At 39.4% G+C, this 42,535-nt stretch carries 31 protein-coding genes (1 of these 31 cut by a window edge); 18 read left to right on the top strand and 13 right to left on the bottom strand.

The features are described from left to right. From NCWK1_RS29910 to NCWK1_RS09105, 7 genes are all read left to right on the top strand, one after another. Positions 1-452, top strand: a 452-nt coding sequence (locus NCWK1_RS29910) for a DUF2610 domain-containing protein (RefSeq protein ID WP_222838777.1), incomplete at its 5' end; no start/stop codon positions are given. Positions 453-618: 166 nt separating this feature from the next. Next, entirely contained in the window at positions 619-1,413 is a 795-nt protein-coding gene (rpsB, locus tag NCWK1_RS09130; protein WP_096579702.1) for a 30S ribosomal protein S2, read from the top strand. A 149-nt stretch (positions 1,414-1,562) separates the two neighbouring features. Further along, on the top strand, positions 1,563-2,507 hold the full coding sequence (gene tsf / locus NCWK1_RS09125) for a translation elongation factor Ts (protein ID WP_103124489.1): 945 nt from the start codon (positions 1,563-1,565) through the stop codon (positions 2,505-2,507). A gap of 307 nt (positions 2,508-2,814) precedes the next feature. Continuing rightward, positions 2,815-3,636, top strand: coding sequence for a hypothetical protein (locus NCWK1_RS09120; RefSeq protein ID WP_103124488.1), 822 nt, complete (start codon positions 2,815-2,817; stop codon positions 3,634-3,636). Between the two features lie 228 nt (positions 3,637-3,864). After that, positions 3,865-6,363, top strand: a complete 2,499-nt coding sequence (gene recG, locus NCWK1_RS09115) for an ATP-dependent DNA helicase RecG (protein ID WP_103124487.1) — start codon at positions 3,865-3,867, stop codon at positions 6,361-6,363. Between the two features lie 115 nt (positions 6,364-6,478). Then, positions 6,479-6,985, top strand: coding sequence for a DUF192 domain-containing protein (locus NCWK1_RS09110; RefSeq protein WP_096585211.1), 507 nt, complete (start codon positions 6,479-6,481; stop codon positions 6,983-6,985). Positions 6,986-7,471: 486 nt separating this feature from the next. Continuing rightward, entirely contained in the window at positions 7,472-7,699 is a 228-nt protein-coding gene (locus NCWK1_RS09105) for a DUF2949 domain-containing protein (protein ID WP_044499903.1), read from the top strand. Positions 7,700-7,912: 213 nt separating this feature from the next. Here NCWK1_RS09105 and NCWK1_RS09100 read toward each other — a convergent pair whose 3' ends face one another. The 3 genes from NCWK1_RS09100 to NCWK1_RS30390 form a co-directional block, all read right to left on the bottom strand. Beyond that, entirely contained in the window at positions 7,913-9,064 is a 1,152-nt protein-coding gene (locus tag NCWK1_RS09100; protein WP_096579696.1) for a pyridoxal-phosphate-dependent aminotransferase family protein, read from the bottom strand. Positions 9,065-9,586: 522 nt separating this feature from the next. Next, positions 9,587-10,237 carry a PEP-CTERM sorting domain-containing protein gene (locus NCWK1_RS09095; protein ID WP_103124486.1) on the bottom strand — a complete coding sequence of 217 codons (651 nt, stop codon included), beginning with the start codon at positions 10,235-10,237 and terminating at the stop codon, positions 9,587-9,589. Positions 10,238-10,784: 547 nt separating this feature from the next. After that, a complete protein-coding gene (locus tag NCWK1_RS30390) occupies positions 10,785-11,402 on the bottom strand; it encodes a serine O-acetyltransferase (RefSeq protein WP_187308092.1) in 618 nt (205 codons plus the stop codon). A 460-nt stretch (positions 11,403-11,862) separates the two neighbouring features. Here NCWK1_RS30390 and NCWK1_RS09085 point away from each other — a divergent pair, with 460 nt between their 5' ends. Continuing rightward, complete coding sequence (locus NCWK1_RS09085) at positions 11,863-13,587, top strand: ABC transporter ATP-binding protein (protein WP_103124485.1); 1,725 nt, start codon at positions 11,863-11,865, stop codon at positions 13,585-13,587. Positions 13,588-13,864: 277 nt separating this feature from the next. On the opposite strand, the gene NCWK1_RS09080 is transcribed toward NCWK1_RS09085, so the two are convergent. The 5 genes from NCWK1_RS09080 to NCWK1_RS09060 all read right to left on the bottom strand — a co-directional run bounded on the left by NCWK1_RS09080 (position 13,865) and on the right by NCWK1_RS09060 (position 24,614). Continuing rightward, positions 13,865-20,146 carry a tetratricopeptide repeat protein gene (locus tag NCWK1_RS09080; protein ID WP_103124484.1) on the bottom strand — a complete coding sequence of 2,094 codons (6,282 nt, stop codon included), beginning with the start codon at positions 20,144-20,146 and terminating at the stop codon, positions 13,865-13,867. A gap of 47 nt (positions 20,147-20,193) precedes the next feature. Next, a complete protein-coding gene (locus NCWK1_RS09075) occupies positions 20,194-21,492 on the bottom strand; it encodes a P-loop NTPase fold protein (protein WP_103124483.1) in 1,299 nt (432 codons plus the stop codon). Positions 21,493-21,703: 211 nt separating this feature from the next. Next, positions 21,704-23,092, bottom strand: coding sequence for a CHAT domain-containing protein (locus tag NCWK1_RS09070; RefSeq protein WP_096579689.1), 1,389 nt, complete (start codon positions 23,090-23,092; stop codon positions 21,704-21,706). Positions 23,093-23,276: 184 nt separating this feature from the next. Then, complete coding sequence (locus NCWK1_RS09065; RefSeq protein ID WP_096579687.1) at positions 23,277-24,002, bottom strand: peptidylprolyl isomerase; 726 nt, start codon at positions 24,000-24,002, stop codon at positions 23,277-23,279. Between the two features lie 237 nt (positions 24,003-24,239). Further along, positions 24,240-24,614: a c-type cytochrome gene (locus NCWK1_RS09060; protein ID WP_015113038.1), complete on the bottom strand. Its 375-nt coding sequence runs from the start codon at positions 24,612-24,614 to the stop codon at positions 24,240-24,242. A gap of 207 nt (positions 24,615-24,821) precedes the next feature. Between NCWK1_RS09060 and petG the strand changes: the two genes are divergently transcribed. After that, positions 24,822-24,935, top strand: a complete 114-nt coding sequence (petG, locus tag NCWK1_RS09055; RefSeq protein WP_010995538.1) for a cytochrome b6-f complex subunit V — start codon at positions 24,822-24,824, stop codon at positions 24,933-24,935. Between the two features lie 63 nt (positions 24,936-24,998). Here petG and rsmD read toward each other — a convergent pair whose 3' ends face one another. Next, the gene (rsmD, locus tag NCWK1_RS09050; protein WP_103124482.1) at positions 24,999-25,577 is read right to left on the bottom strand and encodes a 16S rRNA (guanine(966)-N(2))-methyltransferase RsmD; all 579 of its coding nucleotides are present in this window, start codon (positions 25,575-25,577) and stop codon (positions 24,999-25,001) included. An 83-nt stretch (positions 25,578-25,660) separates the two neighbouring features. Further along, positions 25,661-26,296 carry an imidazole glycerol phosphate synthase subunit HisH gene (gene hisH, locus NCWK1_RS09045; RefSeq protein WP_096579683.1) on the bottom strand — a complete coding sequence of 212 codons (636 nt, stop codon included), beginning with the start codon at positions 26,294-26,296 and terminating at the stop codon, positions 25,661-25,663. A 58-nt stretch (positions 26,297-26,354) separates the two neighbouring features. On the opposite strand from hisH, the gene NCWK1_RS09040 reads away from it, so the two are divergent. Together NCWK1_RS09040 and NCWK1_RS09035 are read left to right on the top strand one after the other, a co-directional pair. Beyond that, positions 26,355-26,867, top strand: a complete 513-nt coding sequence (locus NCWK1_RS09040) for a pyroglutamyl-peptidase I family protein (RefSeq protein ID WP_096579681.1) — start codon at positions 26,355-26,357, stop codon at positions 26,865-26,867. 40 nt (positions 26,868-26,907) lie between these two features. Further along, positions 26,908-28,266, top strand: coding sequence for a DUF3370 domain-containing protein (locus NCWK1_RS09035; protein WP_103124481.1), 1,359 nt, complete (start codon positions 26,908-26,910; stop codon positions 28,264-28,266). A gap of 76 nt (positions 28,267-28,342) precedes the next feature. On the opposite strand, the gene NCWK1_RS09030 is transcribed toward NCWK1_RS09035, so the two are convergent. After that, positions 28,343-28,957 carry a hypothetical protein gene (locus tag NCWK1_RS09030; RefSeq protein WP_103124480.1) on the bottom strand — a complete coding sequence of 205 codons (615 nt, stop codon included), beginning with the start codon at positions 28,955-28,957 and terminating at the stop codon, positions 28,343-28,345. A gap of 248 nt (positions 28,958-29,205) precedes the next feature. On the opposite strand from NCWK1_RS09030, the gene NCWK1_RS09025 reads away from it, so the two are divergent. After that, entirely contained in the window at positions 29,206-29,778 is a 573-nt protein-coding gene (locus NCWK1_RS09025) for a Uma2 family endonuclease (RefSeq protein ID WP_096579674.1), read from the top strand. A gap of 56 nt (positions 29,779-29,834) precedes the next feature. Here NCWK1_RS09025 and NCWK1_RS09020 read toward each other — a convergent pair whose 3' ends face one another. Together NCWK1_RS09020 and NCWK1_RS09010 are read right to left on the bottom strand one after the other, a co-directional pair. Beyond that, the gene (locus NCWK1_RS09020) at positions 29,835-31,193 is read right to left on the bottom strand and encodes a hypothetical protein (RefSeq protein ID WP_103124479.1); all 1,359 of its coding nucleotides are present in this window, start codon (positions 31,191-31,193) and stop codon (positions 29,835-29,837) included. Between the two features lie 374 nt (positions 31,194-31,567). Further along, positions 31,568-36,955 (bottom strand): trifunctional serine/threonine-protein kinase/ATP-binding protein/sensor histidine kinase, encoded by a 5,388-nt coding sequence (locus NCWK1_RS09010; protein ID WP_103124478.1) that lies wholly within the window; start codon positions 36,953-36,955, stop codon positions 31,568-31,570. Between the two features lie 341 nt (positions 36,956-37,296). Here NCWK1_RS09010 and NCWK1_RS09005 point away from each other — a divergent pair, with 341 nt between their 5' ends. The 6 genes from NCWK1_RS09005 to arsS all read left to right on the top strand — a co-directional run. Further along, positions 37,297-37,935 (top strand): histidine phosphatase family protein, encoded by a 639-nt coding sequence (locus NCWK1_RS09005; RefSeq protein ID WP_096579668.1) that lies wholly within the window; start codon positions 37,297-37,299, stop codon positions 37,933-37,935. Positions 37,936-38,051: 116 nt separating this feature from the next. Next, positions 38,052-39,182 carry a succinylglutamate desuccinylase/aspartoacylase family protein gene (locus NCWK1_RS09000; protein WP_096579666.1) on the top strand — a complete coding sequence of 377 codons (1,131 nt, stop codon included), beginning with the start codon at positions 38,052-38,054 and terminating at the stop codon, positions 39,180-39,182. Between the two features lie 33 nt (positions 39,183-39,215). Beyond that, positions 39,216-40,226, top strand: coding sequence for a zinc-dependent alcohol dehydrogenase family protein (locus tag NCWK1_RS08995; RefSeq protein WP_103124477.1), 1,011 nt, complete (start codon positions 39,216-39,218; stop codon positions 40,224-40,226). A 114-nt stretch (positions 40,227-40,340) separates the two neighbouring features. Further along, positions 40,341-41,309 (top strand): arsenosugar biosynthesis arsenite methyltransferase ArsM, encoded by a 969-nt coding sequence (gene arsM / locus NCWK1_RS08990; protein WP_103124476.1) that lies wholly within the window; start codon positions 40,341-40,343, stop codon positions 41,307-41,309. Positions 41,310-41,324: 15 nt separating this feature from the next. Then, positions 41,325-42,284 carry an inorganic phosphate transporter gene (locus NCWK1_RS08985; RefSeq protein ID WP_103124475.1) on the top strand — a complete coding sequence of 320 codons (960 nt, stop codon included), beginning with the start codon at positions 41,325-41,327 and terminating at the stop codon, positions 42,282-42,284. A 51-nt stretch (positions 42,285-42,335) separates the two neighbouring features. After that, a protein-coding gene (gene arsS / locus NCWK1_RS08980; RefSeq protein ID WP_103124474.1) for an arsenosugar biosynthesis radical SAM (seleno)protein ArsS crosses the window boundary here: on the top strand, positions 42,336-42,535 show its start. 790 nt of this gene lie beyond the right edge of the window; only the first 200 of its 990 coding nucleotides appear in the window; its start codon is at positions 42,336-42,338; the stop codon falls past the right edge of the window.

Here is a 42,535-nt window from a genome sequence, read left to right as displayed (position 1 = left end):
AGCAAAATTTCCTTGGTGGACTACTAGAGAAAACAACGAAACCAGATAGCGAAGATGCCTGGCCCATGTATGTACAGATTGCTTATACCAATCTGCTGAAGCTGTATAAAGTGGAAAAATTACAGCCAGCTAAACCCCAGCTAGTTAAAGCCATCGAGGATCGGGTTGGTTTGCTGCCCATAAACGATAAGATGAAGCTTCTGACTCGCTTTACTGTTCCAATAATCTGCGGAACGATAAAATCTCCTTTTGAAGTCTATGTGTGGGATTGGAAACTGGATGAACCTCCAACCACAGCCCAGTTTAATTGGGTAGAAAAAGCAAGAGGCTGTGAAATTCCCAAGGATGTCGTTGAGTCATTTCAAAAGCTATATAAGATTGCGCGCGAGAATAATGTTTCTTTCCGAGAATTGTCTATTTATGCTTTAAGTAATGCCAACCAGAAGAAGTAGGGACTAAGCAACTACCTCTATCAAATCATTGCTTTTATTCACAATTAGCATAACTGTGTTACCCTAGTAGAGTTGTCTAAATTCCGCACATCCAGGAGTTCGGGTGTTTTCTATTATAGAAAATACACCTGGGTGGAGGTTTAACCCGAATAGGAGTTAAGAATATATGCCAGTCGTTTCATTGGCTCAAATGATGGAGTCAGGTGTTCACTTTGGACACCAAACCCGTCGCTGGAATCCAAAAATGTCGCCGTACATTTATACTTCCCGCAATGGTGTACACATCATTGACTTGGTGCAAACAGCCCAGTTGATGGAAGACGCTTACAGCTACATGAGAACCCAAGCCGAGCAAGGAAAAAAATTCTTGTTTGTCGGTACAAAGCGTCAAGCAGCCGGAATCATTGCTCAAGAAGCATCTCGTTGTGGCTCTCACTATATTAACCAGCGTTGGTTAGGTGGAATGCTCACTAACTGGGCAACCATTAAAACTAGGGTAGAACGCCTCAAAGATTTAGAACGCCGCGAAGAAAACGGCGCTCTTGATTTATTGCCGAAAAAAGAAGCTTCGATGCTGCGTCGGGAAATGGCAAAGCTACAAAAATACCTGGGTGGGATTAAAACCATGCGGAAAGTCCCTGACGTGGTAGTAATTGTAGATCAACGCCGGGAATATAACGCAGTTCAAGAATGTCAGAAACTTTCCATTCCCATTGTGTCCATGTTGGATACTAACTGTGACCCAGATGTTGTAGATATTCCTATCCCCGCAAATGATGACGCTATTAGATCTATTAAGCTGATAGTTGGCAAATTGGCGGATGCAATTTATGAAGGCCGTCATGGTCAGCTAGATGCAGAAGAAGATTACGAAGACTACGAAGGCGGCGAGGAAGATTACGAATACGACGAAAGTGAATACTCTGACTCGTTAATTCCCGACGACGAAGAGGAGGAATAAAGGAGGAAGGATGAAGTTCTGAAGTATGAAAAATAAAACTTCAGACTTCAAGCTTCAGACTTCAGACTTTCTTCAGTTCTGAGTAAGATAGAAATACTCAACGCCCGTAAGCGATAAAAACTCTAGGTCAAGTTAGGAATTGAGGCAACATGGCGGAAATATCTGCAAAACTCGTCCAAGAGCTACGCCAAAAAACTGGTGCCGGCATGATGGACTGTAAAAAGGCGCTGAAAGAAAACGACGGCGACATTGAACAAGCTACAGATTGGCTACGGAAAAAGGGTATTACTTCTGCGGGTAAAAAAAGCGATCGCATCGCAGCTGAAGGTTTAGTAGACACCTACATTCACCCTGATGGTAAAGTAGGCGTGCTACTAGAAGTTAACTGTCAAACCGATTTCGTTGCCCGAAATGAGGCTTTTAAATCTCTAGTTAAGAGTCTTGCACAGCAAGCTGCTAATGCCGATAGTATTGAGTCTTTGCTGACTCAACCTTACATCGAAGATAATAGCGTTACTGTAGATGAATTTATCAAGCAAACAATTGCTAAACTCGGTGAAAACATTCAGGTACGCCGTTTTATCAACTTTGCATTACCAGAGGGTACACCAGGAGTAGTAGATAGCTATATCCACACTGGTGGTCGTGTTGGTGTACTGGTTGAGATCAAATCCGCCACTGAATCAGCTGCGGGTAACGAAGAATTCCAAAACTTGGCACGGAACGCTGCTATGCAAGTTGCAGCTTGTCCCAACGTTGAGTATGTCAGCGTAGACCAAATTCCGGCTCCCGTTGTCCAAAAAGAAAAAGACATCGAAATGGGCAAAGATGATTTGGCAAATAAACCTGAGAACATCAGAGAAAAGATTGTTCAAGGACGGATTGACAAACGTCTCAAAGAAATGACTTTGCTCGATCAGCCTTACATCCGTGACCAAAGTATTTCTGTAGAAGAATTGGTCAAGCAAGTTAAGGCTAAAGTCGGTGAAGAAGTAGAAGTCACCCGCTTTGTGCGCTATATCCTAGGCGAAGGCATTGAAAAACAAGAAACTAACTTTGCTGATGAAGTTGCGGCTCAAATCGGAGCTAAGTAATTTGGTCGTCAATAGTCAAAATTTATTACTATAGACTATTGACTTTTGACTATGGACAAATGACTTTTTTAAGACAGGTCAGTTACATTAAACTGACCTGTATTTTATTATTAGAAGATAACTGCGTACATTTGTACCAAAATTAGTTGGATACCAATTGAAAAACTGATTGACGGAAGCTAGATGCAAAGAGCGATTCTCAATCCAAAATCGTCTTGAAAAGTTTGCTCAAGTCGGCAAAGCCGCCCACGCAACTTTTCGCAAAATCTAAAATCTAAAATCGGATGATGGGCAATTAAGAAAAGATATGGCGAGAGCAATTGAGCGAATTGATCGGGATTTGGCAATGCTGGAAGAAGCGATACGGGCGATCGCAGCAGAACTTCAAAGCGCCTATACTATCTATCTCACCCTTTTAGGTGAAGCCGTGCGGAAGCAGTTGATTCTGGCAAGTTACCATCTGTGTACTCAAGGTTATCCCGAAAACTTTTTAAAGTTGTCTTTAAATCAACGGCAGAAATTGCAACAAGCCATTCGCAAATTAGGAAAACAGCTATCTGAGAAATTACTCACCTATATTAATGGTGAAGCAGTTACAGAAGATGAGAATGTTGAAGAAAATGAAGGGGATGACGAAGAACTTATTGTGGAGAATTCACGACTCAATCCTCCTGACTCTTCTAACCCTGTAGAACTGGCAAAATGGCAAAATAGCTTAGAAGAATTGACGCAACAAGCACTCAAAAAAATCTCTCACGACACCAATGTGTTGTTGCAAAAAGCTGATATTTTACCCAAAACAGTCCCAGAACCAATTTTAGAAGCAGCCGCCGCAGCTTCTGAAGCAGCCGCAGAAGTTATGCCAGGGCCGCCAAATCTTTTAAACTTGGTGATTGAAATTGACAATGACCAAGATGAAGATGAATCTAGCTTGACACAGGTTATGGCCATTAATCTGCGACTAGGAGAAATTGAATTTGCTGATACGACATTAGCTTCTAGCCGCAAGCAAATTCGTAATATCTTAGTACAACTCCAAAAACTCGGACGGGAATATCAAAAAAAGCAGCGGGAACGTTCGATTGCAGAAGCCGAAGCGGCTTGGCGCTCAAGTTGGTATGAGGATTAATCATTTGTCCTTTGTCCTTTGTCCAAAGTCAAATGACCAAAATCACCAATGATTAATGACCCCTTCGGGGTGACGCTCCTAACGTCGCTAACGCTGCGCTAACACCAGTCGCTCATGGGGAAAAACCCCCTACAGCCCTTTGGGCATCCTACGGCGGGCGTTAGCCTCTCCCTTTGGGAGAAGACCGCGCTGGTTCACCATTGACCATTGACCATTGACAAACAACCAATGACTAATGACACACCAGATTGGATACGCTTGCATAAAGCCTTGGCAATAGAAGCAGAACATGGCTTTATAGACTTGATGGGCAAACAATACCGTTTTAGTGAATTTCTCAGCTTGACTTTTGGGAAATTTCCAGCTGCTATCCCGGCTATTGAACGTCGCCGTTGGCAAGAATTGGCGACAAAATTTGCCAGTTATCCCAATTTGGAAGTCAAAGATAGACAAACTTTAATTACTACAACTCGTAGGTATCTTGACCAACTGCAAAAACAGCAAGAAGACCCGGAGGAGATAGAAAAGCAGGGGAGCAGGGGAGCAGGGGAGCAGGGGAGGATTTATAAATCTAAAGTTCCCAAGGCTACGCCCGTTGTAAATGAGGTGAGTCGGAGACTAGCACCAAAAATTGACCAAAAACTTAGCGACTTACCAGAAATAGGTATTCGCAAAGCTGACAAATTAGCAGCTTTGCATTTGTATACTGTGCGGGATTTGCTGTTTTACTATCCCCGCGACCACATTGATTATGCGCGTCAGGTAAATATCCGCGAGTTGCAGGCGGGTGAAACAGTAACTATCGTGGCTAGTGTGAAGCGCTGCAATTGTTTTACTAGCCCAAAAAATCAAAAGCTATCGATTTTAGAACTGGTACTTAAAGATAATACAGGTCAAATTAAAGTTGGTCGCTTTTCAGCCGGGGCGCGGTTTACTAGCCGTGGTTGGCAAGAAAGTATGAAACGCCGCTACCCGGTCGGTAGTGTGGTAGCTGCCTGTGGGTTGGTGAAAGAAAGTAAATATGGCTTGACATTGGATAACCCAGAACTAGAAGTTTTAGCAAATCCAGGTGACACAATTGAGTCGCTGACTATTGGGCGAGTAGTGCCAATTTATGCCCTAACGGAAGGGGTGATGGCGAATATGGTGCGTCAGGCGGTAACAGCAGTTTTGCCTGCGGCGACTGCTCTCAAAGACCCACTGCCTAAAGGTCTGCGGGAAAAGTATAATTTGATGGAATTGAAAGATGCGATCGCTAATATCCACTTTCCTACTGATAGCGATACCTTACAATCTGCCCGTCGTCGTCTGGTATTTGATGAATTTTTCTATCTGCAACTCGGCTTACTCCAACGTCAGCAGCAAGCCAAGGCTATTCAAACCAGTGCTATTCTTGCACCTAAAGGTCAATTAATTGAAAAATTCTACGAAATCTTACCATTTCAATTAACTGGCGCACAGCAACGAGTTCTGAATGATATTTTAAATGATTTGCAAAAAACCACACCAATGAATCGTCTAGTACAGGGCGATGTTGGTTCCGGTAAAACTGTCGTGGCGGTGGTAGCAATTTTAGCGGCAATACAATCTGGCTACCAAGGTGCTTTAATGGCTCCTACAGAAGTATTAGCCGAACAGCATTATCGCAAATTAGTTAGCTGGTTTAATTTGTTGCATTTACCAGTGGAATTACTCACAGGTTCCACCAAAACTGCCAAACGCCGAGAAATTCACGCACTCTTAGAAACAGGGCAATTACCTTTATTAGTAGGAACTCACGCCTTAATTCAAGACCCAGTAAACTTTCATCGCTTGGGGTTAGTAGTGATAGATGAACAACATCGCTTTGGAGTGAAGCAGCGAGCGCTATTACAACAAAAAGGTGAACAACCCCATGTATTAACAATGACAGCGACTCCCATTCCTCGGACACTAGCGTTAACAATTCACGGGGATTTAGATGTCAGCCAAATTGATGAGTTACCACCGGGAAGGCAAAAAATTCAAACCACCGCATTAACAAGCCAGCAACGTAGCCATGCTTATGATCTCATTCGCCGGGAAGTTGCCCAAGGTAGGCAAACTTATGTAGTGTTGCCGTTGGTAGAAGAATCAGAGAAATTGGATTTGCGATCGGCCGTAGAAGAGCATCAAAAGTTACAAGAAAGCGTCTTTGCCGATTTTCAAGTCGGGTTGCTGCACGGGCGGATGAGTTCCGCCGAAAAAGACGAAGCAATTACGAAATTTCGAGATAACCAAACGCAGATTTTGGTATCTACAACTGTAGTTGAAGTGGGTGTAGATGTACCGAATGCTACGGTAATGCTCATTGAAAATGCAGAACGTTTTGGTTTATCGCAACTACACCAACTACGGGGACGTGTCGGTCGGGGTGCGGCTCAGTCGTATTGTTTGCTAATGAGCAGTTCCCGAAATCCTGATGCTCAACAACGGCTGAAAGTATTAGAACAATCCCAGGATGGTTTTTTCATTTCGGAAATGGATATGCGTTTTCGCGGCCCTGGTGAAGTCCTGGGAACTCGTCAATCTGGTGTGCCAGATTTTACCTTAGCTAGTTTAGTAGAAGATGAAGAAGTATTGCTCTTAGCACGCCAAGCCGCCGAGAAAGTCATAGAAATAGATGTGACTTTAGAGCGCTGGTATTTGATGAAAGAAGAGTTGAAATACCGATATGACAGGTTGATGGGCGGTGCCATTTTAACTTAACGCAACAATGATGAAGCCATAATTGCTCATAAGACCAAAAAAGATACCAAAAGAAGTGGGCTTTCTGGGGGAAATTCTGTAAAATCAAAATTTAAATAACAAAATGGCAAATTTTATGATACGTTGGCTAAGTTTACTACCAATTATGCTCAGTCTGTTTCTGATGGGATGTTCTACCCAATCAACGGCTAAAACTCCTATTCAAGTACCAACAGCCACTGGTCAGACACTACCAATTTCAGCTACAGCGGTTGTTCCTAACGGGACAAAAATTGAGTTGGAAGTGGCAGTAACTCCAGAACAGCAGGCAAAAGGCTTGATGAATAGACCTGCATTACCAGATAATCGCGGTATGTTATTCAAGTTTCCTTCGGCACAACCTGTGCAGTTTTGGATGAAGAATGTGCCTGTGGCGCTGGATATGGTCTTTTTACAAAATGGGGTAGTGAAGTATATTCAGGTTGCTGCACCGCCTTGTCCTAGTGAACCTTGTGGGACTTATGGGCCAAACGTACCAATTGATACTGTAATTGAACTGCGTGCAGGACGAGCCAAAGAATTAAAGCTCAAGTTAGGAGATAGTGTCAAAATTAAATTTTTACAGAACAGTAGTTTACGGTAATAAGCCCTAAAAACCTTGTTAAATAAGCTAGAAAAATATCTAATCAATAATTTTTTTGTAAAAAAACTGTTAAGTAGATATAAACTAGCTAATTGTCTCTAGGGCATCTAATATGATTACAAAAATAGTCAAAAAAACTACTTAAGAGGTAAAATAACAATCTTAAGGTTTCATTGCGAAAAATCTTCCTTTTGGCGTAAGTGTAAACAGTCTCTCATAAGGGAGCATAGGCTATGGAATCTTTGTTACTTAAAGTGTAATTAAATAGAACACTCAGGCAAATTGAGGATGAAGCTAATTTAACTTGCTGAAGTGCTGCTAGAAAATTAAACAAACCGATAATTTAGAGCCTGAGATTGCTCAATTTTTGGGAAAAAGTGTTCTATTTAAGGATTATCAAGCAATATTTTGGGATCTTAATCCGGTAATTGCATAGTCTCAACTGAAGTAGTAGCTGCGGACAAAAGAGGAATGGTGAATAGATATATGACCATACAAACTAAACAAGGAGGTGAGTTACAAATGTCACCATCAACATATTCACGACTGATTCATTTTTTACAGGAAGATTTGTCAATTTCGGCAGCATCTCTAGCAGTAGCTTTACGGCATCGGGAACAAGATCCTGGGCCTTTGCCGATGATTCTTTGGCAGTATGGGTTGATTACGATGGAACAGTTAGAACAAATTTATGATTGGCTAGAAACTGTTTAAGTATGAATGCTCATGGGGGAGAATTAAGGTATGTCACATCCACCCTGCCTAGGAACGAGGCTGATAGATAGGACAATTAACTTTTACCAATCCTACTTATTTAAATGCAGGTTGAAAGAGCGAGTTAAAGATGGTTATTCTACTCGCTCTTTTAATTTTGGTCATTTATCTTTAGTTTTCAACCATTGACGATTGACCATTAATGATTAACTGTTAACCATTGAGTACTCTAGCTGCTGCCGCTACACCAGCACCAGGAGTAAAGTTTTCATAGCCTAGTTCTAACAGCACGACTTCTAGGGATGCTATGCAGCTAAGGATATCGCGATCGCTGACAAAGCCCAAGTGACCAATACGGAAAATTTTATTTTTCAAATGGTCTTGACCACCGGCTAAAGCAATATCAAAACGCTTGTTCATTAACGAACGAATTTTATCCGCTTCAATATCTGGCGGTGCTACTGCTGTAATTGCTGGACTAGCATAGCTATCTGCGGCAAACAACGGTAAGTTTAATCCTTTAATAGCTGCGCGGGTAGCATTCTTTTGCCGTTCATGTCTGCCAAAAATTGATTCTAAACCTTCTGCTTTCATCATCCCCAAGGTAGTATGCAGTGCCACAATTAAATTCACTGGGGGAGTGAAAGGAGTGGTATTCTTAGCCGCAGATTTCCGGTATTTACCTAAATCTAAATAATATTTTGGCAATTTAGCTGTTTTATAAGCTTCCCATGCCTTAGCGCTCACAGAAACAAAACCCAAGCCTGGGGGAATCATGTAACCTTTTTGCGAACCGGAGGCGACGACATCTAATCCCCACGCATCAACAGGTAAATTGAAAGCACCCAAACTAGTTACAGCATCAACAATGATTAAAGCTTCACCATGTTCTTTAACGTGGCGGTTGATGGTTTCTAAGTCATTGAGAACGCCGGTAGATGTTTCACTGTGGGTGATAACAACAGCTTTGATTTCTTTAGCTGTATCGGCTTGCAGTTTTTCAGCAAACTGTGCTGGGTCTAAAGGTTTACCCCATTCCGCAGTAATAGTCTCAACGTTTAAACCATAGGCTTGGCTAACTTCAGCCCAGCGTTCACCAAATTTACCATTACAACCAATTAAAACGCGATCGCCTGGAGAAAGAAAATTAATAATCCCAGCTTCTACTGCACCTGTACCGCTGACATTCAACATCAGTACATCGCTTTCGGTTTGGTGCAGCCATTTAAGGTTAGCTGTCACCTCTGCCAAAATGTTACTAAACTCACTGGTACGATGACCAATGGGGTGTTTGGCTAAAGCCAGTAAAGCAGCTTCTGGCACCGGTGTCGGGCCAGGAATCATCAGCATCAGCTTATCTTCCATGTCTTTGTCCTAATAATCAAATAATAGTTAAAGGTTTAGGGATGGTTAATTCTGGAGCAAAATTTATACATATTTATTTGAGTTCTGCACCAGTATTTTTTGTATTCTCCAAATCCATAAAATTCTTGGTCAGCTTGACCTTTACAATTTATTGAGAATTCTAGATAACCTGAAACCTGGTTTGAGGCAATCTCAGCAGACGTATCAATCACCACGTCTGATAATTTACTAGGGGTTAATCTTTGGCTAACGTGAAGGAGACATCTAAGTTTTCACCCAGTTTGTTGAAGTTTGATAGCAGCGATTATCTAGAATCTCACAAATTGGGTACAGGTACAATGACTTAGAAAATTTTGTCGTGTCTAGTTTGAACAGGAAATAGGTAACAGGGAAATCTCCCTAATTATTTTGACTCATAAAATAAGAGCGATGTGCGATCGCTCTCTGTGATCCTTTACAGCCGATTGTCGGTAAATGAGGTGCAAATTTTTAGACTAAAGTTATATATTCTTAGTTTAAGCTTCAGCTTTGGCTTTTAGTCGCTGCTTTTTTTTTGTGGCGTAAAGCTACACCAAAAACACCTGCTGCTAACGAACCGATGATAGTTACGGGTTCGGGAACAGGTTCATTACCTCCAGAAGTGCGAACAGTTAGACTTGAGGCTAGGTACTGATCGAATATATCGACAACTCCAAATCCTACAGTGTATGTTCCCCCTGTTGTGAATGTGTAAGCAGTCTGAGATGAAGTTTGTCCAAAATTCCCCACTTGTCTTACATCAGCCAGTTTATTGAGAGAAGTACCAATAGAGTAGAAAGAAAAATCATTATAAGGCAGATAGTCACCTGCTTTGAACTGCCAATCAAACGTCAAAACATCACCAGCTTGGACTGTAATAGTATTTTTAATTGCCGAAGCATTGTTAACATTTTGACTATTCAAAGTATCTAAGGCTCCGCTGGCTAGTCCTAAGAATGACTCTACAGCAGTTTCGGCAACTCCACCACCAGAAATAATGGCTTGTTGACTACTCAAACTAAAATTGCCAATACCCTGCCATCCAGTAAAATCTGAGATGTTAATCACTGCTGCTTGAGATGGACTAGCAGCAAAAACAAATGTTGCTCCAGCACCAGCCAGCAGTAACATATTTGCCAAGCCAAAGTTTTTCATTGTATTTACTATTGTAAAGATTACAAACTTGCTCCCAAAAAGAATTACATACAAAAAATTACATAAAAGATTATCATTAATCAACTGCTGCGATCAAAAATGAGAAAATGACTAAAGCATTTTCTCTCATCCTCCTCTTTATTTGAGCTACTAACTGAGGCTCACTCTCTTCCCAACTGAGGATAGCTGCTTTTTACCCCCATGAAAAATTAGTACATATTTAGGCATCCTGATGCTAGGACGAGATGAGATGCTTTGTGAGCTATTGATGATACTAGATACTCTTATCTAATAAAGCAATTCCAAGCAAGGGTTTTTAATGAGCTTCATGAAATTTTTATATCTAAAATTGTGATTAATCACAATAGGGTGCTATTTGCTATCAAATATAATAGTAGTCATACATAATCAGAATTTATTTATAGCAGTCTTGTTTTCATTTATAAGACATACGGAATAAATAATAATTTTCTATACAATTTATGTAGATTTAATTTTTACGTAAATAAATTTCAACATCCATCGTCAAGCAATCCCCACGCCTAATTTACAATTTCTCTTCAACCTTGACTCCATTTCTTCTAATAATTGCAGCTGGAATTCCCACGACTACACAATCATTAGGGACATCTTTGACGACAACTGAATTTGCGCCAATTGTGACATTATCACCTACTTGAATATTACCTAATACTTTAGCCCCTGCCGTAATCCGAACATTGTTGCCAATTTTGGGACGACCAGATTTATCTTTATATCCAATTGTTACTTGTTGGTTTACCCAACATTGTTCACCTATATCTGCCATAATAATAGTGCTAAATCCATGCTGGATAAATAAACCAGCACCGATGCAACAGGAAGAATCCAAAAAAAGAGAAGGGCATTCTGGGTAAAATTTTTTCAGTAAATACATCGAAATACGCCCATTCAAATTACCTTTAAGTAGACGATAATAGTACAAATTTCTAAACTCTTGTGTTTTGTAGAGTAAGACAAGTAATTGCATCCACAAGCCTTGCTCTGGCAAATTTAAAACTTCTGCCCATCGTTTGATGTCAGCAGTAATAATTTCTTTTTCTGTTGTTAGTATAAATGGTATTAATAGTGGCGAAAACCAGAAAATTATCAAACTAAAAATAGCTTGTCGAATCAAATTTTTCATAATATTTACCAAATAATTATAAGTGGGTGGTCGGTAATATAGGAATCTGCTTTGATTCCTGAAAAGATTGGCGTAGGAAGCGAACTCTGAACGGGGAACAGGTAAGAAGGTATAAAAATGTACTGAGTTTTTTCAGAAATCAAATATGAGTCTTATAGTTGGATTTTACACAGTTGTTTTACTTAGTATTAAAACTGCTAGATGCAATGTATCCGATAAAACTTGTAATGGCAATATTTGCGGAAGTATAAATGTATATCGGCTAATACGGTTCAATTAATGTTTTAATCTTCTGAAGATACTCACAATGGGCTATTAAGCATCTTTTTCACTGTTTTTCAGAGGATTGTCCCAGGCTATGGATCTGAAAAACATTAATCAATTTTAAAATTAGTGAATTGAAACTACACAAAAACTGATAGCGTCAAACCAAGTAAAATCATATTCTGGAAGTCATAGCTTGAAAACCCGTTCTAATTACTGGCAACTACTGCCATATATCAAACCCCAATGGGCAAACATTATCAAAGGCTTAATCGGCATTATTGGATACGTGCTGGCGACACTAACGTTAATTAATCTTGCAGGTAAGTTAGCAGCGCCTTTTGGTCAAGGTAATGTAGTAGCGATCGCCCAAATAGCTGGTGTTTGTGCTTTGGTATTTTTGGTACGTGGCTTTTTTCAGTCCGTACAAGATATGTACATGGCTAAAGTCGCTTTGAGAGTGGCTTATTATCTCCGCAAGCAAGTGTACAGCCATTTGCAAAAATTAGATTTAAGCTATTTTGAACAAGCCAAAACAGGTGATTTAGCTTACCGTCTAACAGAAGATGTAGATCGGGTGGGGGAAGTTGTCAATAAACTACTACATGACTTTATTCCCTGTTTGTTGCAATTAATCGCCATACCCATCTATATGATTTATTTGAATTGGCAACTCACACTAGCAACAATTGTGATTGCACCGTTAATGGGAGTGTTAATTGGCTGGTTTGGAGAACGTCTACGTCAGTATTCTGTGAAAAGTCAAAATCGCGTGTCGGGATTATCGGCTATTTTGACGGAAGTTTTCAGCGGAATTCGGCTTGTACAAGCGTTTGCCGCAGAGAATTATGAAATTGCTCGTTTTGGTTATGAAGCAGAACGTTCTTTAAAAGCAAAGTATTCCACAGAACGTCTCAAAGCCATCCAAATTCCCATCATTGGTTTTTTAGAAGCTTTAAGCGCATTATCTTTGTTAATGGTGGGTACGTGGCAAATTTATCAACGCAACTTAACTGTGGGAGATTTTTTCAGTTATTTAGCCGCTGCTGCATTGTTAATTGATCCGATAGGACACACGACCAACAACTACAATGAGTTTAAACAAGGTGAAGCATCCTTAGACCGAGTGTTTGAATTGATGGCGATTCAACCAAGGGTAGTAGAAAAAACAATTGCGATCGCTCTGCCTCCAGTTAAAGGTAAAGTGGAATATCGCCACATTTCTTTTGCTTACAAACCTGGTGAACCAGTTCTTCAAGATATTAGTTTATTAGCATCTCCAGGAGAAGCGATCGCTTTGGTGGGTGCTTCCGGCGCGGGGAAAACGACGTTTGTGAATCTTCTCCCCCGTTTTTATGACCCTAACTCTGGGGAAGTTTTCATCGATGATATTGATATTCGAGATGTTACCTTACATAGTCTGCGGCGACAAATTGGCATTGTTCCCCAAGAAACGGTGATATTTTCGGGAACCATCGCTCAAAATATTGCCTTTGGACAAGATAATTTTGAGATGGATGCAGTCATAGCAGCTGCGAAAATTGCTAACGCTCATCAATTTATTACCCAATTACCAGAAGGTTATGAAACTTGGGTGGGTGAACGGGGGGTAAATTTATCGGGTGGACAAAGACAACGAATTGCGATCGCGCGGGCGGTGCTGCTGAACCCACAGATATTAATATTAGATGAGGCGACATCTGCATTAGATTCAGAATCGGAAGCCTTGGTACAAGAAGCACTAGAAAGATTAATGCAGAACCGGACAGTATTTATTATTGCCCACCGTTTAAGTACAGTGCGAAGATGCGATCGCATTCTCGTTATGGAAAAAGGGCAAATAGTGGAATCAGGGAATCATGAAGAACTATTAAGACTGGAAGGTCGTTATGCTAGGTTTTATGCCCAGCAATTTAGTTAACGTGAGTACGATGAACCTCTCTCCAACCCTTCTCCGACGCGGAGCTACGGTGTACACACAAGTCCAAGTAAAGTAATAAGCTACGGTGTACATACAAGTACTATCTGTCAGGGTTTCAGGCTTTATAGACCCTTTAAATTGTCATTACGAGCGCAGCGATAGCGGAGCGAAGTAATCGCATAATCTCGTAATTTTTGCGGATCGCTTCATCCCACTTCGTTGCGTACCCTTCGGGAAGGCTAACGCCTACGCAATGACATTCAAAAAAGTGGGATGCTTACATTAACTCTTCTACTTCCCTGGCTTTTTCTTGTAAATCCAAATCTCGATAAATTTGCAAACTGTTGTTTAAAAACTGAGTAGCAATTATTTCTGCACCTAGCTCATTTTTTTGGCTACGTTTGAGGTAAATTTCACCTAACAACTTGTGTGCAGAAGCTTCTAGTTTGCGGCGGTTATACTCTTGAAAAATTTGCAGACATTCTTGAGCAATTTCTTCACTAAGATTTAGGTTTTCCAAGGCTTCTACTTCTAGGTAAGCACGAGCCATGTCGAGCGATTCGTCAGCCTTGTTGACTGTTTGCCCTAGTTCATCAAGATAGCTTAATCCCCTGTGATAATATTCTTCAAATAAAGCAATTTTTTCTGGAATTGATGTATCTTCGTTAGATAAGAGGTGTAGATATTGTGAATAGAGTAAACCAAGAGCCGTGTAGTCGTAGGCAAGGCTTCCTTGATATTCTCCTGCTGTATTTATTTTTATAGCTTGGCGAATATTTTCTTCAGCTTGGGTAAGTAAATTAGATACTTCTGTTGAATTTGAGACTTGTTTTGCTAATAAGCATTGACAAGAAGCAAGTTGTCGATAATGTCTAGCTACGCTCTCTTTTTGATCTATTTGTTGGTGTAAAGTAAGGCTTTGTTGGTAATGCTCAATCGCTTTTGTATAATCTTTCCAATCTCGATAGCAACTAGCCAACCAGGATAACTGATTAGCGACATTATTATCTTTACCTAATTGCTGATAAAATTCCCGGCTTTGATGATGATAATTTATTGCCTGTTGGTATTTTCCCCAATCTTGATAAATCCTACCTAATTGATAGTAAGCATCAGCAATATTAACTTGGTCATCAATTTGCTGACGAATGGCTAAGTCTTGATTTTCACATTCAACAGCTTGCTCATATTTCCCCCATTCTCGATAAGAAACACCTAGATTGTACCATTGATTAGCTACATTATTATCTTTACCTAACTGCTGATAAAATTTGAGGCTTTGTTGATGATAATTTATTGCTAACTCGTATTTACCCCAATCTTGATAAATACTACCTAATTGATAGTAAGCATTTGCAACATCAGCTTGGTTATCCAACTGCTGACGCATGGCTAAACATTGGCTTTGATGCTCAATAGCTTGCTCATATTTCCCACACTCTCGATAGCAATCACCTAGCCAATACCACTGATTAGCAACATTCTTATCTTTACCTAATTGCTGATAAAGTTCGCGGCTTTGTTGATGGTAATTTATTGCTTGCTCGTATCTTCCCCAATTTTGATAAATTCTGCCTAACTGCCAATAAGCTCTTGCAACATTAACTTGGTCATCGAGTTGTTGACGAATGGCTAACTCTTGATTTTCAAACTCAACAGCTTGCTGGTATTTCTCCCATTCTCGACAGCAATCACCTAGACAATACCACAGGTCAGCTACATCCTTATCTTTACCTAACTGCTGATAAAGTTCGCGGCTTTGTTGATAGTATTTAATTGCTTGTTCATATCTTCCCCAATTTTGATAAATTCTGCCTAGTCGCCAGTAAGCTCTTGCAACATTAACTTGGTCATCGAGTTGTTGACGAATGGCTAACTCTTGATTTTCAAACTCAACAGCTTGCTGATATTTCCCCCATTCTCGACAGCAATCACCTAGCCATGACCACTGATTAGCTACACTATTATCTTTACCTAACTGCTGATAAAGTTCGCGGCTTTGTTGATAGTATTTAATTGCTTGTTCGTATCTTCCCCAATTTTGATAAATTCTGCCTAGTCGCCAGTAAGAATTTGCAACATTAACTTGGTCATCGAGTTGTTGACGAATGGCTAACTCTTGATTTTCAAACTCAACAGCTTGCTCATATTTCCCACACTCTCGACAGCAATCACCTAGCCAATACCACTGATTAGCAACATTCTTATCTTTACCTAATTGCTGATAAAGTTCGCGGCTTTGTTGATAGTATTTAATTGCTTGTTCGTATCTTCCCCAATTTTGATAAATTCTGCCTAACTGCCAGTAAGAATTTGCAACATTAACTTGGTCATCGAGTTGTTGACGAATGGCTAACTCTTGATTTTCAAACTCAACAGCTTGCTGGTATTTCCCCCATTCTCGACAGCAATCACCTAGCCATGACCACTGATTAGCTACACTATTATCTTTACCTAACTGCTGATAAAGTTCGCGGCTTTGTTGATAGTATTTAATTGCTTGTTCGTATCTTCCCCAATTTTGATAAATTCTGCCTAATCTCCAATAAGCTAATGCAACATTAACTTGGTCATCGAGTTGTTGACGAATGGCTAACTCTTGATTTTCAAACTCAACAGCTTGCTGGTATTTCTCCCATTCTCGGTAGCAATCACCTAGCCAATACCACAGGTCAGCTACATCCTTATCTTTACCTAATTGCTGATAAAGTTCGCGGCTTTGTTGATAGTATTTAATTGCTTGTTCATATCTTCCCCAATTTTGATAAATTCTGCCTAGTCGCCAGTAAGCTAATGCAACATTAACTTGGTCATCGAGTTGTTGACGAATGGCTAACTCTTGGTTTTCAAACTCAACAGCTTGCTGGTATTTCTCCCATTCTCGACAGCAATCACCTAGCCAATACCACTGATTAGCAACATTCTTATCTTTACCTAATTGCTGATAAAGTTCGCGGCTTTGTTGATAGTATTTAATTGCTTGTTCGTATCTTCCCCAATTTTGATAAATTCTGCCTAGTCGCCAGTAAGCTAATGCAACATTAACTTGGTCATCGAGTTGTTGACGAATGGCTAACTCTTGATTTTCACAATCAATAGCTTGCTGGTATTTCTCCCATTCTCGACAGCAATCACCTAGCCAATACCACTGATTAGCAACATTCTTATCTTTACCTAATTGCTGATAAAGTTCGCGGCTTTGTTGATAATAATTTATGGCTTGCTCGTATCTTCCCCAATTTTGATAAATTCTGCCTAGTCGCCAGTAAGCGTCAGCAATATTAACTTGGTCATCGAGTTGTTGACGAATGGCTAACTCTTGGTTTTCACAATCAATAGCTTGCTGGTATTTCCCCCATTCTCGATAACAATCAGCCAAATTGCACCACTGAGTAGCTACACTATTATCTTTACCTAATTGCTGATAAAGTTCGCGGCTGTGTTGATGGTAATTGATTGCTTGCTCGTATTTACCCCAATCTTGATAAGTTCTACCTATATGATACAAAGCTAATGATTTTTCTTGATGTCTATTAATTTCTCTACTAATAGTCAGCATTCGCTGAAAACAATCTAAAGCTTGTTCATATTTGCCATGTAATCTATGACAAACACCTCTGTTTATCCAAAAAATTAGAAATGCTGATGGCTCGATATATTGAGCCAATTTTTCAAAACATTCTTGATAATAAGAAACTGCTTGTTCAAAAGACTCTTTTTCCTGATAGCAAGTAGCTAAAGACCAAGCAATATAAGCACTAAATCTATTATCTAAGTTATCAGTTAATAGTTCTAACATTTCAATAGCTTTATCATACTTATCTTTACGCAGATAAGACATTGCTGTGATAAAACTTAATGCCGTTTGGCAATCTTCATCAAGATGATAATGCTGGCGAGTATGTTCAAGATTAGGTGTCATGTCATCACCCAATTCTTTAACCAACTCTCTCATACTGCAAAATAGTGAAGGTTCTAATTGGTTAATAATTTCTGTGACGCAATCAGCTAATCCTGCTAATTCACCACAAGCAATATAAAGAATAGCGGCTTTTGCTTTAACCCGAATTTCTTCAGAAAATTTTGAATTATTGGCTGCTTGTTTCAATAAATCTATGACTTCACTTTTTTGACAAAAAAGTTCAATTTTACGCAGTAGCCTGAGTATTTGCTTGGTTATATCATCCTCAAAATCAGCATCTATGCCAAGATAAGTAATTACTAACTTGTTTATTGGTTTTTTACGAATAACAATATTATTAATTTCAATTTCAGCAATTATTTGTCCTGCAAATAGTAAATTTCTGAGTTTAAATTCTGCTTGCTTCAACTTATTTGCTGATTCATCCTGCTTTAAATAAACAATAGTGGCATCATCAGATGATGAACTTTTGATTTTAATCTCGCCATGCTGCAAAACAGGTTGATAATCTTCGATATTAATAAATAATTTTTCTGCTAATTTCTTAAATTGCGTGGAAAAATGACTCCCGTAATATCCCAAAGCTAGTAAAAGTGGCTCATTCCAACGTGGCTCATTCAAATGTTTTTGAATTAATTCCAAAATCTCACTTTGTTCTTTATCTGCAATATAACGAGCTGCAAAATACTCTTCAAATGTCAGGTGCATAAAGCCATAAAAACCAGGCATTCGTTCTACAAATAACCCTGTGGTTTCTCGCACCTTCCGCAAAAATTCTCCTACCGCTTGGCGCACAGAATCAGATTCAGGTTCAGCATCATTTAATTCTGCTAATTTAGCTGCTAGTTTCTCTTCTACTTCTGCTTGTGTTACCAAACCAGAAGGCTTTTCTTCGTGCATCCAGTATGCCAGAGGCGCTAAAAGTTCCACTACCTCAGTTTCTTTTAACACCACCCTTGGCGCATCGGGTAATTTTTTACCAAGTTGCCAATCTTCGGTTAAAGTTTGTACTGCCAACTCATACAGTTTCACGCGGCGGTTGGGTAGTCGTTCCCCATTGCGGTGAATCAACGCCAAAATAGTTAACAGCAAGGGATTTGCCGTTAATCGCTGCACACCAGGATTATCTTTAACCGCCTGTAAAATTTCCTGCGCTTGCTCTGTACCTTTTTTTAGCCATTGCTCTTCACTAGCATCAGGCTGCTGTGCTTTTTCCACTGTTCGACACCAGCGATACAAAAACCGTTCTACCTGTTCGCTGTCCATATCTTCAATAGTAAACTCGGCAAATCGACTGCTGAGTTTTACATCACTGTAGCCAGCAATCCGGCTGGTAATGACGAATTTGTTGCTAGGGAACTCATCAACAAATTTGTTAATCCGTTCTACAATCTGTTTGCGACTTTCTTGATCAAATACCTCATCTAAACCATCCAGCAGCATCAAGCATTGTCCTTGACGCATTGCATCTAAAAGTAAGGCTGCTACCTCATTTCCTATTTCTACCTCTGCTTGAAAATGGGTTTCCCACTGGCGGTAAAACTGACACAAATATTCTAGTAAAGTCAACTCAGGTTGTTGTTTTAACTTTTCTGCATAATCAGCAATGCGAAAGAAAATAGGTAACAAAGTTTTACCTAAGTCTTTGTTCTTTGTATCCTCAATAGCATCATCTTCAACAATGACTGTTTCCAATTCGTCTCTTTTGGCAATGGCGAAATGTAGTGCTAAATAACGCAGCAGAGTCGTTTTTCCCGCACCAGGACTGCCTAAAATCACGCTATAGCAATTCTGCCGCACCGCCTCAGATAAATCTACCTTTTGTGTAACGGTTTTAGTGCTAGAAACTAATGCTGATATTGGTACTTCAGGTAGGGGTTCATAATAGTATGGTTCATCCCAATCATCAAGGTTAGAACCCATTTCTTTTAATCTACTACTCTGAACTTGCCGTACAGTTAAAGTCTCAATTTCCCGTTGACTACGCTCAGAAGTATCTGTAACTTGTTGTCGCCATTGTGCTTGCAGGGAAACATAAATTTGGTCAAGAAAAATATCGACTTGACGATTTACCTGCATTACACCACTCATTTTTAAATAGGAATTTTCGGCAATCAGCCAATCTAAATAGGGATAAAGCAAAGGATTGCGTGTTTCAAATTCCACTATCTTTCCTCGCCAATCCCAAAAATCTGGCGCACGCTGACGAAATTCATCTAAAAAGTCGCTGTTATTTAGCCACAAAATCAAACATAAATTTCTCCCAAACAATTCTTCTCTGCCTAAATTTAACTGCCTCATTTCTTTTACTAAACGCGGTGTGGGTAATTGGTCAATTCCAAATGCCATTACCAGTTTGCGCCCAGTTTCTAGACTTTGATGTTGATGATCATCTAAGCTATACAGAAAATTATGGAAGGAGTTTTGACTATAAAAAAAGTTAGTAAATTCCAACTGTTCTTCACTAACAGCTAATGATTCTTTTAGCTGTTTGACAACGGGATGCTGAGGGCTACTTTCTGGTGCGATCGCAAATATAATTGTCGTACCACTGGAAAGTTCCAATACGCTGACTAATTTGTTTAATTCTGCTTTGTCGGCTTCGCTGAGAGAGTAGGTAGAGTCTTGATCAAGCATATACAACACCAGCGTTTAAAGTAATTTTCAATAGAAAACTCTGCTATTTAAAGATGATTATTAGCAGCCTGCCAGCGTTCTAAATCCTCAATTAAAATAGGATTAATATCAAACCAAGATTCTTGCATTGAGTTGTAATAACCTAAAACTAATTTATTTTGCAAAAGTTCGTCACAAATAATAAATTCACCCTTATTTGGCAAACTATGAGTTTTAGTTGTGAGTTTTCCAGTACGATGAATTAAATCTAATTCAGGATAGTGATAATCGCTTAAATTATATTCTCGCCGGACTTCACGTACTGCTTCTTTTGCAGTTGATAAATCTACAAAGTTCAAATTATTCCGTAACCCAATTTCACAAGCGGTACGTGCTAACCTGACTAAATCTCGCATTACTCCGCCACTTTTTTCACAAATTAATTCCAGTGCATTAGGGTTAAATAAACCTTTGTGACTATCGCCTAAAGTATCCAAACGTTTGTTAATGACATTAATTAGAATTTCTCGGCCTTTTTGATCAGGCTCACTAGTTGGACACAAATTAGCATCAGATTCAAAAACAGGCGGATTATTTAAATCCAAACATTTTTGAAATGCTTCCATTGGCTGTCGAAAACTCGGCGAATAGCGCAAAGAGATAGGAATAGCATAGATAATATGACAGTTTAATTCTATCAATAGAGGACTAGAAAACATCTCCAATGCTGTTACTTGATCATGCCTATCCAATCCATCAACAACAATCAGTAACTTTTGTTCTTGTTCTTTTTCCGCAGCTTTAATAATATTATTAACTCTGGTGATAATTTGACTCAACACAGGACGGACATTCAGTGTTTTTGTCACTTCTCTTGTTAAACCACGTTTGAGAATTATACCTGCCTTTTCTATGAATTCTGGCACTCCCAAACCTTCAGTGTGGCTTCCTTTATCTTCGTAAACTACACTTTTCAGGCTGTCTAAAAGAGCATCTAATAATTTATCTTTTTTAAATAGCCAATTAGATTGAATAGCCTGAGCAATTTGTAAGCCAATCAACACTACAACTTCTGCATAGCCTATGTTATATCTGTCTAGGGATGTTTGCGTGTCAATCCAAACAACTGTGTACTTGTCAGCTAATTTTTGTTCTAATCTTCTTAGTTCAGTAGTTTTACCTCCACCTCGATGACCTGCTAGTAAAAATTTTGCTGGATCATCTTCCATTTCTAGCAAGCTAACAAGCTTATCTACCGGGCTATTTTCTCTCTGAACATAAAAAACTTTTAAATCTTCAGGTGTAGTTAAAGGTTCTTCTGGTTTAAATAATTGGTAAGCAGATTTCCAAAAACTGGTATTGCTCATACTGTTTCCCAATAGGAAAGTTTGTTGTGATTAAACTCATTATTGTCAGTATAAGCAGTAAATAAACAGTAATCAGTAATGCTTAGTAATATTTTAAAAGTTGAATCCCTAACACTGATGAAATTTGGGACAAATGACAATCCCACTAGAAGCTTAAGAAAAAGTGTAAAAAGCGAATTATTATTTTAGCGATCGCCAGCCCGTCGCCATACTACCAAGGATTACCAATCAATGTAAATCCAGCCCAATAATAAGGATGAGATAATTCATCCTCATCAAGCTCATCCAACTCATGTAACTCTGAAGAAGCAGCACCACGAATTCGGGGATTATCTTCCAAACTAACACGCTCTTTGAGCATATCAATTTGAGCTTGTCGTAGCGCTTCTGACTTAACTGGATTAGCTTTGAGTTTTTCGTAAAATTGAATCATCAAAGCCAATGTCCCGCCATCACTAACAGCCCAAAGACTTGCCAAAGCCGCTTTTGCACCTGACTGTACAGCTAACCCAGCAAACCCCAGTTCGGCTTGAGGGTCACCCAATGCAGTACGACAAGCACTTAATACTAATAACTGCACAGGAGGTTTATTGAGTCCGAGAGTTTTCAGTTCATCTAAGCGAATTTTTTTATCCCAAAACTGGATATAAGATTGCTCAACCGAACCCTGAGCAAATTCAGCATGGGTAGCTAAATGTACTATTCCAAAAGGATAAATAGCACGTTCTTTTTTCAGGTTTTTGAGAGTGAATTCTTGGTTTAATAAAGACTTACCCTTCCAGTTATTGTTAATAATGCTAGATAATTCTAAGGGAACAGCAGGCAAAGGTTCCAGGTTTTTAAATTTCGATGCTCCCAACGCTAAAACCTGGGTTTTGCTAATATTTGTCAGTTGAAAATCTAGAAGGCTAAAAGCCGGAATAATCGTTAAACTATACTTTTCAACTAAAAATGTTTTTCCATCAGAAACCGCAGCTAAAGGAACAGTCCGTAATCCTCCTCCTAAACAAAATATCAGATTATTAATACCTTGTGTTTGTAATTCAGATGTTAAAGGAGTAATTAGGAAGTCATATATCTTTTTACCAGAGGCTAGATACCGTTTGCGCGAAGAACTGGGATTAGTAACATCACTACGGAATTTTGTGACTAAATTAGTCAATACCTCTTTTTTGGCTGCTGGGATACGTTTATGAATTGGTGGTTTATCTGGCAAGACCAATATTAAATCGAGTTGGTCAGCAGTTGGCACTGCATATATTAATGCACTTTTTTTACCGACTTTTTGATTAATATTCTTGAGAACTTGACTGATTTTTTTGACTTCAATAACCTGATTTGAAGGCAATTTTACCTGCATATATTCATCATATTGCTGCTTCCAACCTCTTTCAATATGGATAATAGCCGAGTTAATATCTTCACTGTCTAGTAATCTTTTAACAACCTCCGGTTGCAACCGAGATAAAGGAAGTTTATTTTGTTTTTCTACTGGCGGAACTGCCTTAATTTCTGCTTGGCTAAATGTGAGCAAGTCCAGCCCAATTATTAATATACTAAGGGTTGAAAGAGCTAATAAATTTAGCCTATGCTTGTTCATATTTTTTATGGGGCAATATTATTAATTATTTTTAAATGATTAATAGGACTAAATTAAAATTAACCACAGATGGATGCAGATAAAGTTTCAGGTAATTCTGTCATCTGTCACCTTTTCCCTGTCACCTGTTGTATGTTCAAATCATAACCTAAATTTCTAGGTGTTGATTGAGAAATTGATGAGGTTATTGGCTGTTGGATTGGATTTGCTTTTGCTGTTCTTGTAGCCAAGCTTCAAAAAGTTCATTCAACAATCTTGCTTTCATCTGGTCATCGAGTTGGGCGGGAATAAATTTCTCCAACCGCAAAATGACGACCCATTCGGCTATTCGGGCTGGTGGTATAATTTGACCTGGTTGACTGCTAGATAATAATTGCACCATTCCCGGATGAATTGCTTGTAGTTCAACAGGGCCGACTAGTCCACCAGTTTGGGCTTCTGGGCCTTGAGAGTATTCTTTGGCGACTTCTGCAAATGACTGTTCTTTAGCCTGGAGGCGAAAGTAAAGCTCTTGGACAAGTCCAATATCTTGGGTGCGTAGCAGAGAATAAATTACTTTATCTAGCTTGCTTTTGTTTTGAAAAAAGTAAGATTCTAGCTTGTTACCCCAAGTGTCTAGCTTGAATTTCTCAATTTTCAGTCGGCGAATGGTGACAGCTTCTAATTGATCTACTGTTATACCGTGATACGCCATCCAGGCTTTAATATCCGCATCAGTTTTTAACTGTCGTTCTAGATAAAACTGCTGTTGAGCGCGGGTAATTTCTTCTGGTGTACATTCTATAGTTGCGATCGCTTCATCAATAATTAATTCCCGTAGTAATTGTGGCAGCATTTGGTAACTTGCCAGCAAAGGGATTAGTTCGGTCGCCTGGATTGCACGGTTGCCAATTTGGAGAACTTCTGTCATTTTTTATTCCAACTGCGATCGCATCATCACGCAATTCATTTTTACACATTCAACCACCTCGGCACTTATAGTCAAGTGCTGAGTATAAACTCAGTTGCTGGAAAGATTTAAGCAATTAACACTGTCATAATCTATGTCATTACAGCCGCAGTTATCTTCAAAATATGGTTAACAAAAATTAAAGATGTAGAAAATACTTTCCACATCTTTAAAATATCTTTTAAGAAAAGTAAATCCTTACAAGGTTTCTAAAAAGCTCAAAAGGTCAGCCATTTCTTGGGTACTAGGCTGAAATTTGGGCATAGGTGGCGTTTCACCGCTAATAACTTGGTGAATCAACTTATAACGAGATTTACGTTTAGAAACAGCTTGTAAACTAGGGCCGACTCGCCCATCTGCTTGCCAACCATGACAACCAGCACAATTAATTTGAAAAATAGCGTTTCCTTGCTCTGGGTTTCCCGTTAAGGAAAGAACTGTTTTAACGTAAGGATCTGAAGCTTGTACCATTTGAACACCAAAGATGCCCAAAGGAATTACTAGCAGTATCGCTAGAGCCAGCAAGGCGATCCGCTGAATTAGAATTTCAGGTTTGGTAATCTGGTTATCCAAAAGGTTTGCCGTGAAAGTGTAAGGTTATAAAATTTTTCATTTCCTACACATAGCTTAAAAGTTCTTGATTTCCACTGCAAGCGCAGATGACCGTTTTCTTACAAGTGGTTATCGCTCAAAAACACTGTGGTAAGCGGGATTCGCCGTAATTTGGTAAAATCAAAAACGGGATATGAATCATTAATAATTGCAAACAGGAGATTTAAAGTGGTTGAACCCCTGCTTTCAGGTATTGTCCTTGGTCTAATTGTCGTCACTCTCGCTGGTCTGTTTTACGCTGCATACAAGCAATACAAGCGTCCCAACGAATTGGGTGGTTGATAGATTTTCAGGGCGGTTTCTAACCGCCTATTTTGGTGAGTAATGGGGATGTAGAATTGCAGTTTATGATTCTACATCCCCATCATTGTCTGTAGCGGAGTCAATGATTCTGTAGAAAGTCAGGGCTGTGTTACCGTAAACTTTTTGACGTGAGATTTCCCAATTGGGGATTGTTGGTGGTGTCCAGGCTTGGGGATTGTGTTCTACTGCGATTTCACCCTTAGCGTTTAACAAATTAGAGTCAGCGATCGCTTCTAGGACAGGTTGATATAATCCACTGGTATATGGTGGATCAAAATAAATTTTGTCAAACTGTTTTCCTGACAAAATTTTTAACTGTTGAATGACATCACCCCGCAATAGCTGCCATTTTTGTTCACTGTTAGCTAATTGCTGCCAATTTTCTTGAATAATTGCACAGGCTCGGCTTGATTGTTCAATTCCTACTACTAAGCTGGCTCCTCTGCACAGAGCTTCTGCGCCCATTGAACCACTACCCGCGCACAAATCTAGCCAGCGACAATCTGCAATTTCGCCTTGCCAAATATTAAAAACAGCTTCCCTTACCCTAGCACTTGTAGGTCTGGTTTCTTTTCCTGGTAAGGTTTTAATCGGACGTTTGCCGTAAATTCTCAGGCTCATGATAATTAGTCATTGGTCAATGGTCATTAGTCATTAGTCTGTAACAAAACAAATGACAAATCACAAATGACAAATCACAAATCTTACGCCGCAATTTGTTCACGAACTTGAGAAACAAAATTAGACAGGATTTGCAATCCTATATTAGATGATTTTTCCGGGTGAAATTGCACTGCCATCAGGTTTTCTTTGGCAATAGCCGCTGTGATAGTTTGAGTACCGTGGGTAACAGTTGCAGCCCGAACTTGCGGATCAGTTGGGTCAACATAATAAGAATGGACAAAATAAACCCAAGGATTTGCAGGTAAATGCTCCCACAAAATGCTTTTTGCTTGGGTTAATTCCAGTTGATTCCAACCCATGTGGGGAATTGTAATTCCTGGTTCATGCTGAAAGCGGCGGACTTTTCCTTTGATAATTCCGAGTCCCGGTTGGGTTCCTTCTGCACTTGATTCAAACAGAATTTGCAATCCTAAACAAATTCCTAAGAAAGGTTTACCAGAGGCGATCGCGTCTTTAATTGGTTGTTCTAAATTCCGTTCTCGTAAATGTTGCACTGCGGGATCAAATGCACCAACTCCTGGCAATACTACTGCATCTGCCAATGATATCTCTTTAGCAGAATCTGTAATCTTAGGAGTTGCCCCAGCTTTTTCTATTCCTTTACAGACTGAGTGCAAATTTCCCATGTCGTAATCTACGACTGCAATAACTGGCATTGACCTGCTCCTTGTAAATTTATTATGGAGGGTTTTTCTATTCTAAATAATAATTCTAATGAAGAAAAGAATTCTATTAACTTCTTTTGACACTTGGTTAAGCGATCAAGTGTCAAATTCATCGGATGATTTATTACAAGAAGTGAGTCAAGTTGATTCCATTCCCCACGATGTAAAATTTCTCCGGCTGTTACCTGTAGATGTGATGCTGGCTAGTTCCTGGGTAATTCAAAAAATCTCTGAGTTGCAACCAGATTACATTATCTGTTGTGGCATGGCTGCGAGTCGCCAGCGATTAAGTGTAGAGATGGGTGCTAATCAAGGAGAAATTTTTTTGGCGACCGGAGTTAATTTGGAAAAATTAGTTTCGGGAACAGTAGCAACGGATATTAGTAGTGACTGCGGTAAATTTGTTTGTGAGGGACTTTATTATGCAGTTCTTGACTATCTCCACCAATATCAACTGACAACTCGTTGTATATTTGTTCACGTTCCGGTGTTAAATCAAGAAAATTTGGTATCTATTCTTGCCGATTTCTTATTAATTATTCACAATTTGGCACTCGCATAAAATGGTGTGCGTCTTGTAGGAAAAAGAGTCACCTAAGTATATGTTATCCTTTTTACTCAGCTTACTGATTGCTCAAGCAACACCTCCCACACCACCACCAGAAGAAGTTGTCCAACAGCAACAAGTTTTGCCTTTACCAGGACAGTTAGATTCAGTGCCAACTTTTAATAGTAATAGTCCAGAATTAGTGTTGAAAGAAGGGATTTTACTATCTACCTTTCCAGGAGATGGCAAAAAAGTACCAACGGCACATTTGAATTTTCCGTTTCGGGGACGATTTGATATTTTTGCTCACCACGTTGCGAAAGCCGACCCACCAGAAAATTTGCGATCGCTCTATCTCGGTATAATTTTGCATAACCCAACTGAGCAACCAGTCACCGTCAATATCTTGCAAGCGGCGAGTTATTTAAGCCAACCAGATGCACCATTTATTGAGTTACCGCCGTTTGTTGAAGATGCTGCGGGGAAAGTATTTGCCGGGCCAGGCGATCGCGCCATGTCTGATATCCTCAGAGGACGGCGACAAGCAATATTCCCCGCACAAATAGTCCTTGCACCGAAGCAAAGTCAAATGTTGCTGAACCTTCCTATCCCTGTGCAAGGGTTAACACCGCCTTTAAATGGTCGCTCTACCTTAATGCGCTTGCGGACTAATGGGACAGTCTACGCCGCTAGTTTAGCGATGTTTGCCAAGGATAATGCTGATGGTAGCGAACGTGCGCCAAATTTAGCAGAGTGGGAAAATTTATTAGATAACGGTGAACTGTCCACGCCGCGAGATAAAACACCAACTCCTCTAGAAGAAACTGGTAAACCGAGAATTTACGGACGGGTGGCGGGGGTTGTCGGTGGTTCCTTTTGGCGTGCATTTATAGTAGATAGTCCCAAAGCCAGATTTTTAACCATTCCCCAACCGGGACAAGCTGTTTCCTATGCGCTGAGTACCTTGCATGGTGGAACTTTAGGGACTAATCAAATTCAAAGTGCGCCGATGTTAGCGCGTTATCCCGATACTGCATATCGCGCACATGGCAACTATGCAATTCAATACAATTTGAAGTTACCGTTATATAACAATACTTCTACACCGCAAACTGTGGCTGTCGCTATGCAAACCCCAATTAAAGAAGACCAGTTAGTGAAACCTGGACTGCGCTTTTTTAGTACCCCAGCACGCCAAACATTCTTTCGCGGTAGTGTGCGGATACGCTACAAAGATGATAGAGGTATGGCGCAAACTAAATTTGTGCATTTAGTCCAAAAGCGGGGTCAACCAGGAGAGCCACTGGTAGTATTAAATATGAAAGCCAGCGATCGCAGATTAGTCGAGGTAGACTTTCTCTATCCTCCCGATGCTACGCCACCGCAAGTATTAACTGTGTCAACTCAAAGATAAGTGCTGAGTGTACGTTTAAGCAACTTGAAAGTTCTTCTGATTTTTAGAGACGTTGCAATACAACGTCTCTATGGATTTAGTCAACACGCTGAATACCGACGTGTTGCATAAAGACATACCAATCTTTAGAGAACCCTTTAAATTCAATATCCTTCAGGTTGAATTTGAGATGATTATCCTGAATGGAAAATTTCACACTATTATTCGTTTCCGGTTTGTCAGTTGATAAAATTAATTCCGTACCAGCAGGAATTATCTGTTTAGATTGATCATTCAGCACCTTAGAATCGACAGGTTGACGTTTAATTATCGTCTCTACGTTAAACACCAGCTTGAGAAAACCTTGTTGATTCCCGACACTTTGGCGATCTACAGTAATTTTTACACTATCCTTGGCTTGTTGTTTAGTGGCGATCGCGCTAATACTCGTAACAGGAGTAATTTCATCTTGGATAATTTTGGCGTGTTTCCCAAAAGCAAACCAGTTACTACTAAAACCTTTAAACTGAATATCTTCTAAAAATAATTTATAGTGGTCAGAATTATTGATTGGGAGTTCATAAGACTTAAGCACAAGCAGCGTACCAAGGGGAATACTTTGTTGCTTAGTGCTAGGTAATTGATTTGATTGCACTGGTTCTTGTTTAAGAACTGTATCTTGAATAAACAGAACGCGATTTAAGGTAGCCATATTCTTACCCTGAGAACTTATACCAAGTTATACAATATAAAATTTAAGTTTTACAGATAAAACTCTCTATTTCAGGCTATTAACCCCAAGACTGCTTTAAAAAGTTGGAAATTTGCCGTTCATCAACAATTAGGCTGGCTACACTACTACAATTTAAGGTTTATGTGATAACTCATCTCTGATATTCCACTGTTAAAATTTAATCAAAAGTAACTGAAGTTAGCAAAAAAGCCACGAGGACAGGTTAAATGAATACTGTAGTTCTCAATCTAGAACCCATCGCGCATTTAAGTGATGAGCAATTTTATCAATTGTGTATTGCTAATCGTGATTTAAGCCTGGAAATGAACGCAGCAGGAGAATTAATTATTATGCCACCAGTGGGAGGAGAAAGCGGAAATCAAGAAGCTGGACTAATCACTGATTTAGAAATCTGGAATCGTCAAGCTAAATTAGGCAAAGTTTTTAGTTCTTCAACTATCTTTATCTTGCCGAATGGTGCAAAACGTTCTCCTGATGCAGCTTGGGTAAAATTGGCAAGGTGGGAAGCTTTAACACCAGAACAACGCAAAAAATTCCCGCCACTCGTACCCGATTTTGCCATTGAATTGCGTTCTGAAACCGATAGGCTCAAATCTTTGCAAGAAAAAATGCAGGAATACATAGAAAATGGTTTGCGTTTAGGATGGCTGATTAATTATCAAGATGGCAAAGTAGAAATTTATCGACTCCAAAAACCTGTCGAGGTAATACAAATACCAACAATTCTTTCTGGAGAAGATGTACTACCAGGATTGGAGATGCACTTGGTAAATGATTAAACTTAGACATCAAAAGACTTTTAACCCTGTCATCTGTCCCCTTTCCCCTGCTATAACTAACCTTTTTGAAAACCCTTTGCGGCTTGTTTTTGCCCCTTAGCTTTGGGTTTAGATTTATTAACTTCTGTCAGTGCTTCTTGAAATAAATTATGCAGATGTAAAGGTACACTGGCAATTTCTGGTAATTCTGGTTCAATAGGTTTACCAAACTCTTGCAAGAGTTTATCCAAGTCATTGCTCAGACTAAACTCAGGACTCTGCAAGAAATCTTGCATGACTTTCTCTAGTTGCGTTGGGTATTGTTTTGCTAACCGATGCCAAACATAAGCATTAATACTTTTATTTTCTAAATAGTGACGAATTAGTTTTTCTGCACCTGCAATACTTTGCCAATCATCAGCTAATAAAATATTTGTAAATTTAGTATGTGTTGGTAAGAATATTAGCCCCCAACGTGGATGAGAAATTGCTGTGACTTGTTCAGCTTTTCGTAAATCAGCGGGTAAATCTACCTTTGGCGCAACCATTTTTTGCTTGCCATTTTTCCCATTCAGCATTTGCGAAACTGCATTAGAGTCAACGCCAACTTCTTTAGCAGCTGCGGCGATTTCCTCTTCACCAATACCTGCTTCTGCTGCTATCTCATCCAAAGATTTGGAAGTATCCAGTCCGGCTGCTTGGAGATATTTGTTACTGATAATTTCTTGAAATTCAACTATTTTTTTATTGAGTTGATATCCTGGCAAAGTAACTTCATCACTACTAAAAAAGTCAACAAACTGCTGATGATATTGTTCTACTGACTGCCATGCTTCTTCCAGTAAGTCGGGTGCATCACTGTAAAGATGACTTTTATAATTATCTTTAAAATTACCAATTGCGACAGCGAGTTTTGGCTTACCGAGTTTACCCATAAAAGTGTGAGTTCCCGAAAATATCCACTCATTTTCAGTAAGGGGTGAAATACGGGTAAGTAAGATATCTCCTATTTGGAAACGAGATATTTCTTTTTGTTTTTCATAACTATTAGACGTGACAATGTAATTTTTAGCTGTCAGGACAATATAATGTTTAGCAGTCAGCCAGTTCATCAGTTCCAAACCATCAGGTAGAATCTGGGTGATGGTAAATAAACCAATAAAGCTCCGATGCCAACTATTGAGTAAATGGCGATCGCTCTCTGATAAATCTGCATTACTGGCAATAAATAACTCTATAGGTGAATTATCCCCAACTTTTCCCTCTGTAATAAAGCTATCAATAATTAAATCTTGTTGGTTATTATCACCATTTCCCCGACGCGACTGTGCAGCTGCATAAACCTCTAGTGCTTGTGCGAGTTCGCCTTCAGCATCTAGGACAAAATCAACCAAGGCTTGTTTAAGTGTTTGCGCTCGTTTTACTATGACATCCACAGGCGAATCTCTCTGCTCAACAATTGTAGCCTATAGCGTTTTGGCAGAGAATAACATCTAGCAATAGCTAGATTTCCTTCAACCAGATTCAGCCGCTTTAATTTCGTTGCGTGCCTTTGACTCGATGTATAGCCATAATATAGTGCTGAGTAGTAACTCAATATTTTCAAGAGTCTCAGCCACAAACATAGTCGTCACCAATGCTTCGACTGCTATAATCAACAGCCTCAACAGCAAATTATTGCGCTGAGTCGTAACCTTGATAAACAGGGATACCAACCAGTATTATTAATTCAATCTCAAGCCTAAAGCGTTGATAATGACTTAGCAGTAGTGGCAGAACAAATTGCTTTACGTCCCAGAGGTAAAAATTTTCAACTAGTCGTAATAGCAAGGGAAATGATGAATTCTGTGCCTTTTCCTAAAATGGAATTGACTTCGATTTTACCATTGTGTTTTTCTTCCACAATCTGACGGGCGATCGCTAATCCCAAGCCTGTACCTTTACCGACTGCTTTGGTGGTAAATAAATGGTCAAAAATTTTCGCTTGAACTTCAGCATCCATCCCTTTACCGTTATCTCGAATATGGATGTAAACTTGGTTAGCAATTGCTTGAGTGCGGATATTAATTTCTTGAGGATGAGTTTGCAATTCAGCAAATGTGCATTCTTGTGCCATATCATCAAACATATCAATGGCATTAGCCAAGATATTCATAAATACTTGGTTTAACTGACCAGGAAAGCATTCAATTAGAGGTATATCACCGTATTCTTGCTGAATATTAATAGCAGGACGATGCTCGTTGGCTTTAAGGCGGTATTTTAAAATTAACAAGGTGCTATCAAGACCATCATGGATATTAGCCATTACTTGATTGATAGTATCTGCACGGGAGAAGGTACGTAGACTGTTGCTAATCGATTTGATGCGCTCAGTTGCTTCGGTCATGGAATGCAGTAACTTGGGTAAATCTGCAACTAAAAATTCCAAATCGATATTCTTGGCATTATTTTGAATCGAGGCAACAGGTTCAGAGTAAAATTGTTGATAAAGTTCTAGATGTCCGATTAAATCCTGGGTGTATTCTTGGGCGTTGCTGATACTACCGTAAAGAAAACCAATGGGGTTATTAACTTCATGAGCAACCCCAGCGACTAAGTTCCCCAAAGATGCCATTTTTTCATTTTGTACTATCTGGAGTTGAGATTGTTCCACTTTTTGAGCATAAGCTTGAGCTTGCTGATAAAGGCGAGCATTTTCTAAGGAAATAGCAGCTTGAGTACAAAGGAAGTTGAGAATGAGGATGCGATCGCTTGTAAACACCTCACTAGTAGACTGATTCTTCAAATACAAAATTCCTATCAAATTTCCCTGATAGAGAATTGGTAAACATAGCAGACTTTTTGGTTGGCGCTGATCTAAATACTGATCAATTACAGGTAAATCTGTCTTGAGTTCGTTAATTACTACAACTTCTTGGTTATTTTTGACGTATTGAATCAGTTTGACAGGGAGGATGGAATTACCTTCCAAGGGTTGGCGACAAAGTTCTGTGGTTTCGGATGTGGTAATGGCTCTTACTTCCCATATTCCATCACTATTTGGCAAGATTAAGGCGCAGCGATCGCCCCCAGAGTTTTGTAGAATAATCTGAGTTAGTTGATGCAAGAGTTTATCTAGTTGAATTGTGCTGGATAGACTTTGAGAGGCTTTGAGAATAGCTGCAAAATCTAAAGCAACATTCAAACTTGTATTAGAGGTGTTAGTGTTTGTCGCGTTATGAATCGAGACATGGGAGGTAGTAATAGCAGCGAGGGTTTCCAATGGGTTGAGAATTGGTGTTGTCTGCTGGAAAATAGGACGCAGTAAATCGGGATAGCGGCTTTCTAAATCATCGGTTTTGGCTTTTGCACCCCAATGAGCATAACCATAATAAGCTTCCTGCATATAAGCTGTGGCGATTTTATCTTTACCCCAAGCTAGGTAAAACTTCGCTGCTAATTCATTGGCGAGGGCTGCTTCTTGCAGATAGCCATTGGTTTGAGCCAGAGCGATCGCGCGATCATATAAATCCCCAGCCTCATAGTATTTGCCTAATACCCGATGAATTTCAGCTTCTACTAATTGAAACTTGTGCAGATAGTTCATGGGAGCATGATCCGCCCATATTTTCATTGATTTTTGATTGTTTGTAATCTTCTCCCAATCCGCAGTTTCCTGTGCTGTATCTGAACTAGAATATGATGACAATAAACTCAAAGATTGATAAAAATTCTTCAACGGGATAATCAATAAACCCGCTGCTCCTTGTTCATATTCTGCAAATTTACTAGCATAATCTTTGGCAATTTCTACATCACCAAATAAATAACATAGTAAGAGTTTTGCTAGATAAACATAACAAATTCCATTTACATTACGACTTTGAATTAAAGATGGCAGAGTTAGAGTTTCATTAAAGCTAGAACCAATGAGCATTTTGGCATTTTCTGCTTTACCACGCAAATTGATTACTGTTTGTCGCCATGTGTTCGCCCAAATTAAAGAAGCTTCTTGCTTAATATCTTCAATCAGCGCACAGTATTTATCAGCTTCAGCTTCGGCAATTTCGAGATTTTCGCCTGTCCAAAATAAAAATTGGCAATAGCAATTAGCACAATAACCAACATATTCTAAATCACCGTGTTCTAGCCCACTGCTTAGACCAGATAAGAATACAGGTAATGTAGAACGCAAAGAATCTTGCCAATGTTTAATAAATAAAGCAAAGGTGAGATTAACTTTACTAGTTAATTCCTTCGCTTGTAATTGTTCTAAAACAATAGTTGCTAATTGACCAAATTGATAGCCGCGCTCAATTTCTCCAGTAGCGCATAAAAATAAGCCATACAAACTATAAGCTATAGCGGCTTGAGGAGAGTTACCCTTTTGAATGCAGATTTTCACCATTGTGAATATCTTTAAAGGTAACAACTGCGGTTTAGCTAAATACACAGATGCAAATAAACCAACCAAGATTCGCATCGCCGCTAATTGATGAGGGTCTTGGAGAATTGGTAAATCTGCAAGAGTTTCTATGGGGCGATCGCCTAAAATAATTTTGAGTTGTTGATGCTGGGTAATCATTGTCTCAAAATCACAATCTTCAGGAAAATATACACCCAGTAACTCTAGAGCTTCTCTCCCTGTATTGATAGCTTCTATCAGGTTGTTTTGGGCTGTGTAAGATAAAATTTGGATTTCATAAACCTTGATTTTATCTAACGAGTTACGAGCCGATAAAAGCGTTTGCTCGATGAAGTGTTGAGATTGAGCAAAATTAGTGTTTAGATATTCTGATTCTGCTAAAGCTTCATAAAATTGTAAAGTTAAATCATACTGACTTTGCCAACTATCTGCTGTTAAAAGTGTTAAACCTGTATTTAAATAACTTACAGCCGCAGAGTAGGCTGTTGCAACTTTAGCTTTATGTCCAGCCCGTAAGTTTAACTGGGCTAATTGTTCTTTTTGGGATGGTTCTGTAATTAATTTAATACCGATATTTAGCTGATTGATAATATCAAAAATGCGTGTTTCCAACTCTTGTTCTGGGGTATTACTCCAAAGTAATTTGCCAATTTTCAGGTGAGTAGCTTGTTTTTGGCGATCGGGAATTAAAGAGTAAGCAGCTTGTTGGACGCGATCGTGCAAAAACCGATAAGTTAAATTCTCAATATTTTGAGTATTTGTATCTGTTTGTTCATGGTTGAGATAAAATTTATAAACTTCACTTTGAGGGAGAATTAATCCTTCTTGTAAAGCTTTCCACAAAGCTGTAGCCGCTTCCATTTGTAATTGTTCAGAAACAATCGCTAAGGTAGCTAAATCAAATTGATTACCGATACAAGCAGCTAATTTGAGTATTTGTTGCGTTTCATTAGGTAACTTCTGCAATTGTTGTGCCATAAACTCTACCACATCGTCGGTAAGAGATAGGGCATTGATTTGGACAATATCACATTCCCAATATCCCTGTTCACGATTAAATTTAATTTCACCATCTTCGTATAATGCTTTGAGAAACTGAGTGATGAAAAAGGGATTACCTTGGGTCTTGCGGACAATTAATTCGGTGAGGGGAAGCGATCGCTCTGTGGGACAATGCAGTGTATCTGCGACTAACTGATTGATATCACTCAACATCAGAGGCGCAAGGGTAATTGTATTAACTGTTTTACCAACTTGCTGGAGTTCCTCAACTGTCAAAATTAACGGGTGTGTCTGCGATACTTCATTGTCTCGATAAGCCCCCAACAATAACAAATAATTCTTATCGGCCATCAGCAGTTTAATCAACTGCAAAGAAGCCAAATCTGCCCATTGCAAGTCATCAAGAAACATGACTAATGGGTGTTCTGCTGTGGTAAAAACGGCAATAAATTTTTGAAATAATAAGTTAAATCGATTTTGGGCGGCGGTTCCCGAAAGTTCTGGTGCGAGGGGTTGTTTACCAATCACTCTTTCGAGTTCTGGCATAACTTCAATTAAAACTTGTCCATTATCACCCAAAGCTGTGAGAATTTTGCTGCGCCATTGGTTTAATTGGGTATCTGATTCGGATAATAACTGCCCAATTAAATCTCGCAAAGCTTGCACAAAAGCTAATAAAGGCAGATTCCGATTGAACTGGTCAAATTTACCTTTGATAAAATAGCCTTGCTGACGGGTAATAGGTTTGTGAACTTCATTGACGACGGCTGTTTTACCAATCCCGGAAAATCCGGCGACTAGCATCATTTCGGTTGTACCGTTGGCGACGCGCTCAAAAGCTTGCAGTAGGTTGGTAACTTCTACGTCTCGTCCGTAGAGTTTTTCGGGGATGAGGAAGCGATCGCAAATATCCCGTCTACCAATGGCAAAATATTCAACTTTGCCAGTATCTTTCAACTGCTCATAACAAGTTTCTAAATCAAATTTTAATCCCAACGCACTCTGATATCGATCTTCGGCATTTTTCGCCATCAATTTCTGCACGATATCCGCAATCACTGGCGGTATCTCTGGCCTGTTCTCCCATATAGTTAGCTTTTTTGCTATATGGCAATGCAGTAACTCCATTGGGTCATCACAAATAAATGGTAAATTCCCTGTCAATAATTCAAAAAAGGTGACACCCAAAGAATAAAAATCACTCCGATAATCTATTCCGCGATTCATCCTCCCGGTTTGTTCTGGAGAAATATAAGCGAGTGTCCCTTCTAAAACATTGGGACTTTTGATTTCTTGAGTTTCTCTAGGTAACAAAGAGGCAATACTAAAATCAATGAGTTCTATCTGTTTGCTCTGGGGATGAATCAGGATATTGGCGGGTTTGATATCTTTGTGGATAACGCGATGTTGATGTAAATCTTGGAGAACAGTGCTTAATTGAATGGCGATCGCTAAAAATTCCGCTAGGGAAAGAGAGGTAGTTTTGATGTATTCTCGGAGAGCGATCGCACCTGTATCCGCTATCACCAAAATATAACCATTGCGAGATGTTTCTAGTGACAAGGGATGAATAATCCCCGGAATCTGGAGATTTTTGCTAATGGTATATTGGTTGCGAAATTGTAATAATTCTTGAAAACTGGGATATTCTGATGTCAAAAGTTTGATGACTACTGGCAGTTGATCGACTTGACGGATAGCACGATATACCCTGGTTCTAGAACCTGCATACAGTTGAGAGCTAATTTGATATCCAAGAATGACGGGGGTAGGAAACTCAGTAGCCATTTATATATACCTCTAGCTTCTTTTGGCGTTTGCTTCTCTACATGGATGAAACCACGCGCAGCAAGTTTAGATAAGCTTAGTATTCCCATTCATTCGAGGTTGAATCACGGATTGGTGAATTAAAGTACTTTTGATTACTTTAATTAATTAAGGTAATAAATTGGATATGAACCTTGTAAATTCAAACTCTTGTCTTTAACCAAAATATTCCTACTCCCCACTCCCATTGCTATAAATAGTTTTGCTTCTGTGGTTATTTAAATAGCTATGGTAATATGCCTTAAACAAGTCATAAACTAAGCATTATTTAATACTCTTCAAAACATTAGCGAGAATTTAGCGTGAACTTACATATTTACTTTCTTCGTCACGGACAAACAGAATGCAGCCGTAATAATGCTTTTTGTGGTTCCATCGACTCAGCACTAACTCCTGAAGGTTTTGATATGGCTGAGGCTTTTGCATCTGCATACCAGTCTCTGGCTTGGACAGATATTTTTTGTAGTCCGATGCGGCGCACAATAGCTACTGCTAAACCTTTATGTACAGCTATTGGCATAGAACCACAACTGCGTGAGGGTTTAAAAGAAATCAACTACGGACAATGGGAAGGTAAAACCCCAGAATTTATCAGTCAAGAATATCACGATGATTATATTCGTTGGTCTGCTGATCCAGCTTGGTACGCACCAACAGGGGGAGAAATGGCTATCACAATTGCATCCCGCGCAATGGGAGTGATTGAAGAAATTAAGCATCTTTACCAGAGTGGCAATGTTTTAGTTGTTGCCCATAAAGCCACTATTAGAATTATGTTGTGCAGTTTGCTAGGAATTGATGTGGGACGTTTTCGGTATCGCTTGGATTGTCCAGTAGGTTCTGTGAGTGTTGTAGAATTTACTTCCCACGGGCCATTGTTGCGCTCTTTAGCAGATCGTTCTCATTTAGGTGAACAATTGCGAAATTTACCTGGAACTTAAGGTATTTTTCCAACTCAAAAAATATATTCATATTAGGTTGGGTGAAAGCACAGGACATATATTTAGCTCTAACCCAACATTTTTTTAGTAAAAGTACATCAACAAAAAATTGTGCCATGATTCCGCAGATTGAAACTATATTTTTACGGCAAATGGCTTCTGGCGATCGCCTGTCTTTACAAGTTTACAAATTTATTGGTTCTCGCCCAGGTAAAAAGGTTTATATTCAATCTAACTTACACGGGGCAGAAATTTCGGGAAACGCCGTTATTCAGCAAATTATAGAATTTTTACTCAGCATAAATGATATCGATTTAGTTGGAGAAATTTGGCTAGTTCCGGTATGTAATCCTATGGGTACAAATGAAAGAGCGCAACATTTTTCCCCAGGAAGACACTGTGTTTACGAAGCGAGAGACTGGAACCGAATTTTTTGGGATTATGAAAAGGTATCTGAGGATTTAACAGAGTTTGCTCAATCGCAATTACTACTAGAGCCAGAAATTATTCGCCAAAATTATCTGAGCAAAATCAAAAAGCAATTTGCTCAGAAATTAGACAAAATTAATTCTCAGAGCAGTTTACCTTACACTGATCAATTTAGTTATAAACTGCAAAGTCTGAGTTTAGACGCAGATTACTTGATTGACTTACACAGTTCGACCAATCAAGGTTTAGACTATATATATTATTTCCGCGATCGCCAAGATAGCGCTAAATATTTTTTGCTCGACTATGGCATCTTACTTGATAAATATGATGGTGATGCTTTTGATGAAGCATTTATTAAACCTTGGTTAGCATTAGAAGCTCGTTTGCAAAGTTTAGGCAGACAAATCAGATTTGATATTGAAGCTTGGACACTAGAATTAGGTGCAGGAATGCAGATCAATCCGCATTCGATTGCCAAGGGTGTGCAAGGCATAAAAAATTATTTATTGCAGAAAGGTGTATTAAAAACTATTAATTTTTCTCAGGAAAACATAGAAAATCATGTAATGGCTGTTTTCTATAGCAGTAACAGAACTAAATATTATGCGATCGCTGGCGGCATGATTCAATCTAGAGTCGAATTAGGTAGTGTAGTTCAAGCAGGAGATAGACTTTATCAAATTATTAGTTTCAACAAAGCAAGCGCATTACCGCAAATAATTGATATCTACTCTGAACACGATGGATTAATTTATGATGTTGCCACCAATCAATCTGTAAATCAAGGAGAATTTGTATTAGGCATTATTTATTAATTCTGACCAATAATTCCTTGATAATACAAGTTTATGAAAGCTTACGAAATTCAAAGCAATGCCGGAAGTGATGCTTTAAAACTAGTCGAGCATCCGCAACCCGAACCCGCAGCCGGACAAGTTCTGATTCAAGTCAAAGCCATATCTCTGAATTACCGTGACTTGCTAGTAGCTGAGGGAAGCTACGGTTCTGGGGTGAAATATCCGCTGATACCCATGTCTGATGGTGCGGGGGAAGTTGTGGCTGTGGGTGAAGGTGTGACGCGGGTGAAAAAAGGCGATCGCGTCGCTGGTATTTTCTTTCAAAGTTGGCTTTATGGCTCTTTAACCAGGGAGAAAATGAAGTCTGACTTAGGTGGCGGTATCAATGGAATGCTGGCTGAATACGTTGTGCTACATCAAGATGGACTGGTTATTTTACCCGATCACCTTTCTTACACCGAAGCAGCCACCTTACCCTGTGCGGCTGTCACCGCTTGGCACGCTTTGGTAACAAAAGGTAATATCTGTGCCAATGACAATGTATTATTGCTGGGTACTGGCGGAGTTTCAATTTTTGCTCTTCAGTTTGCCAAACTCCACGGCGCAAGAGTTATCATTACTTCCAGCAGCGATGAGAAATTAGCACGAGCTAAACAACTGGGTGCTGATGAAGTTATCAATTACAAAACTACACCTAATTGGGAAAAGCAAGTTTACGAGTTAACAAATCGCGTTGGTGTAGATCACGTTATCGAAGTGGGCGGCGCAGGTACTTTACCGCAATCACTCCAAGCTGTCAGAATTGGGGGACGTGTTAGCTTAATTGGTGTGCTGACAGGCAAAGGCAATGAGATTGATCCTATGCCCATATTAGGCAAAAGCCTTACATTGCAAGGCATTTATGTAGGTAGTCGAGAAATGTTTGAAACCATGAATCAAGCAATATCTCACCATCAAATCTTCCCCATTATTGATTTAGTTTTTCCCTTCACCGCCGTCCCAGAAGCTTATCGATACCTCAAAACCGCCGCCCACTTCGGTAAAATTGTCATTGAAATTTAAAACTCAATTTCCCATTGCTTCTCCCTCTCAGGAGAAATTCATTTAGGCAATATTCAGTTATATTAGGATGCACAGAGTTGAGTATTCACCAAAAAACATAATATTAAGACTGTAATGACTTATCTAGAAACAGCGGCGGAATTTTACCGCGAAGTTGCAGAAACACCCCAAGTAGGACTTTGTTGTGTCCAGAGTTCACCCTTGCAATTCCCAGGTTTAAAAATTCCTGTATCTATGCAAGAAATGAACTATGGTTGTGGTACAACCGTTCACCCTACAGAACTGAATCACCAACCTACGGTACTTTATGTAGGTGTTGGTGGTGGTTTAGAGGCGTTGCAATTCGCTTATTTTTCTCGCCGTGCGAGTGCTGTAATTGCTGTTGAACCAGTTGCAGCTATGCGAGAGGCTGCTACACGCAACCTAGAGATTGCAGCCACCGAAAACAGTTGGTTTAATCCTAATTTTGTCGAAATTCGCACAGGTGATGCTTTTAATTTGCCTGTGGCTGATGCTTATGTGGATATTGTCGCGCAGAATTGCCTGTTCAACATTTTTGAACCAGAAGATTTAACTAGAGCTTTAAAAGAAGCATATCGCGTGCTGAAACCCGGTGGACGGTTGCAGATGAGTGATCCCATTGCGACAAGTCCAATTCCTGTCCATCTGCAACAAGATGAGCGACTACGCGCTATGTGTTTGTCAGGCGCACTTACCTATCAAGAGTATACTCAGCGGATTATTGATGCTGGCTTTGGTCAAATTGAAATTCGCGCCCGTCGTCCTTATCGGTTACTTGATGCTCAAACTTACAACTTAGAAGAAAACCTCCTACTAGAAAGTCTGGATTCGGTTGCTTTTAAAGTTGCAATCCCAGAAGATGGTGCTTGTATTTTTACTGGCAAAACCGCCATTTACTGTGGTGGAGAATCTTTGTTTGATGACGGAGCCGGACATCTACTTCAGCGTGGTATTCCCGCAGCTGTTTGTGATAAAACTGCTGCTAAACTGGCAGCTTTAGAGCCAGAAAAAATTATAACTACTGATTCAACTTGGCACTACAACGGTGGTGGTTGCTGTTAAAAACTAAACCCCAAAATGTTAATTATTAGCTTATTTTTGGCCACGTTATTTTTAGCTTACTCTCATGGAGCAAATGACAACTTTAAAGGTGTAGCAACGCTATTTGGTAGCGGTACAACTAGCTACCAAACAGCAATTTTATGGGCAACTATTATGACCTTTGCTGGTGCAGTTGCCTCAATATTTATGGCTGGTACATTAGTACAAAAATTTTCTGGACAAGGTATTTTTCCAGATGAAATTGCTAATGTACCAGAAATTCATTTAGCAGTAGCGATCGCATCTGGTGTAACGGTGTTGATGGCTGCTTTGACTGGATTCCCGATTTCTACAACTCACAGTTTAACAGGTGGGTTACTAGGGGCGGGATTAGTGGCGATCGGTCTCAAGGTTAATTTTGCTGTATTAGTAAAGTCTTTTCTTCTCCCTTTATTCTTTAGTCCTATAATCGCCATTTTCTTAGCAGCAGGTCTTTATAAGTTAATTGCATATTTTAATTCTCGATTTAACTGGTTTGCCAATCAAAAAGTTCTAGATACTTTGCATTTTATCAGTGCTGGAGTAGTCAGTTTTGCCAGAGGCATAAATCAAACACCCAAACTAGTTTCTATTATTCTGATTATTGAATATTTTTCCATTCAAGGCGGAATGTTAACCATCGCAATGGCAGTGGGGTTAGGCGGCTTACTCAACTCCCAAAGAATTGCTGAAACTATGAGTACAAGAATTACCACGATAGATTCTACTCAAGGTTTATCTGCCAATCTGGTGACTGGCTTTTTAGCGATCGCAGCTACTTGTTTTGGTCTACCTATTTCCTCAACTCATGTTGCAGCTAGTTCTATTGTTGGTGTCGGCTTAACTGAAAAAAAAGTTAATTCACGTGTTTTCTTGCAAATAATTATTGCCTGGATTTTTACTTTACCAGCTACCGCAATTATTAGTGGTATAGCTTATAGATTATTACAAGGTTAAAGATTTATCTTTACCTGTATTGTGTTTATTTAAAATTAGGAAAATAAACTTATGCAAACTACCTCAATAGTTACTAACTTCAATCATAAATTAAATGCACCTTTAACTAAAAAGAAAATTACTGTCTTGCAAATTAACCTGGGTAAACGCTGCAACCTTGCTTGTAGTCATTGTCATGTTGAAGCCAGCCCAAAACGCACAGAAGAACTTTCTCCAGAAGTTTGCACACAATTAATTGAATTAATTCATCA

Origin of the sequence: Nostoc cycadae WK-1, from assembly GCF_002897135.1 — a bacterium.
Taxonomy (GTDB): domain Bacteria; phylum Cyanobacteriota; class Cyanobacteriia; order Cyanobacteriales; family Nostocaceae; genus Nostoc_B.
This window is presented reverse-complemented; position numbering and strand designations above follow the sequence as displayed.

Excerpts from the sequence above, each read along its gene's own strand:
- rpsB (WP_096579702.1), top strand. The coding sequence starts at position 619 with ATGCCAGTCGTTTCATTGGCTCAAATGATGGAGTCAGGTGTTCACTTT.
- tsf (WP_103124489.1), top strand. The coding sequence starts at position 1,563 with ATGGCGGAAATATCTGCAAAACTCGTCCAAGAGCTACGCCAAAAAACT.
- NCWK1_RS09120 (WP_103124488.1), top strand. The coding sequence starts at position 2,815 with ATGGCGAGAGCAATTGAGCGAATTGATCGGGATTTGGCAATGCTGGAA.
- recG (WP_103124487.1), top strand. The coding sequence starts at position 3,865 with ATGACTAATGACACACCAGATTGGATACGCTTGCATAAAGCCTTGGCA.
- NCWK1_RS09110 (WP_096585211.1), top strand. The coding sequence starts at position 6,479 with ATGATACGTTGGCTAAGTTTACTACCAATTATGCTCAGTCTGTTTCTG.
- NCWK1_RS09105 (WP_044499903.1), top strand. The coding sequence starts at position 7,472 with ATGACCATACAAACTAAACAAGGAGGTGAGTTACAAATGTCACCATCA.
- NCWK1_RS09100 (WP_096579696.1), bottom strand. The coding sequence starts at position 9,064 with ATGGAAGATAAGCTGATGCTGATGATTCCTGGCCCGACACCGGTGCCA.
- NCWK1_RS09095 (WP_103124486.1), bottom strand. The coding sequence starts at position 10,237 with ATGAAAAACTTTGGCTTGGCAAATATGTTACTGCTGGCTGGTGCTGGA.
- NCWK1_RS30390 (WP_187308092.1), bottom strand. The coding sequence starts at position 11,402 with ATGAAAAATTTGATTCGACAAGCTATTTTTAGTTTGATAATTTTCTGG.
- NCWK1_RS09080 (WP_103124484.1), bottom strand. The coding sequence starts at position 20,146 with ATGCTTGATCAAGACTCTACCTACTCTCTCAGCGAAGCCGACAAAGCA.
- NCWK1_RS09075 (WP_103124483.1), bottom strand. The coding sequence starts at position 21,492 with ATGAGCAATACCAGTTTTTGGAAATCTGCTTACCAATTATTTAAACCA.
- NCWK1_RS09070 (WP_096579689.1), bottom strand. The coding sequence starts at position 23,092 with ATGAACAAGCATAGGCTAAATTTATTAGCTCTTTCAACCCTTAGTATA.
- NCWK1_RS09065 (WP_096579687.1), bottom strand. The coding sequence starts at position 24,002 with ATGACAGAAGTTCTCCAAATTGGCAACCGTGCAATCCAGGCGACCGAA.
- rsmD (WP_103124482.1), bottom strand. The coding sequence starts at position 25,577 with ATGAGCCTGAGAATTTACGGCAAACGTCCGATTAAAACCTTACCAGGA.
- hisH (WP_096579683.1), bottom strand. The coding sequence starts at position 26,296 with ATGCCAGTTATTGCAGTCGTAGATTACGACATGGGAAATTTGCACTCA.
- NCWK1_RS09040 (WP_096579681.1), top strand. The coding sequence starts at position 26,355 with ATGAAGAAAAGAATTCTATTAACTTCTTTTGACACTTGGTTAAGCGAT.
- NCWK1_RS09035 (WP_103124481.1), top strand. The coding sequence starts at position 26,908 with ATGTTATCCTTTTTACTCAGCTTACTGATTGCTCAAGCAACACCTCCC.
- NCWK1_RS09030 (WP_103124480.1), bottom strand. The coding sequence starts at position 28,957 with ATGGCTACCTTAAATCGCGTTCTGTTTATTCAAGATACAGTTCTTAAA.
- NCWK1_RS09025 (WP_096579674.1), top strand. The coding sequence starts at position 29,206 with ATGAATACTGTAGTTCTCAATCTAGAACCCATCGCGCATTTAAGTGAT.
- NCWK1_RS09010 (WP_103124478.1), bottom strand. The coding sequence starts at position 36,955 with ATGGCTACTGAGTTTCCTACCCCCGTCATTCTTGGATATCAAATTAGC.
- NCWK1_RS09000 (WP_096579666.1), top strand. The coding sequence starts at position 38,052 with ATGATTCCGCAGATTGAAACTATATTTTTACGGCAAATGGCTTCTGGC.
- NCWK1_RS08995 (WP_103124477.1), top strand. The coding sequence starts at position 39,216 with ATGAAAGCTTACGAAATTCAAAGCAATGCCGGAAGTGATGCTTTAAAA.
- arsM (WP_103124476.1), top strand. The coding sequence starts at position 40,341 with ATGACTTATCTAGAAACAGCGGCGGAATTTTACCGCGAAGTTGCAGAA.
- NCWK1_RS08985 (WP_103124475.1), top strand. The coding sequence starts at position 41,325 with ATGTTAATTATTAGCTTATTTTTGGCCACGTTATTTTTAGCTTACTCT.